The sequence below is a fragment of the uncultured Xanthomonas sp. genome, from assembly GCF_964278005.1.
GTDB classification, from domain to species: domain Bacteria; phylum Pseudomonadota; class Gammaproteobacteria; order Xanthomonadales; family Xanthomonadaceae; genus Xanthomonas_A; species Xanthomonas_A sontii.
Window position 1 is genome coordinate 1 of the sequence record NZ_CAXYKF010000026.1, and the last position, 55,690, is coordinate 55,690.

Below are 55,690 nucleotides of genomic sequence, written 5' to 3' on the forward strand. Positions count from 1 at the left end.
TGAGGATCTCGACCGCCTCGACGATGGCGTCCAGGTGCTCGAACATCATGGTGTTGATGCCCTTGCTCAGTTCGCCGTACACGCCGGGGAAGTCCTGCGGCATGCGGTGGCTGATGTCCTTGTCGGCATGCAGCTCAATCATCAAGGCGGTTTCGCGGGAGAAGCGCTGCAACTGGGTCTGCATGCGGCCCATCGCGACCAAAAGGCGGCCGGGCTCGTCGCGCGCGTCGGTGGCCACGTCGTTGTCCAGGCGGCCGTCGGCGATGGCTTCGGCGGCGCGGGTGGCGCGGGCCAGCGGCACGGTCAGGCTGCGGGTGATCAGCCAGGCCAGCAGGCTGCTGACCAACACCACGGCCAGGCCGCCGGCGATCAGCAGGAAGCGGCCGCGCGCCATCACCGCGGTCGCGTCGGCATAGGCCTGTTCGCCGTTGTGGCGCTGCCATCCGGCGTAGGCGCCGATCGCCTCGCGCCAACGTTGAGTCGCCGGCGCGGCCTGCTGCAGCAGCACCTTCATCGCCTCGTCGGACTTGTAGGTCAGGCCCAGTTCCAGCACTTGCTGGTTGACCTCGCTCGCCTGCGCGTAGGTCCGGTTCATCTGCTCGCGCAAGGCGCGATCGCGCGCGCTGGTGGCGGGGATGGCGAACAGCTTGGTGCGGTATTCGCGATAACGGCGCAGTTCCGTCACCATGATCTTGGCGAAGGCGATGTTCTCTTCCTGCGTGGTCGGCAGCACGATGTTGCGCAACTGGATGCCGATGTCCGAGCTGGCATCGAGCATTTCGTTGCTATAGACGATGCTGGACACGGTGCGGCGGGCGACGGTGTCCAACTGGCTGCGCGCCTGCGACAGGGTGACCAGGCCGCCGACCACCAGCCCGCAGGACAGCAGGATGAGCAGGCCGAACGCGATGGAGAGGCGTCTGGAGACGTTAAAGCGGTGCAGAAGAGCGGTCATGCTCTGGTCCTAGCAAGGGGGATGGGAGTACCAGGGGTGGTCGCGTAATAGCCGATACGAAATGCAATGGATATTTCACGTAATCGTGACGAAGTTGCATATTCGTCTACATCGTCTCCCCTTAGCGGCCGAGGGATCGGGATCTTGAATCGGATCGATCGAGATGGCCTTTCCATCCCGGTTGCCGCCTTGCCGGCGCGCACGCACAACGTGCCAGCAAGCGTTGCGCTTGCTGCAGGTAAGGGAGCTTGATGTGGCGATCGCCGTGAGCGGCGCTGCAGAGATGGCGAAGGCGGTCAGCGCCGGTTCGCGACGAAAACGCGTGGCCTCAACCGCGGTCGTCGCGGGTCCACAGCCCACCGTGTTCGGACTTCACCGGAAACTTCGGCACCGGGCCGTAGGCCGGCGCGCACAGGGCGCGACCGTCGCGCACGTCGAAGCGGGCGCCGTGCAGCACGCACTCGATGCTGCCGGCAGCAGGGTCGAAGGTGCCGGGGGACAGCTCGTAGTCCTCGTGGCTGCAGCGGTCTTCCAGCGCATAGAACTGGCCGTCGAAGTTGAACACCACGATCGGCGTGTCGGTCACCTCGTCCCACACCGTCTTCATTTCGCCCGGCAGCAGTTCGCCGTCGGCGCAGACGAAGGTCCAGGTCTCGCTCATGCGGCACCGCCCAGCGGCTTTTCCAGCACCTCGAAGCGCAGGTCTTCGCGCTTTGGCAGGCCGAAGCGCGCGTCGCCGTACGGAAACGGCTTCTTGATGCCGGTGCGACGATAGCCGCGGCGCTCGTAGAAGGCGATGAGTTCCTCGCGCAGGTCGATCACCGTCATCCGCATCAGCGGCAACCGCCACTCCTGCCAGGCGATGCGCTCGGCCTCGGCCAGCACGGTCTTGCCCAGGCCGCCGCCCTGCGCCTGCGGCTGCACCGAGAACATGCCGAAATAGCCGGCACCGTCCTCGTCGGCGACATGCGCGCAGGCGATCAATTCGCCATCGCGCTCGGCCAGCAACACCAGGCTGCGCGGGCGCAGGATGTCGGCGCGCAGCACCTCGCGGTCGATGCGGTCGCCGTCGAGCAGGTCGGCTTCGGTGGTCCAGCCGACGCGGCTGCTGTCGCCGCGATAGGCCGAGGTGACCAGCGCGGCGATGGCGTCGAGATCGTCGACGGTGGCGGTGCGGAAGGTGAGGGTGTGCATGGGCCGATTCTAGGGCGTGCCGCCGGGAATGGGGAATGGTGAATCGGGAATCGAAATGCGCGCTCTCAAGGAGGTGAGGACACCTCTTGCCCGCCAGGCACAGTCCGTCGTGGAGCGCTTTGCCGATTCCCGATTCCCTGCTCCCGATTCTCAGCTTCAATCACCCCAACAGCTTGCGTACCTTCAACAGTGCCGCCACGAAACGCTCGATCTCGGCATGCGTGTTGTAGAACGCCAGCGAGGCGCGGCAGGTGGCGGCGACGCCGTAGAACTGCAGCAGGGGGTGCGCGCAGTGCTGGCCGGAGCGCACCGCCACGCCTTCCAGGTCGAGCAGGGTGGCCAGGTCGTGGGCGTGCGCGCCCTCGATCAGGAACGAGACCACCGCGGCCTTGCCCGGCGCGGTGCCGAACAGGCGCAGGCCGTCGATCCGCTGCAGTTCCTCGGTGAGGTGCGCGAGCAGTTCGCTCTCGCGCGCTTCCACGTGCTGCAGTCCGATCCCCTGCAGATAGTCCACCGCCGCGCCGAGGCCGACGAAACCGGCGATGTTGGGGGTGCCGGCCTCGAACTTGTGCGGCGGGTCGTTGAACACGGTGCCGTCGAAGCTGACTTCCTTGATCATCTCGCCGCCGCCCAGGAACGGCGGCATCGCCTGCAGGTGCTCGCGCCGCGCCCACAACGCGCCGGTGCCGGTCGGGCCGCACATCTTGTGGCCGGTGATGGCGTAGAAGTCGCAGCCGATCGCGGCCACGTCCAGCGGCCGGTGCGGCGCGGCCTGCGAGCCGTCGATGACGCTGACGATGCCGCGCTTGCGCGCCTCGCGGCAGATCTCGCGCACCGGGTTGACCGTGCCCAGCACGTTGGAGACGTGCGCCAGGGCCAGCAGCTTGACGTCGGCGGTCATCGCCGCGCGCAGTGCGTCCAGGTCCAGCGCGCCGTCGGCGGTGATCTCGGCGACCTTGACCGTGGCGCCGGTGCGCTGCGCGACCAGTTGCCAGGGCACGATGTTGGCGTGGTGTTCCATGCGCGACACCAGGATGGTGTCGCCGGCGCGCAGCCGCGGCAGTGCCCACGAGTACGCCACCAGGTTCAGCGCGAAGGTGGCGCCGCTGCACAGCACCAGTTCGTCGGCGCGCACATTGAGGAAGCGGGCGAGCCGGGCCCGCGCGCCTTCGTAGGCCTCGGTCGCCTCGCTGCCGAGCGCGTGCACCGCACGGCTGACGTTGGCGTTGTGGCGGCGATAGAACGCGTCGGTCGCCGCGATCACCTGCAGCGGCTTCTGCCCGGTGTTGGCGTTGTCGAAGTACACCAGCGGCTTGCCGTGCACTTCCCGCATCAGCAGCGGGAAGTCGCGGCGGACCGCATCCCAGTCCGGCGCCTGCGGCGCGGCGCTGTGCGCGGCGGGCCCGTTCATGCCACGCCCGCGTCGCTCAGCGCCCGCTCCAGCCGCGCCAGCAGGCCTTCGCTCAGCGCCGGCTCCAATGCGCGCAGCGGTTCGCGGCAGAACGCGGCGGTCAGCAGTTGCTGCGCGCGTTCCTGCGGCAGGCCGCGCGAGCGCAGGTAGAACAACGCATTGGCATCGAGCTGGCCGACGGTGGCGCCGTGCGCGGCCTTGACCTCGTCGGCATCGATCACCAGCACCGGCTGGGTATCGATCTCGGCGTCGGCGGAGAGCAGCAGGTTCTTGTTCGACAGCGCCGCGTCGGTGCCGTCGGCGCCGTGGCGGATGCGGATGCCGCCATGGAAGGCGACGCGGCTGCGCCCGGTGGCGACACCGCGCCACAGCAGCTCGCAGGCGGTGTCGCGGGCGATGTGCTCGATGCCCAGGCGGGTGTCGAGCTGGCGCCGGCCGTTGCCGAGCAGCACGCCGTTGGCGACCAGTCGGGCGTTGTCGCCCTCCAGGCGCACGTTGAGTTCGTGCCGGGCCAGCGCGCCGCCCAGTTCGAGGTCCACGCGCCGGTACTGCGCGTCGCGCGCCAGCACCGCATCGGTACGCAGCAGCGCGGTGACGCCGGCCGCCTCGTCCTGCACGCGGGCGTGGCTCAGCTGCGCGCCGGCGGCCAGATGCACGTGCGCCAGGCTGTTGCTCAGGTGCGCGGCATCGCCGGCATGCAGATGATGCTCGACCAGCGCCAGCGTCGCGTCCTGGCGCAGTTCGATCAGGTGGCGGTGGTGCCAGGCCAGGTCGGCCTCGGCGGCGGTGGAGACGAACACCAGGTGCAGCGGCTGCTCCACGCGCACGCCGGCGTCCACCCGCAGCACGCAGCCTTCGTCGGCGAGGGCTGCGTTGAGCTGGGCGAACACCTCGTCGCTGCGTTCGAAGCGGCGGCCGAGGAAGCGCATGGCAGCGTCGCCGCTGCGCAGAATGGTCGACAGCCGCTGCAGCTCCACCCCGGCCGGCAGGCCGGACAGGTCCGACAGCGCATCGCTGGCGCGGCCGTTGACGAACACCAGGCGCGGCGCCGGGATGCCGTCGAGCAAGGCCGCGTCCACCGCCGGCGCGGTCTGCGGTGCAGGCGCGAAGCTGCGCCGTTCCAGTGCGCGCAGCGAGGTGTACTTCCAGGCTTCGCTGCGCGTGCCGGGCAGGCCGTCGCGCAGCGCCTGCTCCAGCGGCGCGCGGCGTGCGGCATCGCCGTGGAACGCGGCGGCCAGCGAGTCGAGCAGGGCGCTCATTGCACGGCCGCCTCGGGCGCCACGCGCTCCTTCAGCCAGGCATAGCCGTGCGCTTCCAGCTCCAGCGCCAGCTCGGGGCCGCCGGTCTGCACGATGCGGCCGTCGGCCAGCACATGCACCACGTCCGGCTTGATGTAGTCGAGCAGGCGCTGGTAGTGGGTGATCACCACGAACGCGCGCTCCGGCGAGCGCAGCGCGTTGACGCCTTCGGCCACGGTCTTGAGCGCGTCGATGTCCAGGCCGCTGTCGGTCTCGTCAAGGATCGCCAGCTTCGGCTCCAGCACCGCCAGCTGGAAGATCTCGTTGCGCTTCTTCTCGCCGCCGGAGAAACCCTCGTTGACGCCACGATGCAGCAGTTCGTCCTTCAGGTGCAGCACCGCCAGCTTCTGCCGGACCAGCTTGAGGAACTGCATCGAATCCAGCTCGGCCTCGCCACGCGCCTTGCGCTGCGCGTTGAGCGCGGCGCGCAGGAAGTAGGTGTTGTTCACGCCTGGGATTTCCACCGGGTACTGGAAGGCCAGGAACAGGCCGGCAGCGGCGCGCTCCTCCGGTTCCAGTTCGAGCAGGTCGGCGTCGTCGAAGCGCACGCTGCCGTTAGTGACTTCGTAGCCGTCGCGGCCGGCCAGCACGTTGCCCAGGGTGGACTTGCCGGCGCCGTTGGGCCCCATGATGGCGTGCACTTCGCCGGGCTTCACCTGCAGCGACAGGCCCTTGAGGATGTCCTTGCCGGCGACGGAGGCGTGGAGGTTTTCTATGGTGAGCATGGGATGGTCCGTCAGAATTCTTTGATGTAGCCCCTCTCCCACCGGGAGAGGGGTTGGGGTGAGGGTGCGGTGCGAAAGCATCTCGCGGGGTTTGGGTACACGAGGCTGCGCCCGTACCCTCATCCGGCGCTTTGCGCCACCTTCTCCCGAAGGGAGAAGGAAGGGCGTCAGCCCACCGAGCCTTCCAGCGACACTTCCAGCAGCTTCTTGGCTTCCACCGCAAACTCCATCGGCAGTTCGCGGAACACCTGCTTGCAGAAGCCGTCGACGATCATCGACACCGCGTTCTCCTGGTCGATGCCGCGGGCGCGACAGTAGAACAGCTGGTCGTCGCTGATCTTGGAGGTGGTGGCCTCGTGCTCGACGGTCGCGGTCGGATGCTTGACCTCGATGTACGGGAAGGTATGCGCGCCGCACTGCTTGCCGATCAACAGCGAGTCACACTGGGTGTAGTTGCGCGCGCCCTCGGCGCTACGCTCCACCTTGACCAGCCCGCGGTAGGTGTTCTGCCCGCGGCCGGCGCTGATGCCCTTGCTGACGATCTTGCTCTTGGTGCGCTTGCCGACGTGGATCATCTTGGTGCCGGTGTCGGCCTGCTGACGGTGATGGGTCAGCGCCACCGAGTGGAACTCGCCCACCGAGTCGTCGCCCAGCAGCACGCAGGACGGGTACTTCCAGGTGATCGCCGAGCCGGTCTCGATCTGGGTCCAGGTGATCTTGCTGCGCGCGCCGCGGCACTCGCCGCGCTTGGTCACGAAGTTGTAGATGCCGCCGCGGCCTTCCTCGTCGCCCGGGTACCAGTTCTGCACGGTGGAGTACTTGATCTCCGCGTCTTCCAGCGCCACCAGCTCGACCACCGCCGCGTGCAGTTGGTTCTCGTCGCGCATCGGCGCGGTGCAGCCTTCCAGATAGGACACGTAGGCCTTGTCCTCGCACACGATCAGGGTGCGCTCGAACTGGCCGGTGTGGCCGGCGTTGATGCGGAAATAGGTGCTCAGCTCCATCGGGCAGCGCACGCCCTTGGGGATGAATACGAAGCTGCCGTCGGAGAACACCGCCGAGTTGAGCGCGGCGAAGAAGTTGTCGCCGACCGGCACCACGCTGCCCAGATACTGCCTGACCAGCTCCGGGTGTTCCTTGATCGCTTCGGACATCGAGCAGAAGATCACGCCCTTCTCGGCCAGTTCCTTGCGGAAGGTGGTGCCGACCGAAACGGAGTCGAACACCGCGTCCACGGCCACGCCGGCCAGCTTGGCGCGCTCGTGCAGCGGCACGCCGAGCTTGTCGTAGGTGTCCAGCAGCTCCTTCGGCACCTCGTCCAGCGAGGCGTACTTCGGGCCCTTGGGCGCGGAGTAGTAGCTCAGCGCCTGGAAGTCGATCGGCGCGATGTCCAGCTTGGCCCAGTGCGGCATCGGCATCTTCAGCCAGTGCCGGTAGGCGGCCAGGCGCCACTCGGTCATCCATTCCGGCTCGTCCTTCTTCACGGACAGGGCGCGCACGACGTCCTCGTTCAGGCCGGGCAGGAACGAATCGGATTCGATGTCGGTGACGAAGCCGGCGTCGTAGCGACGTCCCAGCCGTTCCAGGATTTCAGCGTTTTCGGTGGCCATGGGGCTGCCTACAGGTCAGGTGGTCGCGAACCGCACGGCAATGGAACGCCGTTTCGGATCGCCGGAGGGGGGGAGGGGATGGAGCATCTGCGCCAGGGTCACGCCGCGCAGCGCGTCGGCGACCACGTCGTTGATCAACCGCCAGTTGGAACGCACGCCACAGGTCTGGGCGATGCTGCACTGGCTGCCGTGGTGGCTGCATTCGGTGATCGCCAGCGGGCCTTCCATCGCCTCGACGATCTGGATCAGGGTGATGGCGTCGGCCGGGCGTGCCAGCCGGTAGCCGCCGCGCACGCCGCGCAGGCCCTCGACCAGGCCGGCCTGGGCCAGCGGCTTGAGCAGCTTGCTGACCGTGGGCGGCTCCAGCCCGGCCTGTTCGGCCAGTTCGGTCGCGCTCAGCACTTCGTTCGGACGCGCGGCGAGCACGGTCAGCACGACGGTGGCGTAATCGGTGAGCTTGGTGACGCGGAGCATGGCGACGCGGTGGTTTTTCAATGCGGACCGAAATTGTACTCTTTTGCGCCGCAGCGTCCAACCGGGCCATTCATCTTTTCTTTCGATCGCGGCGATTCGGGGATCGCGGCGGCCGCGGTCCCCGGACCGCGAGGCGCGGGCTTGGGATCGCGGGCGATGTGCGCCAGAATCTAGGCTTTCCTGTCCGGATCGCCGCATGCCCCGCAAGATCGCCGCCCGCAAGTCCCGCATCCATGGCAACGGCGTGTTCGCCGTGCTGCCGCTCAAGAAAGGCGAGCGGGTCATCGAGTACAAGGGCCGCCGCCGCAGCCACGCCGAAGTCGACCGCGACGAGGCCGGCGACGTCGAGACCGGGCACACCTTCCTGTTCACTCTCAGCGACGACTACGTGATCGACGCCAACTACGAGGGCAACGATGCGCGCTGGATCAACCACAGCTGTGCGCCGAACTGCGAAGCGGTGATCGTCGAGGCCGAGGGCGATGACCGCCGCAAGGACAAGGTGGTCATCGAGGCGTTGCGCGACATCAAGCCCGGCGAAGAACTCACCTACAACTACGGCATCACCCTGGCCGAGCGGCACACGCCACGGCTGAAGAAGATCTGGGAATGCCGCTGCGGCGCCAAGAACTGCACCGGCACCATGCTGCAGCCCAAGCGCTGAGGTCGCGTCCAGCCGTGCACGCCGCGCCGACGCGCGGTTCACGGCACTGCCACCGGCGCGTTTCTACGGTGGGGCTCCCCCTACTCGAGGAGTGTCCCATGAGCGCAATGCCTTCCCTTGCCGGCAAGCAGGTGGCTGTCCTGGCCACCGACGGTTTCGAACAGTCGGAACTGCAGGAACCCAAGCGCCTGCTCGAATCCTGGGGCGCCCAGGTCGACGTGATCGCGCCGGGCGACGCCAGCAGCATTCGCGGCTGGAACAAGAAGGATTGGGGCGACAGCGTGCCGGTGGACAAGCGCCTGCAGCAGGCCCAGGCCGGCGACTACGACGCGCTGGTGTTGCCGGGCGGCGTCATCAACCCGGACAGCCTGCGCACCGAGCCGACCGCGATCGCCTTCATCCAGTCCTTCGCCAGCGCCGGCAAGCCGGTGGCGGCGATCTGCCACGGGCCGTGGCTGCTGGCCGAAAGCGGGCTCGTGCGCGACCGCCAGGTGACCTCGTGGCCGTCGCTGAAGACCGACCTGTCCAATGCCGGCGGGCGCTGGGCGGATCAGGAGGTGGTGGTGGACGGCAACCTGATCACCAGCCGCAAGCCGGACGACATCCCGGCGTTCGCGCAGGCGGTGGCCAAGGCGCTGGGCTGAGGCCTGGCGATTCGCCTGCGCCGCCGCGATGGTGGCGGATGCGGGAGCCCACCAGAAACAGAAACGGCGGCCGAGGCCGCCGTTTCTACGTGCGCTGCTGGTGGCGGTTGCCGCCGCACCCTGGACGTCGCGCGGGTTACTGCGCGGGAAGCATGCCCGCCGGCACCAGCTTGCCGATGTCCTGGTTGAAACGCACCACCAGCGAACCGTTCTCCACGCCGGCCGACTGGATCTGCACGTCGCCCAGCATCGCGGTCAGGCGCGGATCGAGCTTGTAGATCGGCTCCTTGCGCGCGTAGTCCTCCAGCCAGGCATTGAGCAGCTCACGCGTATTGGCGTCGAGCTTGCCGCCATTGGCAGCCGGGCGGAAATCATCGATGGTCGGGGACTGCAGGTGGAAGCTCTGGCTCTGCTGGTCGTAGCGCAGCGCGCTGGTCAGCAGGACCTGGCCCAGTGGCGTCGGCGCGCCGCCGCCGGTGGCCATGCTCAGGTCGAACTGCATCTTCAGGCGATCGCCCGGCGGCAGGCTCAGCTTCGGGTCGCGGACGGTCATCTTGAGCAGCCCGCCCAGCGCCTTGTGCGTCTGCGGGAAGCTGCTGTCCAGGTAATGCTGCACGTCGGCGGCGCCGACGCTGACCTGGTGGCCCTGGATGGTCGGCTCGGCCTGGGCCTGGGTGGCGACGGCGAGCGCCAGCAGCGCCGCCGCGCGCAGGGTGAACGTGCGGAAGATCATCGGGAAGCCCTGGGCGAACGAGAGGAATTCACCATAACGGTGGCCGGTGAATGCGCGATTAGCGGAACCGGCGGCGCGGGAGTCGTCGCTCAGGCGGCCGGCAGCGCCAGCCGTGTCAGCAGCGCGTCCAGCGCCGGCTGCAGCGGCGCCAGCAGTTCACGCGCCTCTCCCTCGCTGCGCTCGCCCAGGCCGCGCAGCAACTGCGTACCGACGATCAGTGCGGCGCGCTCGTCGCCGCGCAGTCCGGGCTGGCGCTGTGCCGCCTCGAGCAGGCGCATCCAGTCCTGCCGACAGCGCGCCTCCAGTTCGATGGTGCAGCGGCCCTGGCAGGGCAGGCCGTCGTCCTGGATCGGGGTGACGGTGACGCGATAGCGTTGGGAGGCGGTCATGGCAGTGGCGCACGCGGGGTGTGCCTCCAAGATAGGCGCGCGCGAGCGGCACCACGAGCCTGTCGCTCGCGACGCTCTGTTCCAGTGCGTCCGTTCAGCGAGCCGCGCGCAGCAGCGGCAGCGGATCATAGGCGCCGCCCTCGGCGTAGACGCCATAGTGCAGGTGCGGCGGCGTGCCGCGCGCGTTGCCGCTGTCGCCCACCGCGCCGAGCGGGTCGCCGGGCTGCACCAGGTCGCCGACCTGCAGCCCCGGTGCCCACGTTTGCAGGTGCGCGTAGTAGTGCCGCTGCCGGGCCGGGCCCAGCACCCAGACCTGGCGGCCGCCGAGGCCGCGGTCGGCGATGGCCACGACGATGCCGCGTGTCGCCGACACCACCGGCGTGCCGCGTCTGGCGAAGATGTCCACGCCGGCGTGCTGGCGGTCGCGCCCGCGCGGCGCGCCGAAGGTGGCGGCCACGCGCCGCGGATCCACGCCTTCGACCGGCATGTGCAGGGCCGTCGGCGCCGGCGCGCGCGCCAACTCCCAGCCGACGCGCAGGCGCTGCGCCCACGGATGCCGCCAGGCCCAGGCGGCGGCGAGCGCCAGCGCAGCCAGCAACGCCGCACGCAGCACGTCGCGGCGCAGGCGCTGCGCTGGCGAAAGCGTGGGCGTCGCGGCCATGCGCTCAGTCCGCGTGCAGGGCAGCCGCCTGTTGCTGCAGGCGCTGCTTCAGGGCGTCGTCGATGCCGAGCTGCCGCGCCAGTTCGTCCAGGTAGCTGCGCTCCATGAAGCCCTGTTCGTCGGCGGCGAGCAAGCTGGCCAGGTACATTTCCGCGGCCATCTCGGGACTGGTCGACGCGCGCGCCACCTCGGCCGGATCCAGCGGCTTTTCCAGTTCCGCATGCAGCCACTGCTGCACGTCGGCATCGTTGCCGTGGAGGCGGGCGAACTCGCCTTCGATCAGGCGGCGCTCGTGCTCGTCCAGATGGCCATCGGCCTTGGCCGCGCCGACCAGCGCGCGCAGCACCGCCTGGCTGTGCTGCTCGACGTCCAGCGGCGGCAGCCGGTCCAGCGTCTGCGGTTCGGGTGCGGCGGCGCCCAGTTGCTGGCGGCGGTAGTCGCCGTAGGCGCGATAGGCCATCAGCCCCAGCGCGGCCAGGCCGCCGTAGGTCGCCAGCTTGCGGGTGGTGCGGTGCTTGCCAAGCAGCAGGCCGAGTGCGCCGCCGCTGAGGGCTCCCTTGCCGAAGTCGGCGTTGAGCAGACCGCCCAGGCCGCCGGCGCCGGCGTGCGCCGGTGCGGCAGGAGCACCGGTGCCGGTCTTGGCCATGGCCTGGCCGGCGGCGCCCTGCGCCGATTGCAGCAGTTGGTCGAGAAAGCCCTGTAGTTTCATGCAGGTGATCCTGTCGAAGGGAATCACCGGTATAGCGGCCGTCGCCTTAGCGGGCCGTCAACCCAGGTGCGCAGCAGACACAAAAAAAACGAGACGGCCGGGGCCGTCTCGTCGGTGTGCTTGCCTGGATCAGGCGACGCTGCTCAGAGCGCGGCGTCCTTGAGCTTCTTCAGCGGGCGCACCTTGAGCTTGGTGGTGGCCGGCTTGGCGGCGAACCACTGCTCTTCCTTGGTGAACGGGTTGATGCCCTTGCGCTTCGGCTTGGCCGGCACGCTGACGGCGGTGATCTTCAGCAGGCCCGGCAGGGTGAACGAGCCGGCGCCCTTCTTGCTGACCGAACCGGCCACGGCGTGCTCCAGCGAGGCCATCACGGCGCGCACGTCCTTGGCGATCACGCCGCTGGTTTCGGCGATGTGGGCGACGAGCGCGGACTTGCTCAGCACGTCCTTGATCGGCTTGGGAGCGGCCGGCTTGGCGGCAGCCTTGGTCGCTACCTTCTTCACTGCCTTCTTCGGGGCAGCCTTTTTTGCGGTCTTTGCCATGATGTCCTGATTCCGTATTTGGTGGTTTGGGTCGCGCCGACCCCGTCGGCATGGCGAAATGTAGGGCATGTGCTACGCCGCGCCAATAGGCCGGAAGCAAAAAACGCGAATATTCGCCGCGACCGGCGCCTTTTTGCCGAGGACGGCGCCGATGCCGGCACATCCGCGGCGATGCGCCAGGGCATTTTCGCTGCCGCGCGCCGCCGCCGCCGCCTTCGTGCGGAAGCACAAGCCCGTAACGCCGCCTCCCCTATGGTCCGCGCTCCACTCACCGTCAGGAGCCTCGCATGGGCATTTCGCGTCACGCCACCGCGCATTGGGAAGGCGATCTCAAGACCGGCCAGGGCCGGTTGAACACGCCGCAGAGCGGCCTGCTGGAGAACACCCGCTATGCGTTCAACAGCCGCTTCGGCGACGAGAAGGGCACCAATCCGGAAGAACTGATCGCCGCCGCGCACGCCGGCTGTTTCACCATGGCGCTGTCGGCCAAGCTGACCGAAGCCGGCTTCCCGCCGACCGCGCTGGACACCCGCGCCGATGTCGACCTGTCGATGGAAGGGGGTCCCCAGCTCTCGCAGATCCGGTTGAAGGTCAAGGCCGTGGTGCCCAACATCGACGCCGCGCGCTTCCGCGAAGTGGCCGACGACGCCAAGCAGAATTGCCCGGTGTCCAAGGCGCTGAGCGCGGTGCCGATCAGCCTGGAAGCGGAACTGGGCTGAGGAATCCCCGGCGCGGCCCGGCGGCATGCCGGGCCGCGCGCGTGCGGCGCACCTGCGGCGCCGCCGATGGCAGGCCAGGACGCGTTGCGCCTCTGCACCGTCCCGCGTTGCTCGATCGATCGCTAGCTGTCGCGCCACTAAATGTGCGCGCCACAGCCGTCCCTATTCAGTCTGGTTTCACCGCATCGGATCGAGCATGCAGTCGCGCGATCCACGCGCTTGGAACCATCGCCATGAACAAGCTCTCGACCCGTCTGTTGACCGCTGCGCTCGCTGTCGGCGTCATCGGCTCCGCCGCCGCGCAGGATTACGGTTACACCCGCTACGACGACTACCGCGACCGTGGCTACGCGTCCGGCACCTACGAATATGCGCGCGTGGTGCGCGCCGATCCGATCATGGTGCAGGTCAACGGCCCGCGCGAGACCACCGAGCGCTGTTACGACCGTCCGGCCTCGGGCAGCTACGCCAGCGACTACGGCTACCGCGGCACCGATGGCGGCCGCACCGCCTCGTCGGTGGTCGGCGGCATCGCCGGCGCCGTGCTGGGCAGCCGCGTCGGCGGCGGCAATGGCCGCTTCGTCGGCACCGCCGTCGGCACCATGCTCGGCAGCCTGGCCGGCCGCTCGATCTACGACACCAACACCCGCGGCTACGGCGGCGGCTACGGTGGCGGCGTGGTCCGCGAATGCGACCCGGTGTCGTATCGGACCGAACGCTACGACCGCGTCGACGGCTACGACGTGACCTACGAATACGGCGGCCGCTACTACCACACCCGCACCGCCTCGCCTCCGGGCGATCGCATCCGCGTCCGCGTCGATGTCCTGCCCGACTGACGTATTGCCCGACTAAAACAAAGGGCGCCTCCTTGCGAGGCGCCCTTTAGTTTTTGCGCGTGCGTTCGCGCCCGCGGTGCGGGGCGGCGGCCGGCGATCAGGGCCAGTCGATGCGGCCTTCGATCACCGTCTGCACCTGTCCGCCGGACCACACCTCGCCGGCCTCGTCGACGCACAGCGTCAGCAGCGCATCGTGGCCGACTTCGCGGCCCTGGCTGGCGACGTAGCGGCCGCCGTGGCCGGGCAGGGCCTTGCTGTGATCCAGCCATGCCGCCAGCACCGCATTGGCCGCGCCGGAGGCCGCATCCTCGAAGCGCCGGCCGTTGCCGACGAAGGCGCGCACGGCCACTGCATAGGCCTGGCCGCTGGCGCGCGCGTAGGCGAACACGCCCATGCTGGCGGTGCTTTCGGCCAGGGCGGCGATCGCATCCCAGTCCGGCGCCAGCGCGCGCAGCGCGGCTTCGTCGGCCACTTCGACCAGCCACCAGCAGCGGCCGCCATCCATGCGCACCGGCGGCAGCGCGCCCAGCGTCCAGCCGCGCAGCGCCGCCTGCAGGCGTGGATCCGCGGCATCGGCGATCTCGGCCACCTGCGCGCGCGGGGTGCGGATGGCGATGCTGCGCACTCCGGCATCCACGTCGACCCGCAGCGGCAGCAGGCCGGCGATGCCGTCCTGGGTCAGGACGCCGTCGCGCGGGCTGGCGATGCCCGCTTCCAGCGCGACGTGCGCGGTGCCGACGCTGGGATGGCCGGCGAACGGCACTTCCTTCTGCGGGCTGAACATGCGCAGGCCGTAGCTGGCATCCGGCCGCGTCGGCGCGAACACGAAGGTGGTTTCCGGCAGGCGCGTCCAGCGCGCGATGGCCTGCATCGTGGCGGCGTCCAATCCATCGGCATCGAGCACGACGGCCAACGGATTGCCGTTGCCGGCGCGGGCGGAGAAGACATCGACCTGGAAGAAGCGGCGAGCGGCCATGAGGGGGAACTCCGGACTGCGGTGGGGGAGGCCGGAGCTTACCAAGCGATCTTGCCAGCGATAACCGCTTGCACCAGACCGCCGCTCCACACGTCTTCGCCATCGACCAGGAGTTCGACGCGGCTATCGCGCCCGAGTTCGCGTCCCTGGCTGGCGACGTCGCGCCCGCCGCCCAGGCGGCGCCGACGCTGGGGTGGCCTGCGAATCGCAGTTCGCCCTTGGGTGAAGATGCGAATACGGTAGTCCGCGCCCGCGTCCGGCGGCGGGAAGCACACCGTCTCCGGGAGGTTCGGCCACGCGGCCAGCCGCTGCATGCGCGGTGCGTCCTGGTCGGCGGCATCGAGCGCCACGCCTTGGCGCCGGGCTGGCGGAAAAGACGTCCAGGTGCAGGTAGCAGCGCTCGCTCATCGGCGCTCGGTTGGCAGTAGAATCGGGGGTTCCGCCCGCGCATGCAGGCGTTTTCCCCACATTCCAGACACCCCCACTCCATGTCAGCTTCCTCTCCTGTCGATCGCTGGATCGTCCTCAAGTTCGGCGGCACTTCGGTGTCGCGTCGTCATCGCTGGGACACGATTGGGACGCTGGCGAAAAAACGCGCGGAGGAGACCGGTGCGCGGGTGCTGGTGGTGGTGTCGGCCTTGTCCGGGGTCACCAACGAACTGACCGCGATCGCCGACGGCAGCGCCGACAGCGCGCAACGCGTGGCCGCGCTGGAGCAGCGCCACCGCGAGTTCCTGGCCGAACTGGAACTGGACGCCGAGGCGGTGCTGGGCGAACGCCTGGCGGCGCTGCGCGGCCTGCTCGCCGATCCGCGCGCCGCCGAGCGCACGCTGGACTGGCAGGCCGAGGTGCTGGGGCAGGGCGAGTTGCTGTCCTCGACCCTGGGCGCGGCCTACCTGCGTGCCAACGGCCTGGACGTGGGCTGGATGGACGCGCGGCAATGGCTGGACGCGCTGCCGCCGCAGCCGAACCAGAGCGCCTGGTCGCGGCGCCTGTCGGTGTCGTGCCAGTGGCAGTCCGATCCGCAGTGGCGCGCGCGCTTCGTCGCCCAGCCCTCGCGCATGCTGATCACCCAGGGCTTCATCGCCCGGCACGAGGACGGCGGCACCGCCATCCTCGGCCGCGGCGGCTCGGATACCTCGGCGGCGTATTTCGGCGCGCTGCTCGGCGCCAGCCGGGTCGAGATCTGGACCGACGTGCCGGGCATGTTCAGCGCCAATCCGCGCGAAGTGCCGGATGCGCGCCTGCTGACCCGCCTGGACTACTACGAGGCGCAGGAAATCGCCACCACCGGCGCCAAGGTGCTGCACCCGCGCTCGATCAAGCCGTGCCGCGACGGCGGCGTGCCGATGGCGATCCTGGACACCGAGCGCCCGGAGCTGCCCGGCACCAGCATCGACGGCAACGCCCGCACCGTGCCCGGGGTCAAGGCGATCAGCCGCCGCAACGGCATCGTGCTGGTGTCGATGGAAGGCATCGGCATGTGGCAGCAGGTCGGCTTCCTGGCCGACGTGTTCGCGCTGTTCAAGAAGCACGGGCTGTCGGTGGACCTGATCGGCTCGGCCGAGACCAACGTCACCGTGTCGCTGGACCCGAGCGAGAATTTGGTCAATACCGACGTGCTGGCCGCGCTGTCGGCCGACCTGGCGGAGATCTGCCGGGTCAAGATCATCGTGCCGTGCGCGGCGATCACCCTGGTCGGGCGCGGCATGCGCTCGCTGCTGCACAAGCTCTCGGACGTGTGGGCCACGTTCGGCAAGGAGCGCGTGCACATGATCTCGCAGTCGTCCAACGACCTGAACCTGACCTTCGTCATCGACGAGACCGATGCCGACGGATTGCTGCCGATCCTGCACGCCGAACTGATCGACAGCGGCGCGATGCCGGTGGAAGAGACCGAGGTGTTCGGCCCGCGCTGGCGCGAGATCGCCGGCACGGTGCGGCCGCGGCCGGTGCCGTGGTGGCAGGGCGAGCGCGCGCATCTGCTGCGCCTGGCCGAGGCCGGCACGCCGCGCTACATCTACCACCTGCCGACCCTGCGCGAACGCGCGCGTGCGCTCAAGGCGATCGCCGCGGTGGACCAGCGCTACTACGCGATCAAGGCCAACGCGCATCCGGCGATCCTGCAGACCCTGGTCGAGGAGGGTTTTGGCCTGGAGTGCGTTTCGCACGGCGAGCTGCGCCGGGTGTTCGAGATCGTGCCGGAGCTGTCGCCGCGCCGCGTGCTGTTCACCCCCAGCTTCGCGCCCCGCGCCGAGTACGAAGCCGCGTTCGCGCTGGGCGTGACCGTGACCGTGGACAACGTCGAGGCGCTGCAGCGCTGGCCGGAGCTGTTCCGCGGCCGCAGCCTGTGGCTGCGCATCGACCTGGGCCATGGCGACGGCCACCACGAGAAGGTCAACACCGGCGGCAAGGCCTCCAAGTTCGGCCTGTCGGCGACCCGCGTCGACGAGTTCGTCGAGGCCGCGCGTGCGCTGGACATCCGCATCGTCGGCCTGCACGCGCACCTGGGCAGCGGCGTGGAGACGGCGCAGCACTGGCGGCGCATGTGCGACGAGCTGGCCGGCTTCGCCCGGCGCATCGGCAGCGTCGAGATCATCGACATCGGCGGCGGCCTGCCGATCCCGTACAGCGCCGACGACGAACCGTTCGACCTGGAGACCTTCGCCCAAGGCCTGGCCGAGGCCAAGGCCGTGCATCCGGCGTTCCGCCTGGCGATCGAACCGGGCCGCTACCTGGTCGCCGAGTGCGGCGTGCTGCTGGCCCGCGCCACCCAGGTGATCGAGAAGGACGGCATCCGTCGGGTCGGTCTGGATGCCGGCATGAACACGCTGATCCGCCCGGCGCTGTACGACGCCTGGCACGACGTGGCGAACCTGAGCCGCCTGGAACAGCCGGCCGAGACCGTGTTCGACGTGGTCGGGCCGATCTGCGAATCCAGCGACGTGTTCGGCAAGCGCCGGCGCCTGCCGGCGGGCACCGCGCCGGACGACGTGATGCTGATCGCCGATACCGGCGCCTACGGCTACAGCATGGCCAGCACCTACAACCAGCGCGAGTTGCCCCGCGAGGAGGCGATCGATGCGCACGCAGACTGAATTCGTCGCGGGCAGCGCCGCGGCCGGCGCGCTTGCGATGGTGGCTGCCACCGCGGTGGATCAGTCGGGTACGTCGCTGCCGTGGACCGACAGCCTGAAGTGGGCGTTGCCGGCGTTGGCCGCCGCTGCCATCGGCGCATGGCTGGCGGTGCGCTGGCAGCGCCGCGGGCCCGCGGCGAGCACCGGCGCGCTGGCCCTGCGCACCTCGCTCCTGGCCGCGTTGGCCTACCTGCCGGCGCTGGCGCTGTATGTGCTGGTGGCCGTGCTGGCCTCCGCCGCGTCGGTGCCGGCCGGACAGCACTGGCAACTGCTGCTGATGGCCTTCGTGTTCGGCTGCCTGCCGCTGCTGTGGGCCGCCTTGCCGTTTTCGATGCTCGAATTTCTTCTGTGCCGCCGCTATCTGCGGCACACCCGTGTGCTTGCAGGATGTCCATGACCGCTTTCGACAAACAGCAGATCGCCACCTTCCGCTTCGTGCGCTGCGGCTTCGACGCCGACAGCGGCGTGGCGCGCCTGGTCTATGCGTTCGACGACGGCCCGGAGCTGGTGGAAACCATCACCGTGCCCGGCGCGCCGTTCGCGCTCGACCCGGCGCGCGCGCAGGCGGCGCAGCGCGCCCTGCGCCTGCTGCACCTGATCGCCGGCGTCAGCTACTACAAGGCGGCGGTGCCGCCGCGCATCGTCATCGACGACTACGCCATCGATGCGGAGACTGCCGCGCTGCTGGACAGCGTGTACCTGCATGGCCTGGGGGAGTTCGCCTATCGCAATGGCCTCGACCTGCGTGGGCGCATCCGCTTCCCGGCCGCGGACGCCGAGGCGGCCGACGCCACGGCGCTGGGGCTGCGCGACCAGGCGCTGGTGGCGATCGGCGGCGGCAAGGATTCGCTGGTCAGCATCGAGGCGTTGCGCGCGGCCGGCGTGGCGCAGACGGTGACCTGGATCGGCGGCTCGCAGTTGATCCGCGCCTGCGCCGAGCGCACCGGGCTGCCGACCTTGAACATCGGCCGCACGCTGGCGCCGGAGCTGTTCGAGCTGAACCGTCAGGGCGCGTGGAACGGGCATATCCCGGTGACGGCGGTGAACTCGGCGATCCTGGTGTTCGCCGCGGTGCTGCGCGACGCCGGCCAGGTGGTGTTCTCCAACGAGCACTCGGCCAGCTACGGCAGCCAGATCGCCGGCACCGGCGAGGTCAACCACCAATGGTCCAAGGGCTGGGCCTTCGAGCAGGCGTTCGGTACGCAGGTGCAGCGCTACGTGGCCGCGGACCTGCGCTATTACTCGCTGCTGCGGCCGCTGTCGGAACTGGCGGTGGCGCGACAGTTCGCCAAGACCGACCATTACGACGCGCATTTCTCCAGCTGCAACCGCAATTTCCACATCCTCGGCGAGCGCCCGGCGCATCGCTGGTGCGGGGTCTGCCCGAAGTGCCATTTCGTGTTCCTGGCGCTGGCGCCGTTCATGCCGAAGACGCGGCTGGTGCGCATCTTCGGCCGCAACCTGCTCGACGACGCCGGCCAGGCCGGCGGCTTCGACGCGTTGCTGGAGTTCCAGGACCACAAGCCGTTCGAGTGCGTCGGCGAAGGCCGCGAGTCGCGCGCGGCGATGGCGGCGCTGGCGGCGCGCGCGGAATGGAAGGAGGACGCGCTGGTGGCGCGTTTCATCCGCGAGATCCAGCCGCAGCTCGACCCCGCCGACCTGCGCGTGGAGCCGCTGCTGGAACTGGACGCGCAGCACCGCATCCCGGCCGACCTGTGGGAACGCGTGCGTGCGAATTTCGCAGCTTGAGTCGCAGCGCGTCGCGCTGTGGGGTTGGGGTCGCGAGGGCCGTGCGGCGTATGCGGCCGTGCGTGGCTGGGAAGCGGGAATCGGGAACGGGGAAGCGCGACGTGCGCTGCCGCTGACGGTGTTCTGTTCGGCTGAGGAGGCCGCGGAGATCGCCGCGCTGCACGATCCTGCGTTGCATGTCGAGACCGAGGCCACCGCCGAGCGCCTAGCCGCGTTCGATGTGGTGATCAAGTCGCCCGGGATCAGTCCTTACCGGCCCGAGGCACAGGCCGCCGCGGCGCGCGGCACGCGCTTCATCGGCGGCACCGCGCTGTGGTTCGCCGAACACGCTGGCACGGACGGCGTGGTGCCCGGCAGCGTCTGCGTCACCGGCACCAAGGGCAAGAGCACCACCACCGCGCTGCTGGCGCACCTGCTGCGCGCCGGCGGCCATCGCACTGGCCTGGTCGGCAACATCGGCGTGCCGCTGCTGGAAGTGCTGGCGCCGATGCCGCCGCCGCAGTATTGGGCGATCGAACTGTCCAGTTACCAGACCGGCGACGTGGCCCGCAGCGGTGCACGGCCGCAGCTGGCGCTGGTGCTGAACCTGTTTCCCGAGCATCTGGACTGGCACGGCAGCCAGGCGCGCTACATCGCCGACAAGCTCGAGCTGGTCACCCATGCGCGGCCGCGCATCGCCCTGCTCAACGCCGCCGATCCGCAACTGGCCGCCCTGCAACTGCCCGACAGCGAGGTACGCTGGTTCAACCGCGAGGACGGCTGGCACATGCGCGGCGAGGTGGTCTACCGCGGCGACAGCGCGGTGTACGACAGCGCGCAGGCGCCGCTGCCGGGCCGGCACAACCGCGGCAACCTGTGCGCGGTGCTGGCCGCGGTGGAGGCGCTGGGCCTGGATGCGGCGGCGTTGGCGCCGGCGGCCGATCGCTTCCGGCCGCTGCCGAACCGGCTGCAGACCCTGGGCACGCGCGACGGCGTGACCTATGTGAACGACTCGATCAGCACCACGCCGCATGCCAGCCTCGCGGCGCTGGAGTGCTTCCGCGGGCGGCGCATCGCGCTGCTGGTGGGCGGCCACGACCGCGGCCTGGACTGGCAGGACTTCGCCGACCACATGCGCGACGGTGGCGCACCGCTGGAGATCGTTACCCTGGGCGCCAACGGCCCGCGCATCCACGCGCTGCTGGCGCCGCTGGCCGCCGACGCCGGCTTCGGCCTGCATGCCGCGGCCGACCTAGCGGAAGCGGTGGCGCTGGCGCGCGCGGCGCTGGGCGAGCAGGGCGGCGTGGTGCTGCTGTCGCCCGGCGCGCCCAGCTTCGGCGCCTACCGCGACTACGTGGCGCGCGGCCGCCATTTCGCCGCGCTGGCCGGGTTCGACCCCGATGCGATCAGCGCCATTCCGGGGCTGGGCATCGCCTGAGCCTCGGCGCGGCGCCGGCGCACTCGGTGCGCTGATGTCGCTGTCCGTTATGGGTGCTGCGGAAAGAGCATGCCCGGAAGCATTCGCCGGGCCGTCATGCGACGACGCTGTGCGCCTTGTCCCATCGCCATCGCCGGCCGCCGTCGCCCTCACCTCGACGTGCATGGCACGTTCTAGACTGCCGCCTGGTTTCCACGGGAGAAGGGCGATGCGCATACGATCGATGCTGCGGTGGACCGGTCTGCTCGGGCTGGCCTTGGTGCTGCCGCTGCCGGCCTGGGCGGCGATGCAGGCCAAGCCGGTGGAGTGGCAGGTCGGCAAGGACAGCTTCAGCGGCGTGCTGGTCTACGACGATGCCGACCACGACACGCGCCCCGGCCTGGTGATGGTGCCGAACTGGCGCGGCGTCAACGACTCCGCGGTGGAGAAGGCCAAGCGCCTGGCCGGCGGCGACTACGTGGTGCTGGTGGCCGACGTCTACGGCAAGGGCAAGCGACCGGCCAACGATGCCGAGGCCGGGCAGTTCGCCGGTGCGCTGAAGAAGGATCCGGCCACGCTGCGCGCGCGGGCGTTGGCGGCGGTGGCGGCGCTGAAGGCGCAGGCCGGCAAGGCGCCGCTGGATCCGGCCCGGATCGGCGCGGTCGGCTTCTGCTTCGGCGGCACCACGGTGCTGGAACTGGTCCGCGCCGGTGCGCCGCTCGCCGGCGTGGTCAGCCTGCACGGTGGCCTGGCCACGGCGGCACCGGCAGCCGCAGGCAGCGCCAAGGCACCGGTGCTGGTGCTCAATGGTGCCGACGACAAGAGCGTGAGCCGCGACGATATCGCCGCCTTCGAGCAGGAAATGAACGGCGCTGGTGCCGACTGGCAGTTCGTCAACTTCAGCGGTGCCGTGCATTGCTTCGCCGAAGCCGACGCCAACAGCCCGCCGGGCTGCCAGTACAACCCGCGTGCGGCCAAGCGTGCCTACCGGATGCTCGAGGATTTCTTCGAGGAGCGGTTCGGGCGGGATTAGGGAGGTGCCTCGCGCTGCGCGCTTGGCGGGATTGGGGATTGGTAAAAGCGGACCGTCGGTGCCGCCCAACTGATCGGTTGGTGTGGCGAGCCCGTAGCGCTTCAGGCGTCAACCAAGCCGCCGTTGCGAATCCCCAATCCCGAATCACCAATCCCTTCCGGCGCGTGGTAGCGAGCCGATGGCAGTCAAACGGGCCTAATGAGCCCTCATGGTGTCTTGGAGGAGTGCTTGAGCAAGTGCGCCTGCGCCGCGGCGATGGCGCCGCTCATGGCCGCGCGCGCTTGCGGGCTGTTGCGCCAGCAGGTGGAGCCGAGCAGCGCCGCGGCCTGTTCGGTGAGTTGCCGTGCATCGCAGGCGGCTAGCGCCTGCAGCGAATGCACGCCCAATTGTTCCAGGCGCGCGACGACGGTGGGACCGACGCCTTTCACCGCCAGCAGTACGGCGCGGTCCTCGGCGTCAAAGGCGATCATGCCCGGGCAGCGCTCAGTGTCTGCGCTCGACCGCATAGCGAGCCAGCCCGCGCAGGGCGGCCACGGCCTCGTTCTCGGGCAGGCCGTCCAGGGCGCGTTCGGCGGCGGCGGCGTAGTCGGCGGCGCGGCGGCGGCTGTAGTCGATGCCGCCGCTGGCTTCGATCGCGGCCAGCACCTCGGGCATCGCGCTGGCGTCGCCCTGTTCGACGATCTGGCGCAGGCGCGCGCGGGTGGCGTCGTCGGCATGCGCCATGGCGTGGATCAGCGGCAGCGTGGCCTTGCCCTCGGCCAGGTCGTCGCCCAGGTTCTTGCCCAGGTCGGCCGCGTCGGCGGTGTAGTCGAGCACGTCGTCGGCGATCTGGAACGCATAACCCAGCTGCATGCCGTAGTCGTACAGGCGCTCCTGCACCGCCTCGCTGGCACCGGAGGCCAGCGCGCCAAGCCGGGTGCCGGCGGCGAACAGCACCGCGGTCTTGCGCTCGATCACGCGCAGGTAGGCGGCTTCGTCGGTGTCCGGGTTGTGCACGTGCAGCAGCTGCAGCACCTCGCCCTCGGCGATGCGGTTGGTGGTGTCGGCCAGCAGGCGCATCACCGCCATGCTGTCCAGCTCCACCATCAGCTGGAAACTGCGCGAATACAGGAAGTCGCCGACCAGCACGCTGGGCGCGTTGCCCCACAGCGCATTGGCGGTGCTGCGGCCGCGGCGCAGGTCCGACTCGTCGACCACGTCGTCGTGCAGCAGGGTCGAGGTGTGGATGAATTCGATGATCGCCGCCAACTGGTGCTGCATCGGCCCGCCGGCGCCGCAGGCGCGGCCGGCCAGCACCACCAGCATCGGCCGCAGGCGCTTGCCGCCGGCGGAAACGATGTGGTCGGCGATCTGGTTGATCAGCACGACGTCCGAGGACAGGCGGCGGCGGATCAGGGCGTCCACCTCGGCCATGTCCGGCGCGGCGAGCATCTGGATCTGGGGCAGGCCCAGGGCGGAGCTGGGGGATTCGGCGATGCTCATGCGGACAGGACTGGAAACGTGCGCAAAGTATAGGCTGCGCGGCCACATCCGTCCCGTTGTGGGCCGGGGCAGGGGGCGGAGAGCTTGCCGTGCCTGGGTTTGCAGCGCCCGGCGGGAGGCGTGCCGGCAGGATTCCGACAGCCCAATGCGGCGTTTCCCGGGGCGCCCGCGGGCGCCTGGCGCAGGCCGGTCCGGTCCGGCGATGTTAGGATTGCTCCCCGAAATCTTCTTTACCGCTCTGCGTGCCCCCTGGCCGCGGAGACCCCAGACGGAAGCAGCTCATGGCCCGCGGCATCAACAAAGTCATCCTCGTCGGCAACCTCGGCAACGATCCCGACATCAAGTACACCCAGGCCGGCATGGCCATCACCCGCATCAGCCTGGCCACCACCAGCGTGCGCAAGGACCGCGACGGCAACCAGCAGGAACGCACCGAGTGGCATCGCGTGGTGTTTTTCGGAAAGCTCGGTGAGATCGCCGGCGAGTACCTGCGCAAGGGCAGCTCGGTCTACGTCGAAGGCTCGATCCGCTACGACAAGTACGCCGGCCAGGACGGCGTGGAGAAGTACTCCACCGACATCGTCGCCGACGAGATGCAGATGCTCGGCGGCCGCGGCGAGGGCGGTGGCGGCGGCATGGGCGGCGGCGACCGTCCGCAGCGCTCGGCGCCGCCGCGCCAGGAACGCTCCGGCATGGGCGGTGGTGGCGGTGGTGGCGGCGGGCAGGATTACGCGCCGCGCCGGCAGCAGCCGGCCCCGCAGCAGTCCGCACCGATGGACGACTTCGCGGACGACGATATTCCGTTCTGATCTTTCGTCGTTCCTGCGATGCAAACAGACCCCGGTAAGCCATTTTGCTTGCCGGGGTTTTTTCTGTTTTGGCGAGGTGTTGTCCTTTTTAGCGCGAGTTTGTCCGGTCCTCCAAGGCAGGCGATATGAAGCCAGACGGTATCGGTCGACTGGAGTGGTCACACGTACCGTGCTTTTCACCGCTGGCGATTGGGGCCGGAGCGTGCGTGCAAGCGGCGAGTGCCCTGCTGTTCCTGCCTTCAAAACTGGGTCGGTCGCCAAGCGTCGCGTCGTGCCCAGTCGCCTCGGCAACGCCTTGGCGCGGCTTTCGTGCCCAGTCCATGCTATCGCTCAACGCCGGCCGACCCGGCTGCAACGGGGAAGGTGTCGTGGGGGTTGCTTTAGCGGCGACAGGCTTTCCGATGAAAGCCATCGCGGCTAAAGCCGCTTCTGCGAAAAGCATATTGGCGTCGCTCGCCGCTACACCACGATCCTCACCACATGAATGCGCATGGCAACGCGGCGGAGGTGTCCTGAAGCTCCAGGTCCGACCTCCCATCCCCGCCGCCTTGCAGGCGATTTAGCGCCTTAGTCCCAGGGAGGAACCACGGGTCCGTCGCTATCTCGCCATGCGTCGCCTGCTCGAGCAGGTTCACCAAATACCCGTTTGTTTGTCGCCCTACGTCTCGCTGCACAACTCCGTACGTCACCCGAGATTCCATCGCCGTCATGACGACTGACACCACAGGCGTTGTGCCCTGCAGCATGTGGTTTCGTGCAGTGCGTCTTGCAAAAGCGCGATTCACTGCTCTATGGTTCAATCGATTGAATCGCGGCGAATCGTCAGCGTTTGAACCGGTTGGGAGGCCGGAAGGTGGATGTCTATCCATTCGATCGGACCGGCGCCGGCCTTTGGGTTCACGCGGCGCGAGGCGCTGCGCATGGCGGTCGCCGGGAGCCTTGGCCTTGGGGCAGTGGGCATGTTGCCGGCACTCGCTGCCGCCACGCCGCTCAAGGGCAACCTGAAGCAGTCTGTCGCCCGCTGGACGTTTTCGCAGCTGTCGACCGCACAGCTTTGCCAGGTAGTGAAGGGCCTGGGGTTCGCCGCCATCGATCTGGTGGGCCCGGCGGATTGGCCCACGCTGAAGGCGCATGGCGTGTACAGCGCGATGTGCAATGGCGCGGAACTCGGCCTGGACAAGGGCTTCGCCGGCAGCCAGTTCCACGATGAGCTGGTCGCGCGCTACACGCGGCACATCGACCTGGTGGCCGATGCCGGCTATCGCAACCTCATCTGTTTTTCCGGCAACCGGAATGGCATGGATCCCCAGGAGGGCATGGCCCACGCCGAAGTCGGACTCAAGCGCATCCTCGGGCATGCCGAGAAGCGCGGGGTCGTGCTGGTGATGGAGCTGCTGAACTCCAAGGTCGATCATCACGACTATCTGTGCGACCACTCCGCCTGGGGCGTGGAGCTGTGCCAGCGGATCGGCTCGGACCATTTCGGCCTGCTGTACGACATCTACCACATGCAGATCATGGAGGGCGACATCATCGCCACCATCGGCAAGCATCACGCGTGCTTCAAGCATTACCACACCGCCGGCGTCCCGGGCCGGCACGAGATCGGGGACGATCAGGAGCTCCACTATCCCGCCATCTGTCGCGCGATCCGCGATACCGGTTTCGATGGCTATCTGGCGCAGGAGTTCGTTCCTACCGCGCCGGATCCCGTCGGCTCGCTGCGCGAGGCGATCCGCCTCTGCGATGTCTGAAACGCTATCCACCGAGGTGAAGTAGAACCCATGGCAGACAATCATTACGACGCCATCGTCGTTGGCTCGGGCATCAGTGGCGGTTGGGCGGCGAAGGAGCTGACCGAGAAGGGACTCAAGGTCCTGATGCTGGAACGCGGACGCAACATCGAGCACGTCAAGGACTACGTCAACGCGATGAAGGAGGCGTGGGATTTCCCGCATCGCAACCGCCCGACCCAGGCAATGAAGGCCGATTATCCGGTGCTGATGCGCGACTACGCCCTGGTCGAGAACCTGCAGGGAATGTGGGCCAACGAAAAGGAATCGCCCTACACCGAGATCAAGCGATTCGACTGGTTCCGCGGCTATCACGTGGGCGGCCGCTCGCTGATGTGGGGACGGCAGAGCTATCGCCTGTCGGACCTGGATTTCGAGGCGAACCTGAAGGACGGCATCGCCACCGATTGGCCGATCCGTTACGCCGACCTCGCACCCTGGTACGACCACGTGGAGAAGTTCGCCGGCATCGCCGGCACGCGCGAGGGACTGGACGTGTTGCCGGACGGCGAGTTCCTGCCGCCGATCCCATTGAACATCGTCGAGAAGGACGTCGCCGCGCGGATCAAGAAGGCCTTTGGCGGCACCCGGCACCTGATCCACTCGCGTACCGCCAACATCACCCAGCCCAAGGTCGAGCAGGGCCGCGTCAACTGCCAGTATCGCAACAAGTGCATCCTGGGCTGTCCCTTCGGCGCCTATTTCTCGACCCAGGCGGCCACGCTGCCGGCGGCCATGAAGACGGGTAACCTGACCCTGCGGCCGTTCTCGATCGTCAAGGAGGTGCTCTACGACAAGGACCGCAAGCGTGCGCGCGGCGTGGAGATCATCGATGCCGAGAGCGGACAGACTTACCAGTACACGGCCAATGTCATCTTCCTCAATGCGTCCTCGTTCAATTCGACCTGGCTGCTGATGAACTCGGCCACCGATGTCTGGGACGGCGGCCTGGGGTCGTCGTCGGGCGAGCTCGGGCACAACGTGATGGACCATCATTTCGGCGCCGGTGCCTCCGGCCGGGTCGAGGGCTACGAGGACAAGTACTACTTCGGCCGCCGTCCCTGCGGCTTCTACATCCCCCGGTTCCGAAATGTCGCCATGGACAAGCGCGGTTACCTGCGCGGCTTCGGCTACCAGGGCGGTGCGAGCCGCACAGGCTGGTCGCGCGAGATCGCCGAGCTGAACATCGGCGCCGACCTGAAGGAGGCGCTGACCGTGCCGGGCGACTGGAGCATCGGCATGACCGGATTCGGCGAGATGCTGCCGCACCACGACAACACGATTCGCCTAGACCCGCAGCGCAAGGACAAATGGGGGCTGCCGGTGCTGGCGATGGACGTCGCCATGCGCGAGAACGAAAAGGCCATGCGCAAGGACATGGCCGCCGATGCCGCCGAGATGCTGGAGGCGGCCGGCGTCAAGGACGTGAAGATGCACGATGGCGACTACGCGCCGGGCAAGGGCATCCATGAGATGGGCACCGCACGCATGGGCCGGGATCGCAAGAACTCCGTGCTGAATCAGTACAACCAGGTGTGGGACGCGCCTAACGTCTACGTGACCGATGGCGCCTGCATGACCTCCAGCGGCTGCGTGAATCCTTCGCTGACCTACATGGCGCTGACCGCACGTGCCGCCGATCATGCCGTGCGCGAACTGAAAGCGGGGAACCTGTGATGGAACGTCGCGAACTGCTGAAGATGATCTTTGCCGCCACGGGCGCGGCGATGGTCGGCCTGCCCGCGCTCGCCCCGGCACAGGCGTCGGCCGCGGGGACGAAGGTGCTGTTCTCCGCCGCCGAGATCGGCACGCTGGACGAGATCGCCGAGACCATCCTGCCGCGGACCAAGACGCCGGGGGCGAAGGACGCCGGTGCCGGTGCATTCATGGCGAAATTCGTCACCGACTGCTACACCCCGCGGCAGCAGGCGACGTTCCGCGCCGGCCTGGCCGAGATCGACAAACGTGCCGGCGGCCGATTCATGTCGCTCACCCCGCAGGCGCGTGCCGAACTGCTGCGCGCCCTGGATGCGGAGGCCAGGGCAAAGGCCGTCGACGTGACCGACACCGGCACCGCCGACGCGGCGGACGCGATGCCGCATCCCTTCACCATGATCAAGCAGCTGACCATCTTCGGCTTCTTCACCTCCGAGGTCGGCGCGACCGAAGTGCTGCGCTACGTCGCCGTGCCGGGCCGCTATGAAGACATCACCTACGTTCCCGGCACGCCCGCCTGGGCCACCGGCTGATGGAGCGCCACGCTTCGCCCTTCCTCCTTCTCCTGGAAACACGATGACCAGATCCCTGCTGATGGCGGCCTGCCTGCTGGCCGTGGCGCCTGCGGTCGCGCAGGCCGACGGCGACCCCGCACGCGATCCTGCCAAGACCGAAGTGTGGAAGCCCGTGCCCGCGACCGTGGCCACGCCCCCGGGCGGCGCGCCCTCCGACGCGATCGTGCTGTTCGATGGCAAGGATCTGTCGGCCTGGGAGTCGGAGCAGGGCGGACGCGTGCCCTGGAGCGTCGCCGACGGCGCGCTGACCGTGGTGCCGGGCAGCAAGGGCATCCGCACCAAGCAGCGCTTCTGCGACATCCAGTTGCATGTCGAGTGGCGCACGCCCACCGCGACCGGTGGCTTCGACGGCCAGCAGCGGGGGAACAGCGGCATCTTCCTGCAGGAGCTGTATGAGTTGCAGGTGCTCGACAGCTACAACAACCCGACCTATGCCAATGGCCAGGCCGGTGCGATCTACAAGCAGGCCATTCCGCTGGTGAATGCCTCGCGTGCGCCGGGCCAGTGGCAGGTGTACGACATCATCTGGAAGGCGCCGCGTTTCTCGCAGGGCGGCGGGCTCACGTCACCCGCCCGCATCACCGTCCTGCACAACGGCGTGCTGGTGCAGAACGACACCGTGCTGGCGGGCAAGACCGAATACATCGGCGCGCCGTCGTACGCGCCGCATGGATGCGCGCCGATCTTCCTGCAGGAGCACGATTCCAAGGTCAGCTACCGCAACATCTGGGTGCGCGAGCTGTAGCGCCGGCGCCGTCGGCGCCGATCGCCTGGGGTGTGTCGGCGATCCCGGGTATGCCGTGCTCAACGCGGCATACCCGGGAATGGAGGGCGCGCCCTACTGCGCCAGAAAGCTGGCGAGGTCGTCGACCTCCTGTTGCGACAGCTGCGAAAACGGCGGCATCAGCCCGCCGCCGTTGCGGATCTTCTCCTTGATCTGCGCGGGCTGCAGGCGCTTGCCCACGTCGGTCAGCGCGGGGAAGGTGGGCGGGACGCCCGCGCGATTCGCGCCATGGCAGGCCGTGCAATGGTTCGCGTAGAGCTGCGCGCCGGCCGCCGGGTCGTCCTTGGACCAGGCCTTGGGCGCAAGCGTCGCCCCCAGCAGCACCACGGCCATCGTCGTGATCGTTTTCAAGCGGAACTCCTTTGCGTGCTAGCGCTGTGTGCTCGCGGGCAGATGTTCGCGCAAATACTCCGCACTGGTCCGGACGACGCTGGCCGGGTCGCGCGGCTGGTCGTGCTCGATGATGTACCACTGCACGCCGCTCGCCGCCGCGGCAGGCAGGATCGCGTTCCAGTTCAGCACGCCCTTGCCGACCGCGGCGAAGCCGCCTTCGTCTTGGGCCTGGCCTTTCGGTGCGTTGTCCTTGGCGTGGACCGCGAACATGCGGCCCTTGAACTTGCCCAGCATCGCCGCCGGGTCGTAGCCCGCGCGCGCGACCCACGCCAGGTCCAGCTCGGTCTTGAGATCGGGGCCGGCCGCGGCGAACAGCAGTTCCAGGCCGGTCTTGCCATCGAAATCGACCAGCTCGAAATCGTGGTTGTGATAGGCCAGGCGCATGCCCTTGGCGCGTGCCCGCGTCGCGAGTTGGCCAAGTTCCTTACCCAGTGCGGTCCAGCCTGCGGCATCGGTGGGCCGCTCCTTCTGGTCCAGGTAAGGCACCACCAGCGTCGTGTTGCCGATCGAGCGGTTGAAGGCCACCGCACCGTCCAGGTCCTTGCGCAGGTCGGCCAGCTGCACGTGCGAGGAGATCGCCTTGATCGAATACTTGTCCAGCAATTGCTTGAGTTCCACCGCGCTCATGTTCTGCGTGCCGACCGTTTCCACCGCGCCCACGCCGGCGTCATGGACGATCTTCAACTGTTGGTCGAGCGTGCCGGCGTTGCGCAGCGAGTACATCTGCACTGCGATGGGGGCCTCCTGGCCGGCGGCGTCGCGTGCGAAGGCGGGCAGGGCCGCGAAGAGCAGCAGTGCGAGGGTTGCGGTTCTGCGTGTCGCTGTGTTCATCAGGAAGTCCTCCAGGGAGTCAGTCGATGGATGTCCAGCCGCGTGTCCTGGCCGATGTGATGACGCGATCGACGATCAGCGCCGAGCGCAGCCCGTCGTCGAAGGTGGGCAGGCCGTCCGGCCGCTCGCCGTCGATGGCGCGGTAGGTGTCGGCGACGAACGCCTCGAAGCAATCGCCGTAGCCCTGCGCGTGCCCGGCCGGCAGCGTCGCCAGCCGGCGCTGTTCGGCGCTGCCGGCACCCGGTCCGCGCACGAAGACTTCCTCGCGCTGGTCCGGCCGGCCGATCCACAGGCGTTCGGCGTCCTCCTGGTCGAACGCCACGCTGGCCTGGGCGCCGTCGATCTCGAACCAGAGGCGGTTGCGGCGCCCCGCCGAGACCTGGCTGACCGTCAACGAGGCCAGCGTGCCCGCGCCGGTTCGGAGCATCGCCATGGCCACGTCTTCGCTCGCGACCGCCTGCATCGCGCCACCCGCCGCCGGCGTGGTGAAGCTCTGTCCGGTGTTGGTGCCGCGTTCGGCGATCACCGTCGCGAGCGCGGCGCTGACTTCGGCGAAGCGCTCGCCGCTCACCCATTCCACCAGGTCGCACCAGTGCGAGCCGATGTCGGCGAACACGCGCGACGCGCCGCCCAGCGCCGGGTCCACGCGCCAGTTGTTGCTGGCCGGATCCAGCAGCCAGTCCTGCAGATAGCTGCCGTGGATCAGGCGCAGCGGCCCCAGTTCGCCCTGGGCGATGCGGGCGCGCGCCTCGCGGACCACCGGGTGGTAGCGGTAGACGAAGGGCACCGTGGCGACCAGCCCGGTCGCGCGGGCCAGGGCCGCCAGCGCCCGCGCATCCTCCAGCGTGGTGGCCAGCGGCTTCTCGCAGATCACGTGCTTGCCGGCGTCCAGCGCCGCCTGCGCCATGGCGCGGTGCAGATGGTTGGGCGTGCAGACGTGCACGACCTGCACCTGCGGATCGGCGACCACCTCCTCGATGTCGCGATACGCATGCGGGACATCCCACGATTGCGCCACCTCGCGTGCGCGCTGCGGGGACGAGGCGGCGACGCCGCGGACCGAGGCGCCCGCCAGTAGTGCCGCGCGACGGTGCACGGCGCCGATCATGCCGGTGCCGACGATGGCGATTCCAAGCTTGGGCATCGGGGGGATCCTCAAGGCGCGGAGGGGGCGGCCGCGACGGCGGGCCGGTCGCGGAACAGCAGCAGGAAGGCGACCAGCACCACCAGTGCCACGCCGGCCGGGAACAGCCAGATCTGCCGCCAGTCCGGGCCCGCCGCGGTGGTGTAGTGCTCAACCACGGCGCCGGACAGGAAGGTGCCGATCAGCATGCCCACGCCGTACGTGGCCAGGGTGATGAAGCCCTGCGCGCTGCTGCGAGCGGCCGGGCCGGCGTGCGCATCGGTGTAGATCTGGCCGGTGACGAAGAAGAAGTCGTAGCAGATGCCATGCAGCACGATGCCGATCACCAGCAGGGAAAAGCCGCCGCCGGCATCGCCGAAGGCGAACATCGCGTAGCGCACCACCCACGCCGCCATGCCCACCGCCAGCATCGTCTTGACTCCCAGCCGCACGAATAGGAACGGCATGGCCAGCATCAGCAGGACTTCGGACACCTGGCCCAGCGACTGCAGGCCGGCCGCGCCGCGCACGCCCAGATCGTTGAGGTAGGGGTTGGTGAAGTTGTAGTAGAACGCCAGCGGGATGCAGATGGCGATGGACGCCAGGAAGAACACCAGATAGGAGCGCGACTTCAGCAGCCGCAGCGCGTCCAGCCCCAGGATCTGCCCCAGACCGGCATCGCGCTGGCGCGCTAGCGGCGGCGTGTGCGGCAGGGTGAAGGCATACAGGCCCAGGGCCAGCGAGGCCAGCGCCGCCATCCGGAAGGTCAGCTCGAGCCGATGCGCCTGTTCCCAGCCCAGCCAGCCGATCAGCACGCCGGCCACGATCCAGCCGACGCTGCCGGCCACGCGCACCGGCGGGAACTGCTTTTCCGGCGCTTGCATGTGCCGCATCGCCACGCTGTTGGCCAGCGCCAGCGTCGGCATGAACAGCAGCATGTAGCCCATGACGCAGGCGAAGAACACGCCGAAGCTCGTCGCCGTGGATGCCAGCCACATGAGTACCGCACCTGCGAGATGCAGCACTCCCAGGATGCGCTGCGCCGCGAAGTAGCGATCGGCGATCAGGCCGACCAGGAAGGGCGCGACGATGGCGCCGATGGACTGGCTGAGGAACGCCGTCGCCACCTGGCTCGCGCTGGCGTGTAGCGGCCCCTGCACCAGGTAGGTTCCCAGGGTCACGAACCAGGCGCCCCAGATGAAGAACTGCAGAAACATCATCGCGCCCAAGCGCGACATGGTGTGCGTCATGGCGTCCCCTCCCAGGGCGGTAATGACTCAGGTTCCCAGCATGAGGCGCAGCGACGCCGGATCGGCGCCGCTGCCGGCAAAATCGTCGAAGGCGCGTTCGGTCACGCGGATGATGTGGTCGCGAATGAACGCAGCCCCCTCACGCGCCCCATCTTCCGGATGCTTCAGGCAGCACTCCCACTCCAGCACCGCCCAGCCCGGGAAATCGTATTGCGCGAACTTGGAGAAGATGGCCTTGAAGTCGATCTGGCCATCCCCGAGCGAACGGAACCGCCCCGGACGATCGATCCAGTCCTGGTAGCCGCCATAGACGCCGCTGCGCGCGCTGGCGCGATACTCCGCGTCCTTGACGTGGAAGATGCCGATGCGCGCGTGGTAGCGGTCGATGAAACCCAGGTAGTCCATCTGCTGCAGCAGCAGGTGGCTGGGGTCGTACAGGATCTTGGCGCGTGGGTGCTGGTCGACCACGTCGAGGAAGCGCTCGAAGGTGGCGCCGTCGTGCAGGTCCTCGCCCGGGTGGATCTCGAAGCACAGGTCCACGCCGCAGGCGTCGAAGGCATCCAGGATCGGACGCCAGCGCCGGCCGAGCTCGGCGAAGGCTTCTTCCACCAGTCCGGGCGGGCGTTGCGGCCAGGGATAGAAGTAGGGCCAGGCCAGCGCGCCGGAAAACGTGGCATGCGCCGTCAGTCCCAGGCGCTGGCTGGCCTTGGCGGCCAACTGCAGCTGCTCCACCGCCCAGGCCTGGCGGGCGGCGGGGTTGCCGCGCTTGTCCGGCGGTGCGAAGCCGTCGAACAGGCCGTCGTAGGCGGGGTGGACGGCGACCAGCTGTCCCTGCAGGTGGGTGGACAGCTCGGTGATCTGCAGGCCATGCCCGGCCAGCATGCCGGCGAGGTCGTCGCAGTACGCCTGGCTGTGCGCGGCCTGGGCCAGATCGAACAGGTGGGGCGCGCTGGTCGGTATTTGTAGGCCAGAATAGCCCAGGCCCGCGGCCCATTCGGCCAGCGTGTCCAAGCGATTGAAGGGAGGTGTGTCGGCGATGAACTGTGCCAGGAACAGCGCTGGACCCTTGAGCGTCTTCAACGTGATTCGCCCTCATGCAATCGATTGAATCATCCTAGCATGGGCCTCCCGCAAGACCCGTTGTGCACTGCACAGCAGACACAAGAGCTCAGTTCATGGCGACAACCATCTACGACATCGCAAAGCACGTCGGCGTCACCGCGGGCACGGTGTCGCGGGCGCTTTCCCGTCCGGAAAAAGTCCTGCCCGCCACGCGCGCGCGCATCGAGCAGGCCGCCGCCGCGCTGGGCTATGTCCCCAACGCGGTGGCCAGGACGCTCAAGACCCAGCGCAGCGGCAAGCTCCTGGTCACCGTCCCGGACATCGCCAATCCCTTCTTCGCCCAGATCCTGCAGGGCGCGGAAGACGCCGCGCAGGCGGTCGGCTACGCCGTGCTGCTGGGCGATACCCAGCACCAACCCGACCGCGAGGAGCGCTACGCGCAGATGCTCCCACGCAACGAGGCGGACGGCCTGATCGTGCTGGGGCACCGCTTGCCGCCGACGGCGCGTGAGATCGTCAAGCAGCAGGGCGACGCCGCGCCGGTGGTCAACGGCTGCGAGTTCGACCCGGCGCTGGGGATTCCCAGCGTCCACATCGACAACGCGGCCGCCGCGCGCGCCGTGATGGACCACCTGTATGGACTGGGGCACGCGCGGATCGCCGTGGTGGGCGGTCCGCCCGACAATCCCCTGCATCAGCAGCGACTGGAAGGAGTTCGCGCCTGCGCCAAGGCGCGCGGCCGCCTGCGCAACCTGACCGTCGTGCCGGGCGACTTCTCCGTGGAATCCGGCCATGCGGCGGCGATGGCGCTGTTGGGTCGTACACCCGCGCCGACCGCGATCTTCTGCTTCAGCGATCAAATGGCACTGGGTGCCCTGGCGGCCTGCCGGGACCTGGGAATCCGCGTGCCGGACGACCTGTCCATCGTCGGCTTCGATGATCTGGCCTCGTCCAGCTACCTCACGCCGCCATTGACGACCATCAGGCAGCCGATGCGGGAGATCGGTGTCCGCGCGGTCAACCTGCTGCTTGCCATCATCGAACGGGTGGACGTGCCGCTGCAGCAGACGCTGGACTTCAGCTTGATGGTGCGCGGGTCGACCGGCGCGCCGAGACAGTAGGTGACGCCAGGGCGGCGGCGATGTGCCTGATCGGTGCGCGCCGCCGTTTCCGCGGCAGATGACGGGCGTGCGGCCTCCGGGCAGCGCGCTTTTTCAGTTTCCAGCCCCGACGTCGCCGGAGGTTGGCGCCCAGCTTCCGGTGCGCCATCGGACAAACGCCTGGATTAGACTTCACATGTACGTCACGCCAACAGGAACAGGGGAACAGGGAATGAAGAGGGGACTGCACGCAGTCGCGTTGTTGTGTCTGCTGGGAGCGGGGAATGCATGGGCGCAGGTGGATCTGGCGCCGTATCTGAAGAAGGAAGAGTTCGGAGAGGTCAAGCTGTCGCCGACCGGTGAGTATTTCGCGGCCACCGTGCCGTTGGCGGATCGCACCGCGTTGGCGGTGATGCGGCGCGCCGACAACAAGATCGTCGGCAGTTTCTCGATGGAGAAGAACACCCATGTCGCCGACTTCGAATGGGTCAACGATACGCGTGTGCTGTTCAGCATGGACGTCAAGATCGGCGCGATGGACGAGCCTCGCCCGACCGGCGAGTTGTTTGCGATCAATGCCGATGGCAGTGCAGCTGAATTGCTAGTGGGGCAGCGAGTGACCGGCAATGGACCGGGTACGTTGATCCAGACCAAGAAGGTGGAAAAGGTCGCCGCGGATTGGGTTGGTCCGCTGCCGGGGGATGATCGCAACGTCGTGATCCGGGTGTATCCGTTCAGCGTCACCCAGGATCCGTACAGCCGTACCGAAGTGCTTGATGTGTATAGCGGCCGCCGGCGGCCACTGGTGGGTTCGCCAAAGGTACGTGGCGCCAAGTTTTTTACCGACGAGCAGGGCAAAGTGCGCTTTGCTATGGGCGCCGATGCGGATAGAGCCAGCAAGCTTTTCTACCGCGGCGCCGAGGGCGGCGACTGGCGGTTGCTCAACGACGAGACGGTAAGTCATCGCGTCGAAGAGCCTCTCGGTTTCTCAGAAGATGGAAAAGTCGCTTATCTGCGCGTTGAGCAGGCGAGTGGTAGCGATGTCATTGAGGCGTGGAGTGCCGACACCGGCGAGCGCAAGGTGGTGGCGCGCGATCCATTGGCTGATCCACACGACACGCTCTATCGCCATGGCACCCACGTTCCGATCGGCGTCGTGGTGCTCGGCGATAAACCGCACACGCTTTTCTTTGATTCGACTTCACCAGAGGCGAAGACCCAGCGTTCATTGGAAGCTGCGTTTCCTGGGCAGTCCGTTTATGTTACGTCGAGTACCCGCGACGGTCGTCTCAACCTTGTGCAGGTGACGTCCGGGCGCAATCCCGGCGAGTTCTACCTGTTCGATACCGAGGCCAAGAAAGCGGACTTTGCCTTTGCGCGGCGTGCCGCGCTGCAGCCGCCCAAGCTGGCCGAAGTGAGGCCTGTATCGTTGCAGGCGCGCGACGGCCTCGCACTGCACGGTTTCGTGACCTTGCCCGCTGCCGCCGCGTCCGGCAAGGTGCCGATGGTGGTGATGCCGCATGGCGGACCAATTGGTGTCTTCGATAGCGGCTTGTTCAACGAAAGTGCGCAGATCCTGGCGAGCGCTGGCTATGCCGTGCTACAGATCAACTACCGTGGTTCCGCCAACTACGGCCGCGCCTTCACTCTGGCGGGTGGTGAGCAGTGGGGCGGCGCGATGCAGGACGATGTCACCGATGCCACACGTTGGGCGATCTCCCAGGGGATTGCCGATCCGCAGCGCATCTGCATGTTCGGTGCCAGCTATGGCGCCTATGCGTCGCTGATGGGCGTGGCCAAGGAGCCGTCGCTGTATCGCTGCGCCGCCGGCTATGTCGGTGTTTACGATCTACCTATGTTGTACGTCAAAGGTGATACTCAACAGCGCGATTCGGGCAAGACCTATCTGCGCGAATGGGTCGGTTCCCCCAGCGAGCTGGCTGCGGTGTCGCCGGTCAATCTGGCCGACAAGATCAAGGTGCCCGTGTTCCTGGCGGCGGGTGGCGAGGACGAGCGCGCGCCCATCCAGCACTCCAAAAAGATGGAAGCCGCCCTGAAGAAGGCGGGGGTGCCAGTGGAGACGCTGTACGTCCCGACCGAGGGCCATGGCTTCTACACCGAAGCGCATCGTCGCGATTTCTACACCCGGCTGCTGGCGTTCCTGAGCAAGTCGCTGGGCGGCGCGCAGGCGGCGCCGGCGGCAGCGAAGCCGTAAGGGGTCCGACTGGCGATGCATGCCTGCACGGCACGCATCGCAGGCGCACGACGTCAGTGCGGTCCGGGGCAGGTCCGGACCGCACTCGCCTTGATTGGTCGGCAGCTGGGCCTGACGCTCGTTGCGGCGAAATCGCGGTCGCAATGATGCGACCTCAGCGGCAATCCCCTCAATGCACCCCATGCATCATCCGCCGCAGCAGGGGCGCGGCGAGGAAGGCCAGCACCGCACAGCCCACGCCGATCCACAGCAGCAGCCAGAACAGGTGCGCGTACTTGGCCGCGGCGTCGGCGATGTTGAGGGTCTGGCCATCCGGCACCTCGATCGCGGCCAGCTTGCCGAACAGCGCCGCCAGCGCCTCGGAGAACGCCGTGGCCAGGAACCAGGTGCCCATCATCAGGCTGACCACGCGCGGCACCGCGAGTTGGGTCACCGCCGACAGGCCGACCGGCGACAGGCACATTTCGCCGGCCTCCAGCACGAAGTAGGCCAGCACCAACCACCACACGCTCGCCATCTGGCCGGTCGCGCCGACCTGTTGCGCGGCCAGTGCCAGTGGCACGAAGGACAGGCCGGCCAGCAACAGCCCCATCGCCGACTTGGCCGGCTTGGACGGCTCGCGTCCGCGCCGCGCCAACCACGCCCACAGCGCGGCGAACAGCGGCGCCAGCAACACCAGGAACAGCGCGCCCAGATAGGTCAGGGAGCCGGCGGTCTGCGGCAGCACCAGGCAGTCGCGGATCAGGAACAGCAGCATCAACGCGCTGACCGCGACGAATAGCCGCCGCGGCGCCGACGAGCCGGGGCGGCGGTCGGACAGCGAGGCCGCCAGCACGAAGCCCAGCGGCGCCAGCAGCAACGAGGCGATCGACCAGGGCAGGGGCGTGCCGCCGCGGATCACCAGCGACGGCACGATGTCCTTGGTCATCAGCCGGTCGGTGAAGGTGACCCACGAGCCGTAGGTCTGCTCGTACAGGGTGAAGTAAACCAGCGCCATCGCGATCAGCACCATCAGCGCGATCATCTGCTGGCGCTGCACCGGGGTGCACTGGGTGCCGGTGAACCAGGCGAACCACAGCAGCACCGCGCCGAGCACCAGCAGCATCAGCAGCAGGGCCAGGGAAATTTCCCCGCCCAGGCTGAAGGCGCCGTTGGCCGCGGCCCACATCAAGGCGGCCACCGGCAGCACGCCCAGCACGGCGCACAGGTAGATCGCCCATTCGCGCGGCACGCCCAGCATGCGCTCGCGCAGCAGCGCCGGCTGCGCCGGTTCGGCGTGGCCGTGCAGGTATTTCTGGCCCCACAGGAACATGCCCAGGCCGAGCAGCATGCCGATGCCGGCCGCGCCGAAGCCGTAGCGCCAGCCGTAGGCCTCGCCGAGGAAGCCGCAGACCAGCGAGGCGAACAGCGCGCCGAGATTGATGCCGGCGTAGAACAGCGAGAAGCCGGCATCGCGGCGCGGATCGTCGGCCGGGTACAGCTTGCCGACGATGGTGGAGATGTTGGGCTTGAGGAAGCCCACGCCCATGATGATCAGTGCCAGCGACAGGTAGGTCACGCCCAGGGATGCGGTGTCGCGGACCACCTCGCCGTTGACCCGGGTGGCGGCGTGACCCTCGAAAGCCATGCCGATGTGGCCGAGCACCAGCAGCAGGCCGCCGAACACCACCGCCTTGCGCATGCCGAGCCAGCGGTCGGCGAGCAGTCCGCCAAGCACCGGCACGCAGTACACCAGGCCGCCGTAGGCGCCGAGCAGGTCGAGTCCCGCGTCGTCGCCGAACAGGTGGTACTTGGTCAGGTACAGCAGCAGCAGCGCCTTCATGCCGTAGAAGGAGAAGCGCTCCCACATCTCGGTGAAGAAACAGACGTAGACGCCCTTGGGATGGCCGAGGAAATCGTCGCGCGCGTCGCGCAGCGGCAGGGAGGACACGGACACGGCGACTCTCGGCGCAGGAAGGCAGCGGCGGAGTATAGGCGCGCGGGGGGCCGCGCGAATGGCGGCGCGCGGCATGGGTGGTTCGGCGGCGGCCGTACCCTCACCCCAACCCCTCTCCCGGTGGGAGAGGGGCTAACAGCTGCCTCAGCCTCTGCAAATCCCCAATCCCGAATCCCCAATCCCCGCCCCCAGGCATGTGCCACAAGCTGGGCACCGCGATGCTGGACTTGCCCGGCCCCAGACGCTAGCGTGCAAAGCGTTTTTGTCGTTTCAGGGGTAACCATGAACAACGCTGCCGCGCCGCGCCAGCTCACGTTCCGTGCCGTGGTGCTGGCGATCGTGCTGGCCGTGGTGCTGTCCGCCGCCAATGCCTACCTCGGTCTGTTCGCCGGCCTGACCATCGCCACCGCGATTCCGGCGGCGGTGGTGTCGATGGGGGTGCTGCGCCTGCTCGGCGGCGGTTCCATCCTCGAGAACAACATCGTGCAGACCGGCGCCTCGGCCGGTTCCTCGATCGCGGCCGGGGTGATCTTCACCATCCCGGCGCTGGTGATCATGGGCTACTGGCCGGACTTCAAGTACTGGTGGGTGCTCGGCATCGCCGGCATGGGCGGCCTGCTCGGGGTGCTGTTCTCGGTGCCGCTGCGGCGCTCGATGATCGTCGAGGATCCGCTGCCGTTCCCGGAGGGCAAGGCCGCCGCGGAAGTGCTCAAGGCCGGTGAGAATCCCGGGCCGGGGCTGAAGATCCTGGGCCTGTCGGCAGCGATCGGCGGGCTGGTCAAGCTCGGCGCGGCCAGCGGCCTGAAGGTGATTCCGGATACCTGGGCGCAGGCCGCATACATCGGCAGCAGCAAGATGGTCGGCTACGTCGGCACCAATCTGTCGCCGGCGTTGCTGGGCGTGGGCTACATCGTCGGGCTCAACGTCGGCATCGTGGTGCTGTCCGGCTCGATCCTGTCCTGGCATCTGGCCATCCCGCTGTACCAGCAGTTCTTCATGGGCTCCGACCCGGCGCTGGCGCAGAGCCTGGTCAATGCGCCGGCGGCCGAAGCGGCGTTCGGCATCTGGGCGGCCAAGGTGCGCTATCTGGGCGTGGGCGCGATGCTGATCGGCGGCGTGTGGACGCTGTTCTCGCTGCGCAAGTCGCTGCTGTCGGGCGTCAAGAGCGGCTTCGCCGCGGCGCGCAAGAGCACCGGCGGCGCCGCGGTGGCCGAGACCGATCGCGACCTGCCGATGAAGTGGATGCTGGTCGCGCTGCTGCTGTGCACGCTGCCGCTGCTGGGCCTGTACCAGGCCATCGTCGGCCAGTGGCACGTCAGCGTGCCGATGACCCTCATCATGATCGTCGCCGGTTTCCTGTTCGTCTCGGTGTCCGGCTACCTGGCCGGCCTGATCGGCTCGTCGAACAACCCGGTCTCCGGCATCACCATCTCCACCATCCTGTTCGCCTCGGCGGTGCTGGTGCTGTTGCTCGGGCGCGATTCGCCGATCGGCGCGGTCGCCGCGATCATGATCGGCGCAGTGGTGTGCTGCGCCGCGGCGGTGGGCGGCGACAACCTGCAGGATCTGAAGGCCGGCTACCTGGTCGGCGCCACGCCGTGGAAACAGCAGCTGATGCTCGCGATCGGCGCGTTCTCTTGCGCGTTGATCATGGCGCCGGTGCTGAATCTGCTGGCCCAGGCCTATGGCATCGGCGCAGCCACGCCGCAGCATCCCAATGCGCTGGCGGCGCCGCAAGCCACGCTGATGGCGTCGGTGGCCAAGGGCCTGTTCGGCGGCGAGTTGCCGTGGACCATGATCGGCATCGGTGCCGGCGTCGGTGCGGCGATCATCGCGCTGGACGAGTGGCTGAAGAAGACCGGCAAGCGCTTCCGCGTGCCGGTGCTGGCCGCGGCGATCGGCATTTACCTGCCGCTGGAGCTGATGGTGCCGATCTTCCTCGGCGGCCTGCTGACCCACCTGGTCGAGCGCTTCCACAAGATCCGCGCTGATGACGAAGAGGGCCGCGATCGCGTGCACCGCCCGGGCACGCTGTTCGCCGCGGGCCTGATCACCGGTGAGGCGTTGATGGGCATTGCGATCGCGGTGCCGATCGTGGCCTCGGGCCGCGCCGACGTGCTGGCGCTGCCGGAAGCATTCCACCTCAACCAGTGGTACGGCCTGGCGCTGCTGGCCTTCGTCGGCTGGCTGCTGTACCGCACCGGCCGCAAGGGCGAAGCCGCGGCCGCGCCGCGCACGTAACCGGCGCAATCGCCTCCTGCAACGCAACATCCGAAGCCCGGCCCCGCGCCGGGCTTCGCTTTTTCCGGCCGGGCCCGCGCGCCGCACTTGCCGATCACATCAGCTTCTCGCTGGCTGCTCCGCGCCGCGTGTGTCGCAAAGACCGAATCTTGCCCCGGCCGCGTGCGCCTCCCGCGGTCCGCCTCACCACCAAGGCCAGCTTCGGCACCGGCCTGCTGCACTTCGCCGTATCAGTGCCTCGCGGCCACTCCCGATCCACCACGCTCATCTGGCCGCGGTATGGCCACGGTCCGCTTGCTATCCGAAACCGGGTCAGTGCGGGTCTTCGTAATCACAGCCGAGCCAGCGCACCGCGCTTCCCAATTCCCAATCCCGATTCCCCATTCCCAGCTCTTCCATGACTTCAGTCCTTTGCGCCACGCCCACCGCGGCCCCTACCATCGACGTTTTGCCGTGTTCCGGAGACGCCCGATGACCCTGCGCTACGCCTTGCTGCCCCTGGCCCTGCTGACCGCGCTGCCCGCGCTGGCCGCCACCCGCGGTTTCGAAGTTCGCGACATGGTCGCGCTGGACCGGGTGTCCTCGCCGCTGCTGACGCCCGATGGCGGCACGGTGATCTTCGCCAAGCGGCAGATGGACAAGGCGCTGGAGAAGTCCAGCACCAGCCTGTGGCTGCGCGACCTGCGCACCCGCGATGCGGCGCCGCCGAAGCGGCTGACCCCGGAAGGCTGGAACGTCAACTCGCCGGAACTGTCGGCCGACGGCAAGACCGTGTACTTCCTCAGCGCCAAGTCCGGCCGCCAGCAGCTGTACGCGCTGCCGCTGGCCGGCGGCGCGCCGCGCCAGCTCACCGATTTCGCGCTGGACGTGGACAGCTACCGCATCGCCCCGCAGGGCGACCGCGTGGCCTTCAGCGCCGGCGTGTTCCAGGACTGCGGCTCGGACCTGGCCTGCACGCAGAAGCGCCTGGACGCCAAGAAGCAGTCCAAGGCCACCGGCGTGGTGTTCGACCAGTTGTTCGTGCGCCACTGGGATACGTGGAACGACGGCCGCCGCAACAGCCTGTTCGTCGCGCCGCTGCCGGCCGGCGCCAAGGCCAAGCCGGTCGCCGGCGCCTCGGCGGTCAGCGTGACCCTGGCCGGCGACATCCCCTCCAAGCCGTTCGGCGGCAGCGAGGACTACACCTGGGCGCCGGACGGGCAGTCGCTGGTCGCCAGCGTGCGCGTGGCCGGCCGCGAAGAACCGTGGTCGACCAACTTCGACCTGTACCGGCTGGACGCCGCCGGCAAGGCCGCGCCGGTCAACCTGACCGCGTCCAACCCGGCCTGGGACGCCGGCCCGGTGTTCTCCGCCGACGGCAAGACCCTGTTCTACCGTGCGATGAAGCGCCCCGGCTTCGAGGCCGACCGCTTCGGCCTGATGGCCATGGACGTGGCCAGCGGCAAGACCCGTGAGATCGCCCCGCAGTGGGATCGCTCGGCTGGCGAGCTCGTGCTCTCGGCCGACGGCAAGACCATCTATACCACCGCCGACGACATGGGCCAGCACCCGCTGTTCGCGGTCGACGTGGCCGATGGCAAGGTCCGCACCGTGGCCGCCGACGGCAGCGTCGGCTCACCGGTCCTGGCCGGCACCACCCTGGCCTTCACCCGCAACAGCCTCAAGAGCGGCGACCAGATCGTGGTCGCCGACGCCGATGGCCAGCAGCCGCGCGCCATCACCCCCAGCGCCGGCGAACTGCTGCCGGACGTGAAGTTCGGCGACTACGAGCAGTTCTCGTTCAAGGGCTGGAACAACGACACCGTGCACGGCTATGTGGTCAAGCCGTACAACTACCAGGAAGGCAAGACCTATCCGGTGGCGTTCCTGATCCACGGCGGCCCGCAGGGCAGCTTCGGCAACGGCTGGAGCTATCGCTGGAACCCGCAGACCTATGCGGGGCAGGGCTACGCGGTGGTGATGATCGACTTCCACGGTTCCACCGGCTACGGCCAGGCCTTCACCGATGCGATCAGCCAGCACTGGGGCGACCGCCCGCTGGAAGACCTGCAGAAGGGCTGGGACGCGGCGCAGAAGCAGTACGGCTTCCTCAATGGCGACAAGGCCTGTGCGCTCGGCGCCAGCTACGGCGGCTACATGGTCTACTGGATGGCCGGCAACTGGAACAAGCCGTGGAAGTGCCTGGTCGACCACGACGGCGTGTTCGACAACCGCATGATGGGCTACGCCACCGAGGAGCTGTGGTTCAGCGAGTGGGAGAACGGCGGCACGCCGTGGCAGAACCCGGCCGGCTACGAAAAGTTCAACCCGATCCTGCACGTGGACAAGTGGAAGGTGCCGATGCTGGTGATCCATGGCCAGCAGGATTTCCGCATCCCGATGGAGCAGGGCCTGGCCGCGTTCGGCGCGCTGCAGCGCAAGGGCATCGAGTCCAAGTTCCTGTACTTCCCGGACGAGAACCATTGGGTGCTGAAGCCGCAGAACAGCATCCTCTGGCACGACACGGTCAACGGCTGGCTGAAGCAGCATATCGGGCAGTGAGGGGACCTGGGGCCTGGGTTTCCCGGGCCCCTTCTGGGAATACGGCCCAGGTCCCGGGATTCGGGATTCGGGATTCGGGATTCGGGATTTTCCCGCGATCCCGGTAATCCGATGGCCCTTGTGGGAGGGGCTTCAGCCCCGACGCCTTACCGCTAAAGCGTCGGGGCTGAAGCCTCTCCCACAAAAACAACAGGGCGCTTGCAGCGCATCGCTCCTGCGAATTCACCCGCGGCCTGTTGCTCTCTTTCGATCTTTGTTGACACCTCCAAACCTCCAATCGCGGCGCACGAATCCCGAATCCCCACTCCCGAATCACCGCCCTAAAGCCCGATGCCCTCGACGCCCCTGATCACCAACGACATCGTCATCTTCGGCCTGATCGCCGCCACCCTGGGCGCGGTGTTCTGGACCGCGGCGCGGCCGTCGGGAGTCTGGAAGCGCTTCTACGGCTTCGTGCCGGCGCTGCTGTTGTGCTACCTGATTCCCGGCATCTACAACACCGTCGGGCTGATCGACGGCCAGCACAATTCGCTCTACAACCCGGTCGCGCGCGACGTGCTGCTGCCAGCGGCGCTGGTGCTGCTCACCCTCACCATCGATCTCAAGGGCATCCTGCGGCTGGGGCCGAAGCTGGTGGCGATGTACCTGGGCGCGTCCTTCAGCATCATGCTCGGCGCGGTGGTCGCGTTCCAGGTGATGAAGTGGCTGCATCCGGTGACCGTGGCCGGCGACACCTGGGCCGGCATGGCCGCGTTGGCCGGCAGTTGGATCGGCGGCGGCGCCAACATGCTGGCGATGCGCGAGGTGTTCCAGGTCGACGCCACCACCTTCGGCCAGTTCGCGGTGGTCGACGTCGGCGTCGGCTACGTGTGGATGGCGCTGCTGATCTTCTTTGCGCAACGTGCGCCGGCGATCGATGCGCGCACGGGCGCCGACACCCGCGGCATCGACGACCTCAAGCAGCGCATCGCCCACTTCCAGGCTCAGCACGAACGCGTGGCCAGCCTCACCGACCTGATGCTGATCGTCGGCGTGGCCTTCGGCGCGGTCGGCCTGGCGCATGCGATCGCCACCCCGACCGCGGCGTGGTTCGACGCGAACGTGAGCTGGGCCAAGCAGTTCAGCCTCGGCTCGCCGTTCGTGTGGGTGGTGGTGCTGGCCACCACCTTCGGCCTGCTGCTCAGCTTCACCCGCGCGCGCACCCTCGAGGGCGCCGGCGCCTCGCGCATCGGCACGCTGCTGCTGTATTTCCTGATCGCCTGCATCGGCATGCAGATGGATCTGCTGGCGCTGTTCGACCGGCCCTGGATCTTCGCGCTCGGCCTGATCTGGCTCATCGTGCACGTCCTGCTGCTGCTGGCGCTGGGCAAGCTGCTGCGGGTGCCGTTCTTCTACTTCGCGATCGGCTCGCAGAGCAACGTCGGCGGCCCGGCCTCGGCGCCGGTGGTGGCGGCCGCGTTCCATCCGGCGTTGGCCCCGGTCGGCGTGCTGCTGGGCACGATGGGCTACGCCACCGGCACGTACCTGGCCTATCTGGTCGGCATCACCCTGCGCGCGATGGCCGGTGCGGGCTGAGTCACGCGGGCGCGCCACCGCAGAAGGTAAGCGTTCGTGCCGACCGCTTCAGGCGAGCGTTGCGGTGGGGTTACGCGTGCTGCGGCTCTCACCCACAAGGTTTCCTGTCGGATGACCTTGGCTCGCAGCATGCCTGTCGCTTCGCCGTCCTGGTCTGATTCGGCAGGCGTCCTCGCGGACGCCTGCCATGACCGAGCCCGTGGCGGCGACTACTGCATCGCCACGCTGCGCTGCCGTTCTTCCTGCTGCTGCGGCGGCGCCTGCAGGTTCTGCTGCTGCAACTGGCCGACGTTGGCCTGCGACGGCTCGTGGGCCGCGGCCGCGGTCTGGACCTGGCTGCGCAGGTGCGCCGGGTTCTCCGGTTGCCCCTGGACCGCGAACAGTCGGTCGCCATCGCGGCTGGGCAGCACCTGGTCGATGCGCTGCAGGCCGTCCTGGCCGGCGCGCGCGGCGACGCTGGCGGCGGTGTTGAGGAAGGCCGCGTCGTCGTGCAGGCCGAGCCGGTCGCGCTGGCCGTCCAACTGCACCACCGCGTCGTTGAACAGGCGGCTGCCGGTCGACAGCGAACCCGATTGCCCCTGGCTCTGGACCTGACCCTGGCTCTGGTTCTGCGCCAGGTCCTCGGCCTTCATCACCGAGTCGATGCCGTGCAGGTCCAGGCGATGCTTGAGCATCATCCCGGGGATCAGGCGCTGGCCGAACGACAGCGGGTCCGGTTCCGGCAGCTGGATCTGGTGGCCGGCGGCGTCGGGCATCAGGCCGCGGGTCAGCAGGTTGTCTTCCTGCAGGTAGGTCAGCAGTTCGTTCTTGACGTGATAGCCGCGGATCAGCCCGTCGGCGGCATAGGCCTTGGCCGCGTCGGCATCCAGCCCTTCGCGCTCGAGCGTCTTGTTGTTGACCCCGGCGGCGTTGAAGGTCACCGCCGGCACGTCGTTGACCATCGACGAGGCCGCGGCCAGGCCGCCGCCCAGCGAGTGCCCGGAGATCAGCAGGTTGTCGCCGAAGGCCTGCTTGGCCTGGCTGCCGAGCTGGATCGCCGAGGCGTACTGTGAGTCGGAAAAGCCCAGGCCCTGGCCGAGGTTGTGTTTCCAGTCCTTCAGTTCGTCGGTGCCGCAGAAGCCCAGCACCACGTTGCCCTGCGGGTTGCGGTAGAACGCGGCATCGAAGCCGCTCTTGGCGTCGTGCTGCAGGCTGGGATCGATGCCGGCGCGCTGCAGCGCGGCGTCGTCCATGCGCGACCAGCTGTCGGGCAGCGCGGCGAAGGTCTCGGCGCCGCCGGCGCGGCGTTCGGCCGCGGTGTGGTAGAGGTCCTGAAGCAGCGGCGGCAGTTGCCGGTCCACGGCCTGCGGCTGCTGGCCGCGGACGGCGTCGGAGAAGGAGGTGGACGGATCGGACGGGGAAAGCTCGTTCTGGTTCATGCGCGGCTCCGTGCGAATGTGGCGACCGACCGCGTCAGCGGCTCGCTTCCAACGGGATGGCGTGGGCGCTCAGCCAGGCGCGCACGTCGTTGCGGACCTGCTGCGCGTTGGCGTTGAGCAGGCGCTCGGGCGTGTTGAAGAAGTACGCCTGGAAGGTCTTGCCCTGGGCGTTGCGCAGGCTCGGATCGACCCCGGCCTGCAGCAGCTTGGGCACCCAGGGATTGCCGGCGCTGCTCTGCGCGGCCAGGTGCAGCAACGAGTTGCCTGTGGCGTCGACCCGTTTCGGGTCGGCGCCGGCCTTGAGCAGCATCTCGATCTGCGCGTCGCGCTTGCTCTGCACGGCGCGGAACAGCGGCGTCCAGTTCGCACGCGCGCTCACCGGGTCGACCGGGGCGCCGTGCTGCAGCAGGATCTCCAGGTATTGCGGATCCTTGGCCATGGCGGCCATGTGCACCACGGTTTCCTGATCCATGCCCGGCAGCGACGGGTCGGCACCGGCGTCGAGCAGCGCCGCCAGCGCGCGCGGCTGTTCGTTCCAGATGGCCCATTCGAGCAGGGTGACGTTCTGGTCGCCGTGCGCGGACAGGTCCGTGCTGGGCGCCAGGGCGGCGATGCGGGCGACGTCGCCGCGCGCGATGGCGGCGGCGATGTCGGCGAGTGCGGGGTCGCGGAACGCGACAGAATGATCCTGCAGCGAGGCTGACATGGCGGAATGCTCCTTGGCGCCGGACTGTGCGGCGCAACTGACCGAGAAGAACAGCGAGGTCGCGAGTGCGATCAGGGCGGGGACGGGCGTACGCATGCAAGGCTCCTTTCCTGTTCGCGGTCCTGGGATGACGGCGCACGTCCTGGCGCCGCTGCCGATGCTAGCAGCGGACCGCAGTGGTGTTGTGCCAGTTTTGTGACGCGGTCTGCGAATCTCTGGTGGCGTCCCGCCAGGCGGTCCGTCGTTTAACCGGAAACAAACGCTTGGCGGCCGGGATATTGCCGAGATGCGATTGCTGCCGCGAGCGGGCAGGGCGGACAGGCAGCGCCGCAGGGGCATGCAGCGCGTGCGCATGGGATTGGCCGCGCTGCCGCGACTGCAGGCGCCGCACAGGCGAGGGACATGTGCGCAGCGGCATAATGGACGTTTTCCCAAAGGAGCGCGCGATGACGGCGACCCCCTTCGACCTGTTGATCAGCGATTGCGACGGCGTGCTCGTCGACAGCGAAGTGCTGGCCGACCGGGTGATGCTCGACGCGCTGGGCGCCTATGTGCCGCGGGCCGAACTGGAACGCTTTCTCGCGGGCAGCTTCGGCCTCACCGCACAGGAAATCGTGCAGCGCGTGCAACGGCAGTACGCGCTGGCGCTGCCGCCGGGCCTGTACCAGGAGATCCGCACACGCTCGGAGGTGCTGATTGCCGCCGAGGTGCAGCCGATCGACGGCGTGCGCGAGGCCTTGCTGGCGTTGCCGCTGCCGCTGGCGGTCGCCTCCAACAGCATGCGCGAGAGCGTGGTCGCCTCGGTGGCGCGCGCCGGCCTGCATGAGCGTGTCGGTGAACGCATCTTCAGCGCCGACATGGTGGCGCGGCCCAAGCCCGCGCCGGACGTGTATCTGCTGGCGGCGCGCACGCTGGAGGTGGCGCCGGAACGCTGCCTGGTGATCGAGGACAGCGCCACCGGCGCCAGCGCCGCGCTGGCCGCGGGCATGACCGTGATCGGTTTCACCGGCGCCGCACACATCCCCGCCGGCCATGCCGCGACCCTGCGCCAGCTCGGCGTGGCCGCGGTGATGGAACACATGCGCGAGTTGCCGCGGACCTATGCGGAACTGGTGCGCGCCGCGGCGGCATGAAGAGCCGGGATTGGGGAATCGGGATTCGGGAATGGGAGCGGCGCCGCGAGTGCATGGCATCCGCGTGCTTCTCCGTAAGAGCGGCTTTAGCCGCGATGCCTTGTCGGTAACGCGTCGCGGCTGAAGCCGTTCCTACAACAGCCAAGCGGCGATGCCCATTGCAAGCATCGCCGCAGTTTCGTCACGATCACCGCCGCGTTCGCCGAATACCTTCAGGCGCCCGCCACCAATCCCCAATCCCGATTCCCCAATCCCGGCCTTTCAACAACAGCGAAACCCGCTCTTGCCGCCATACCGCGCCTCCTGGCGCTCGCGGAAGAAGGTCTTGTAGTCCATCGGCTCGCGGTCCGGGTGCTTTTCCAGCATGTGCCGCACGTAGTTGTCGTAGTCGGGAATGCCGCAGCACAGCCGCGCGGTCTGCACCAGGCGCCGCCATAGCCGGCGGTGCGCCTGGTACTGCCCGACCGGGACCAGGGCGCCGGCCATTACAGGTCCGCCATCTGGTGCGGCTGCAAGGCCACGTACGCGGTCTCGCGGTCGCTGCGCTGAGGGTTGCGGCGCGCGGCAAGAATGGTCTTCACCGCATAGATCAGCACCGCGAACACCACGCACAGGAACAGCGCGGTCAGCCCGGTGTTGACGTAGGCGTTGGTGACGATCTGCTGCATCTGCGCCACCGACTTGGCCGGTGCGGTGACGGTGCCGCTGGCGATGGCGTCCTGGAACTTGTGCGCCTGCGCCAGGAAGCCCTGCGACGGGTTGCGGTCGAAGATCTTGATGAGCCCGGCATAGGTGGTGCAGATCAGTAGCCACACCGCCGGCACCGCGGTCACCCACGCGTAGCGGTCGCGCTTCATCTTGAACAGCACCACCGTGCCCAGCATCAGCGCGATGCCGGCCAGCATCTGGTTGGAGATGCCGAACAGCGGCCACAGCGTCTGGATGCCGCCGAACGGATCGACCACGCCGGTGTACAGCAGGTAGCCCCACAGCGCCACGCAGCCGGCGGTGCCGATGATGTTGGCGGTCCACGACTCGGTCTTCTTCAGCGCCGGCACGAAGTTGCCGAGCAGGTCCTGCAGCATGAAGCGGCCGGCGCGGGTGCCGGCGTCCACCGCGGTGAGGATGAACAGCGCCTCGAACAGGATCGCGAAGTGGTACCAGAAGGCCATCATCGCGTCGCTGCTGTTGGGGATGGCCTGGTGCAGGATCTGCGCGATGCCCACCGCCAGCGTCGGCGCGCCGCCGGCGCGATGCAGAATGGTGGGTTCGCCGATCGCCGCCGCGGTGGCGGTGAGTTGCTCCGGGGTGATGGCGAAGCCCCAGGTGGTGCTGATGTGGTGTGCGGCGGCGGCGACGTCGGCGCCGATCACCGCGGCCGGGCTGTTCATCGCGAAGTACACGCCCGGGTCGATGATCGAGGCCGCCACCAGCGCCATCACCGCCACGAACGATTCCATCAGCATGCCGCCGTAGCCGATGTAGCGCATGTGCGACTCGTTGGCGAGCAGCTTGGGCGTGGTGCCCGAGGAGATCAGCGCATGGAAGCCGGACACAGCGCCGCAGGCGATGGTGATGAACAGGAACGGGAACAGGCCGCCCTTCCACACCGGGCCGTCGCCGCTGGCGGCGAACTGGGTCAGCGCCGGCATCTTCAGCTCCGGCATCACCACCAGGATACCGATCGCCAGCGCAATGATGGTGCCGATCTTGAGGAAGGTGGACAGGTAGTCGCGCGGGGCCAGCAGCAGCCACACCGGCAGCACCGAGGCGACGAAGCCGTAGCCGATCAGCATCCAGGTGATCTGCGTGCCGGTGAAGGTGAAGGCCGGGCCCCAGGTCGGATCGGCGGCGACCTTGCCGCCGAACCAGATCGCCGCCAGCAGCAGGATCAGCCCGACCACCGAAATCTCGCCGATCTTGCCGGGGCGGATGTAGCGCATGTACACGCCCATCAGGATCGCGATGGGCATGGTCGCGATCACCGTGAACATGCCCCAGGGGCTTTCCGCCAGCGCCTTGACCACCACCATCGCCAGCACCGCCAGGATGATGATCATGATCAGGAACGCGCCGAACAGGGCGATGGTGCCGGGCACCTGGCCCATTTCCTCGCGCACCAGGTCGCCGAGCGAGCGGCCGTTGCGGCGGCTGGACAGGAACAGCACCATGAAGTCCTGCACCGCACCGGCGACCACCACGCCGACCACCAGCCACAGCAGGCCGGGCAGGTAACCCATCTGCGCGGCCAGCACCGGCCCGACCAGCGGCCCGGCGCCGGCGATGGCGGCGAAATGGTGGCCGAACAGCACGTGCTTGTTGGTCGGCACGTAGTCCAGGCCGTCGTTGTTGAGCACCGCCGGCGTGGCCCGGGTGGGGTCGAGCTGCATCACCTTGTCGGCGATGAACCGGCTGTAGAAGCGGTAGGCGATCAGGTAGATCGACACCGCGGCCACCACGATCCACAGCGCATTGATGTGTTCGCCGCGGCGCAGGGCGATGGTGCCGAGGCAGAAAGCCGCCAGGATGGCGAGTGCGGCCCAGGCCAGCTTGGAAAACCCTTTCATGCAGAACGCTCCCCTGGAGATTGCCGCAAGGGTCGCCCCGATGGCCTGGGGGGTCAATGGCGGGGAGGGCCGAGGGGCTAGTACTTTGGTCGTAGACAGTCCTTGTGACGAACGGTGTGGCGGGGACGGACGGCGCAGCGCGCGAGCCCCTCTCCCCCCGGGAGAGGGGTTGGGGTGAGGGTACGGGGGCGAAGCCCTGGCGAACCCAGCCTGTGCACGAGGCTGCGCCCGTACCCTCATCCGCCCCTGCGGGGCACCTTCTCCCGGTGGGAGAAAGGAAAGGCGCGAGCCCCTCTCCCCTCGGGAGAGGGGTTGGGGTGAGGGTCCGGGGCGCAGCCCTCGCGAAGCCAGCCTGCGCACGAGGCTGCGCCCGTACCCTCATCCGCCCCTACGGGGCACCTTCTCCCGGTGGGAGAAGGGAAAGGCATGAGCCCCTCTCCCTCGGGAGAGGGGTTGGGGTGAGGGTCCGGGGCGCAGCCCTCGCGAAGCCAGCCTGCGCACGAGGCTGCGCCCGCACCCTCATCCGCCCCTACGGGGCACCTTCTCCCGGTGGGAGAAGCGAACCAGTCGCCGCAGACGATGGAACGATGGGTTGCGCCGGTCGCGGTTGGCCGCGGTGGCGGCGGCACCCACAGTAGGGAGCTCATCAGGAGATCGTCCGCCATGACCGCTTCCACCACCGTCGCCCCCGCGCGCATCCTGCGTGCCATTCGCGGCCACGCCACCGCCGACGGCGATGGGGTCAAGCTGACCCGCGTCATCGGCGGCGGTGCGCTGCCCGAACTGGATCCGTTCCTGCTGCTCGACGAGTTCGGCACCGACCGGGCCGAGGACTACATCGGGGGTTTCCCCAGCCATCCGCACCGTGGCTTCGAGACCGTCACCTACATGCTCGACGGGCGCATGCGGCACAAGGACAACCACGGCAACGAGGGCCTGCTGACCCCGGGCAGCGTGCAGTGGATGACCGCCGGCCGCGGCCTGGTGCATTCGGAGATGCCGGAGCAGGAACACGGGCGCATGCGCGGCTTCCAGTTGTGGGTGAACCTGCCGGCGCGCGACAAGATGACCGCGCCGCGCTACCAGGAATTCGCGCCCGAGCGCATCCCGGTGGCGCAGCCGGCGCCGGGGGTGACGGTCAAGGTGATCGCCGGCCAGGTCGGCGAGGTGCACGGCCCGATCGCGCAGCCGGCCACCGACCCGCTGTATCTGGACATCGCGCTGGACGCCGGCACGCGCTGGGCGTTCGAGCTGCCGTCCGGACACAACGCCTTCGCCTACATGTTCGAGGGCGAGGCGGCACTGGGCGAGGGCGAGGCGGCGCGCGTGCTGCCGGCGCAGACGCTGGCGGTGCTCGGCGGCGGCGACCTGCTGCAGGTGCAGGCCGGCACGCAGGGCGCGCGGCTGATCCTGGTCGCCGGCCGACCGTTGCGCGAGCCGGTGGCGCGGCATGGGCCGTTCGTGATGAACACGCGCCAGGAACTGATGCAGGCCTTCGTGGATTTCCAGGAAGGGCGCTTCTGAGGGCGCGTTTCGCGCCGCATGTGGTGCGAGGGTTTGTTTCCTCGTAGGAGTGGCTTCAGCCGCGACAGGCATTCCCAATAACGCCGTCGCGGCTGAAGCCGCTGCTACGAGAGACCGCAGTGCATGGCGCAGTGCGCCGCCTCAGCGCTCCAGCGCCAGGCTCGACTGGCGCATGTCCAGCCCCTGCACCAGCGACTGCAGGGTCTGCAGTTCCTGGGTGTCGGCGGCGTCGATCCACACCTGGGCGAACTGGCCCTTTTTCAGCTCCGCGACCGCGATCCGGCGCGAGGCCAGGCCCGGCAGGTCGGCACCGCCGAGGTCCGGCCGGTACCAGTACACCTGCTCGCCGGCGATGGCGCCCTTTTCCTCGCGCAGCGTGCGCTGCAGCGGAATGTTCGGGTCGCGCGCGGTGAGCATCATGCCCAGCACCTGACGTCCGTCGGCGTCGCTGGCGCGGCAGACGATGAAGCCCTTGTCGCTGCGTTCGCTCCATTGCAGTTTGCTCTGCGGCGGCAGCGGTGGGCAGTTCTGTGCCTGCTGCGCGGTGGCGGCAGCGGCGGGCAACGCCGCCGCAGCGGTCAGCAGCGCCTTGCGCAAGAGTGTCTTCATTCGCGATGTTCCCCATACGCCGCGATGCGACGCGTTCGATCCATACGCACGCCTGCGGCGTCGTCTGCGGGAGCGCCCATCCTGTGCGGGATCCCGGCAGTGCATCCCCCGACGCAGTGCGTGTCCCGTGTGCGGTCACGCGTGCGCGGCCGCGTCTGCACCATAGCCCAGCATGGCCGCGCTGACAATTGGGATGCGGATTCCGGAACATCCGTACGCGTGGTACGGCATGCCGGCACCCGCGCGGCTGCGCCGATCAGGCGGTTGCGGGCGCGGATCGCGGGGGGACGAGGGCGGTGGCGCTTCGCGTGTGTGGGGGCGGTGGCCCGATGCAGGCCTGCCGCCGGCTCAGCGGCCGGGTTCGGGCAACGGGATGAATTCCTGGTCGTCGCCGGGGATCGTCCCGAAGCGGCCCTCGCGCCAATCCTGCTTGGCCTGCTCGATGCGTTCCACCGAACTGGAGACGAAGTTCCACCAGAGGTGGCGCGGGCCATCCAGCGGTTCCCCGCCCATCAGCATGGCCTTCAGCGGGGTCTTTGCGCGCAACCGCCCGCGCGCGCCGGGCTCGGGCAGGACCAGGTGCCGCGCCGGAATGTCCACGCCGTCCAGTTGCGCCTCGCCTTCGAGGATGTACAGCGAGCGCTCGACGTGCCGCGCGTCCAGGTCGATTTCGGCGTCCGCCTCCAGGTCCAGGGCCACGTTGAGGGTGTCGGCGAACACCGTGACCGGCGATTCCTCGCCGTAGGCGCGGCCGGCGATCACCCGCAGCCACGCGCCGTCGCGGCGCTGCTGCGGCAGGCTGGCCGCGGCATGGTGGTAGAACGCCGGTGCGGTTTCTTCCGCCGATTTCGGCAGCGCCACCCAGGTCTGCATGCCGTGCAGCGGATGTGCATGCTCACGCAGCGTGGTCGGTGTGCGTTCGGAGTGGGAGATGCCGCGGCCGGCGGTCATCCAGTTGACGTCGCCGGCGCGGATCACCTGGTCGGAGCCGAGCGAATCGCGGTGGCCGATCTCGCCGGACCACAGGAAGGTGACCGTGGCCAGGCCGATGTGCGGATGCGGGCGCACGTCCACGCCGTGGCCCGGCTCGAACACCGCCGGGCCCATGTGGTCGATGAAGACGAAGGGGCCGACGCTGCGCGCCTGCACGCTGGGGACGGCGCGGCGCACTTCGAAGCCGCCGATATCGTGGACGCGGGGGGCGATCAGGGTGGGCATGCCGGCGCTCGTGGTGGCAGGAACGGAGCGCAAGCTTCGCATGCGGACGCGTGGCACGGACGCCGGCGGCGCAAGACGCAATGTTCCGCGTGCCGCGGCGCCTGGTGTGCGCCTCTCTTGCGCAGGTGATGCGCGTTCGCAGGTGCGCATCGCGACACGACGCAGGCGACAGGCGACTGCGTGGATCCACGCCCCCGGGCGGGGGCGACCGATCGACGACGCCGGTGGGGACAACGCCATGTGGTTTCAATCCAACGCGTCCGTTTCGGACGCGACACGACAGTGCGGATGCGGCGAGTGCGCTTTCGCAGTCGCGCCAGCGGATGCCGAGGCTACAGCAAGCCCGGCTGGGCGATCGCCACCTCGCCGCGGCGCGAGGCCAGCCGATCGGCCAGCCGGGTCGGTTCCGGCAGGCGGTAGCCGCGCAGATAGCGCTGGGTCCACTGCAGCGCGCTGTCCACCGCCACACGATGGCCGGGCGAGACGATCAGCGGATTGCAGCGCAGCTTGCTGCGCAGCGCCCAGCCCACCACCTCGCCGCGATGCACGATGGGGCTGTGGTCGCCGGCCTGCGCGCCGGGCTCCTCGAAGCGGCCGGCCAGCAGGGTCTTGGCCACGCCGATGCTGGGCAGCCCGGTGACCACGCCGAAGTGCGCGGCGATGCCGAGCCGGCGCGGATGGGCGATGCCCTGGCCGTCGACGAACACCAGGTCCGGCCGCTGCCGCAGCAGACCCAGCGCAGCCAGCAAGGCCGGCAGTTCGCGGAAGCTGAGCAGGCCGGGCACGTAGGCCATCGAGGTGGGCACGCGCGCGATCTCGGCCTGGTGCGGCTGCAGGGTCTGCGCGTCGAGCAGTACCGCGGCGGCGCGGGTGACCTGGCCGTCGTCCTCGAAACCGACGTCGAAGCCGGCCAGCCAGCGCGGCGGGTCGGGCACCTCGTCCTGCAGGCTGACCTGGCGCGCCAGCGTCGCCTGCAGCGCGCGCGCCTGCACGATGCTGCCGTGCCAGTCGCCGAATACGGAGTGCGAAGAAGTGTCCATGCGCGGATGATCGCGCCGTCTTCGTGGCTGGGGTGTGGAGAGGCTGGGAATCGGGAATGGGGAATGGGGAATCGCAACGGCTTTGTTCTCCAGCAAGCCGGACAGCCAAGCGCCGCCTGCTGGTCAGAGCCGCGCGGGAACTGCTTCAACGATTCCCCATTCCCGATTCCCCATTCCCAGCCAAGAGCTAC

Annotated in this window: 51 protein-coding genes; 21 read left to right on the forward strand and 30 right to left on the reverse strand. The window is 68.7% G+C overall.

Annotation, left to right across the window (positions count from 1 at the left end; translation table 11 throughout):
- From ACHWVH_RS18780 to ACHWVH_RS18815, 8 genes are all read right to left on the reverse strand, one after another.
- On the reverse strand, positions 1-955 hold a 955-nt coding region (locus ACHWVH_RS18780), incomplete at its 3' end, for an MCP four helix bundle domain-containing protein (protein ID WP_394687757.1).
- Positions 956-1,283: 328 nt separating this feature from the next.
- Entirely contained in the window at positions 1,284-1,616 is a 333-nt protein-coding gene (locus tag ACHWVH_RS18785; protein WP_017915885.1) for a non-heme iron oxygenase ferredoxin subunit, read from the reverse strand.
- On the reverse strand, positions 1,613-2,149 hold the full coding sequence (locus ACHWVH_RS18790) for a GNAT family N-acetyltransferase (RefSeq protein WP_394687758.1): 537 nt from the start codon (positions 2,147-2,149) through the stop codon (positions 1,613-1,615). Before ACHWVH_RS18790 ends, ACHWVH_RS18785 begins: the two co-directional genes overlap by 4 nt.
- Positions 2,150-2,309: 160 nt before the next feature.
- Entirely contained in the window at positions 2,310-3,560 is a 1,251-nt protein-coding gene (locus ACHWVH_RS18795; RefSeq protein WP_394687759.1) for a cysteine desulfurase, read from the reverse strand.
- Entirely contained in the window at positions 3,557-4,819 is a 1,263-nt protein-coding gene (sufD, locus tag ACHWVH_RS18800) for a Fe-S cluster assembly protein SufD (RefSeq protein WP_267103154.1), read from the reverse strand. The genes ACHWVH_RS18795 and sufD overlap by 4 nt, the downstream gene beginning before the upstream one ends.
- Positions 4,816-5,583, reverse strand: coding sequence for a Fe-S cluster assembly ATPase SufC (sufC, locus tag ACHWVH_RS18805; RefSeq protein WP_017909660.1), 768 nt, complete (start codon positions 5,581-5,583; stop codon positions 4,816-4,818). The genes sufD and sufC overlap by 4 nt, the downstream gene beginning before the upstream one ends.
- A gap of 167 nt (positions 5,584-5,750) precedes the next feature.
- Positions 5,751-7,193, reverse strand: coding sequence for a Fe-S cluster assembly protein SufB (gene sufB, locus ACHWVH_RS18810; RefSeq protein ID WP_394687760.1), 1,443 nt, complete (start codon positions 7,191-7,193; stop codon positions 5,751-5,753).
- A 15-nt stretch (positions 7,194-7,208) separates the two neighbouring features.
- On the reverse strand, positions 7,209-7,667 hold the full coding sequence (locus ACHWVH_RS18815) for an SUF system Fe-S cluster assembly regulator (protein WP_017909662.1): 459 nt from the start codon (positions 7,665-7,667) through the stop codon (positions 7,209-7,211).
- Positions 7,668-7,863: 196 nt separating this feature from the next.
- On the opposite strand from ACHWVH_RS18815, the gene ACHWVH_RS18820 reads away from it, so the two are divergent.
- Positions 7,864-8,331 (forward strand): SET domain-containing protein, encoded by a 468-nt coding sequence (locus ACHWVH_RS18820; protein WP_010342011.1) that lies wholly within the window; start codon positions 7,864-7,866, stop codon positions 8,329-8,331.
- A 98-nt stretch (positions 8,332-8,429) separates the two neighbouring features.
- The gene (locus ACHWVH_RS18825) at positions 8,430-8,975 is read left to right on the forward strand and encodes a type 1 glutamine amidotransferase domain-containing protein (protein WP_017913834.1); all 546 of its coding nucleotides are present in this window, start codon (positions 8,430-8,432) and stop codon (positions 8,973-8,975) included.
- 136 nt (positions 8,976-9,111) lie between these two features.
- Here ACHWVH_RS18825 and ACHWVH_RS18830 read toward each other — a convergent pair whose 3' ends face one another.
- The 5 genes from ACHWVH_RS18830 to ACHWVH_RS18850 form a co-directional block, all read right to left on the reverse strand.
- The gene (locus ACHWVH_RS18830) at positions 9,112-9,708 is read right to left on the reverse strand and encodes a DUF1439 domain-containing protein (RefSeq protein ID WP_295924025.1); all 597 of its coding nucleotides are present in this window, start codon (positions 9,706-9,708) and stop codon (positions 9,112-9,114) included.
- An 89-nt stretch (positions 9,709-9,797) separates the two neighbouring features.
- On the reverse strand, positions 9,798-10,097 hold the full coding sequence (locus ACHWVH_RS18835) for a DUF3861 family protein (protein ID WP_295924021.1): 300 nt from the start codon (positions 10,095-10,097) through the stop codon (positions 9,798-9,800).
- Positions 10,098-10,191: 94 nt separating this feature from the next.
- Positions 10,192-10,758, reverse strand: a complete 567-nt coding sequence (locus ACHWVH_RS18840; RefSeq protein ID WP_152181856.1) for a M23 family metallopeptidase — start codon at positions 10,756-10,758, stop codon at positions 10,192-10,194.
- Between the two features lie 4 nt (positions 10,759-10,762).
- Positions 10,763-11,467 carry a tellurite resistance TerB family protein gene (locus tag ACHWVH_RS18845; protein ID WP_267084796.1) on the reverse strand — a complete coding sequence of 235 codons (705 nt, stop codon included), beginning with the start codon at positions 11,465-11,467 and terminating at the stop codon, positions 10,763-10,765.
- Between the two features lie 143 nt (positions 11,468-11,610).
- Positions 11,611-12,009 (reverse strand): HU family DNA-binding protein, encoded by a 399-nt coding sequence (locus ACHWVH_RS18850; RefSeq protein WP_026143706.1) that lies wholly within the window; start codon positions 12,007-12,009, stop codon positions 11,611-11,613.
- A 287-nt stretch (positions 12,010-12,296) separates the two neighbouring features.
- Here ACHWVH_RS18850 and ACHWVH_RS18855 point away from each other — a divergent pair, with 287 nt between their 5' ends.
- Both ACHWVH_RS18855 and ACHWVH_RS18860 read left to right on the forward strand, forming a co-directional pair.
- Positions 12,297-12,728, forward strand: a complete 432-nt coding sequence (locus ACHWVH_RS18855; RefSeq protein WP_017910837.1) for an OsmC family protein — start codon at positions 12,297-12,299, stop codon at positions 12,726-12,728.
- A 233-nt stretch (positions 12,729-12,961) separates the two neighbouring features.
- Positions 12,962-13,567, forward strand: a complete 606-nt coding sequence (locus tag ACHWVH_RS18860; RefSeq protein WP_017913930.1) for a glycine zipper 2TM domain-containing protein — start codon at positions 12,962-12,964, stop codon at positions 13,565-13,567.
- Between the two features lie 97 nt (positions 13,568-13,664).
- Here ACHWVH_RS18860 and ACHWVH_RS18865 read toward each other — a convergent pair whose 3' ends face one another.
- On the reverse strand, positions 13,665-14,543 hold the full coding sequence (locus ACHWVH_RS18865; RefSeq protein WP_267124451.1) for a PhzF family phenazine biosynthesis protein: 879 nt from the start codon (positions 14,541-14,543) through the stop codon (positions 13,665-13,667).
- A 38-nt stretch (positions 14,544-14,581) separates the two neighbouring features.
- Positions 14,582-14,893 carry a PhzF family phenazine biosynthesis protein gene (locus ACHWVH_RS18870; protein ID WP_295924016.1) on the reverse strand — a complete coding sequence of 104 codons (312 nt, stop codon included), beginning with the start codon at positions 14,891-14,893 and terminating at the stop codon, positions 14,582-14,584.
- A gap of 138 nt (positions 14,894-15,031) precedes the next feature.
- On the opposite strand from ACHWVH_RS18870, the gene ACHWVH_RS18875 reads away from it, so the two are divergent.
- The 5 genes from ACHWVH_RS18875 to ACHWVH_RS18895 all read left to right on the forward strand — a co-directional run bounded on the left by ACHWVH_RS18875 (position 15,032) and on the right by ACHWVH_RS18895 (position 21,858).
- The gene (locus ACHWVH_RS18875; protein ID WP_394687761.1) at positions 15,032-17,641 is read left to right on the forward strand and encodes a bifunctional aspartate kinase/diaminopimelate decarboxylase; all 2,610 of its coding nucleotides are present in this window, start codon (positions 15,032-15,034) and stop codon (positions 17,639-17,641) included.
- Positions 17,625-18,077 (forward strand): hypothetical protein, encoded by a 453-nt coding sequence (locus ACHWVH_RS18880; protein WP_394687762.1) that lies wholly within the window; start codon positions 17,625-17,627, stop codon positions 18,075-18,077. The genes ACHWVH_RS18875 and ACHWVH_RS18880 overlap by 17 nt, the downstream gene beginning before the upstream one ends.
- Positions 18,074-19,429, forward strand: coding sequence for a UDP-N-acetyl-alpha-D-muramoyl-L-alanyl-L-glutamate epimerase (murL, locus tag ACHWVH_RS18885; protein WP_394687763.1), 1,356 nt, complete (start codon positions 18,074-18,076; stop codon positions 19,427-19,429). Before ACHWVH_RS18880 ends, murL begins: the two co-directional genes overlap by 4 nt.
- On the forward strand, positions 19,410-20,846 hold the full coding sequence (murD, locus tag ACHWVH_RS18890; RefSeq protein WP_394687764.1) for a UDP-N-acetylmuramoyl-L-alanine--D-glutamate ligase: 1,437 nt from the start codon (positions 19,410-19,412) through the stop codon (positions 20,844-20,846). The genes murL and murD overlap by 20 nt, the downstream gene beginning before the upstream one ends.
- Positions 20,847-21,054: 208 nt before the next feature.
- Positions 21,055-21,858, forward strand: coding sequence for a dienelactone hydrolase family protein (locus ACHWVH_RS18895; RefSeq protein ID WP_295924008.1), 804 nt, complete (start codon positions 21,055-21,057; stop codon positions 21,856-21,858).
- A 206-nt stretch (positions 21,859-22,064) separates the two neighbouring features.
- Here ACHWVH_RS18895 and ACHWVH_RS18900 read toward each other — a convergent pair whose 3' ends face one another.
- Together ACHWVH_RS18900 and ACHWVH_RS18905 are read right to left on the reverse strand one after the other, a co-directional pair.
- Entirely contained in the window at positions 22,065-22,328 is a 264-nt protein-coding gene (locus tag ACHWVH_RS18900) for a helix-hairpin-helix domain-containing protein (protein WP_295924007.1), read from the reverse strand.
- A gap of 13 nt (positions 22,329-22,341) precedes the next feature.
- Positions 22,342-23,340 carry a polyprenyl synthetase family protein gene (locus ACHWVH_RS18905; RefSeq protein WP_267084792.1) on the reverse strand — a complete coding sequence of 333 codons (999 nt, stop codon included), beginning with the start codon at positions 23,338-23,340 and terminating at the stop codon, positions 22,342-22,344.
- Positions 23,341-23,621: 281 nt separating this feature from the next.
- On the opposite strand from ACHWVH_RS18905, the gene ACHWVH_RS18910 reads away from it, so the two are divergent.
- The 5 genes from ACHWVH_RS18910 (at position 23,622) to ACHWVH_RS18930 (ending at position 28,978) form a co-directional block, all read left to right on the forward strand.
- Entirely contained in the window at positions 23,622-24,149 is a 528-nt protein-coding gene (locus ACHWVH_RS18910; protein WP_295924005.1) for a single-stranded DNA-binding protein, read from the forward strand.
- An 857-nt stretch (positions 24,150-25,006) separates the two neighbouring features.
- Complete coding sequence (locus tag ACHWVH_RS18915; RefSeq protein WP_394687765.1) at positions 25,007-25,903, forward strand: hydroxypyruvate isomerase family protein; 897 nt, start codon at positions 25,007-25,009, stop codon at positions 25,901-25,903.
- 30 nt (positions 25,904-25,933) lie between these two features.
- Complete coding sequence (locus ACHWVH_RS18920; RefSeq protein ID WP_043095703.1) at positions 25,934-27,619, forward strand: GMC oxidoreductase; 1,686 nt, start codon at positions 25,934-25,936, stop codon at positions 27,617-27,619.
- Positions 27,619-28,191, forward strand: a complete 573-nt coding sequence (locus tag ACHWVH_RS18925; RefSeq protein WP_295923999.1) for a gluconate 2-dehydrogenase subunit 3 family protein — start codon at positions 27,619-27,621, stop codon at positions 28,189-28,191. Before ACHWVH_RS18920 ends, ACHWVH_RS18925 begins: the two co-directional genes overlap by 1 nt.
- A 43-nt stretch (positions 28,192-28,234) precedes the next feature.
- Entirely contained in the window at positions 28,235-28,978 is a 744-nt protein-coding gene (locus ACHWVH_RS18930; RefSeq protein ID WP_267099553.1) for a DUF1080 domain-containing protein, read from the forward strand.
- Positions 28,979-29,071: 93 nt separating this feature from the next.
- On the opposite strand, the gene ACHWVH_RS18935 is transcribed toward ACHWVH_RS18930, so the two are convergent.
- From ACHWVH_RS18935 to ACHWVH_RS18955, 5 genes are read right to left on the reverse strand one after another with little or no spacing between them, the layout of a single operon-like run.
- A complete protein-coding gene (locus ACHWVH_RS18935; protein WP_017913243.1) occupies positions 29,072-29,350 on the reverse strand; it encodes a cytochrome c in 279 nt (92 codons plus the stop codon).
- Positions 29,351-29,386: 36 nt separating this feature from the next.
- The gene (locus ACHWVH_RS18940) at positions 29,387-30,241 is read right to left on the reverse strand and encodes a sugar phosphate isomerase/epimerase (protein WP_267099554.1); all 855 of its coding nucleotides are present in this window, start codon (positions 30,239-30,241) and stop codon (positions 29,387-29,389) included.
- Positions 30,242-30,260: 19 nt separating this feature from the next.
- Positions 30,261-31,385 carry a Gfo/Idh/MocA family protein gene (locus ACHWVH_RS18945; protein WP_267099555.1) on the reverse strand — a complete coding sequence of 375 codons (1,125 nt, stop codon included), beginning with the start codon at positions 31,383-31,385 and terminating at the stop codon, positions 30,261-30,263.
- A gap of 11 nt (positions 31,386-31,396) precedes the next feature.
- Entirely contained in the window at positions 31,397-32,614 is a 1,218-nt protein-coding gene (locus ACHWVH_RS18950) for a nucleoside permease (RefSeq protein ID WP_267084788.1), read from the reverse strand.
- A 27-nt stretch (positions 32,615-32,641) separates the two neighbouring features.
- Positions 32,642-33,694 (reverse strand): sugar phosphate isomerase/epimerase family protein, encoded by a 1,053-nt coding sequence (locus tag ACHWVH_RS18955; protein WP_394687766.1) that lies wholly within the window; start codon positions 33,692-33,694, stop codon positions 32,642-32,644.
- 95 nt (positions 33,695-33,789) lie between these two features.
- On the opposite strand from ACHWVH_RS18955, the gene ACHWVH_RS18960 reads away from it, so the two are divergent.
- Both ACHWVH_RS18960 and ACHWVH_RS18965 read left to right on the forward strand, forming a co-directional pair.
- Positions 33,790-34,797 carry a LacI family DNA-binding transcriptional regulator gene (locus ACHWVH_RS18960; RefSeq protein WP_267084786.1) on the forward strand — a complete coding sequence of 336 codons (1,008 nt, stop codon included), beginning with the start codon at positions 33,790-33,792 and terminating at the stop codon, positions 34,795-34,797.
- 211 nt (positions 34,798-35,008) lie between these two features.
- Positions 35,009-36,991, forward strand: a complete 1,983-nt coding sequence (locus tag ACHWVH_RS18965) for an alpha/beta hydrolase family protein (RefSeq protein WP_394687796.1) — start codon at positions 35,009-35,011, stop codon at positions 36,989-36,991.
- Between the two features lie 169 nt (positions 36,992-37,160).
- Here the strand turns inward: ACHWVH_RS18965 and ACHWVH_RS18970 are convergent, their stop codons facing one another.
- The gene (locus ACHWVH_RS18970; protein WP_394687767.1) at positions 37,161-38,927 is read right to left on the reverse strand and encodes a peptide MFS transporter; all 1,767 of its coding nucleotides are present in this window, start codon (positions 38,925-38,927) and stop codon (positions 37,161-37,163) included.
- A gap of 282 nt (positions 38,928-39,209) precedes the next feature.
- Between ACHWVH_RS18970 and ACHWVH_RS18975 the strand changes: the two genes are divergently transcribed.
- The 3 genes from ACHWVH_RS18975 to ACHWVH_RS18985 all read left to right on the forward strand — a co-directional run bounded on the left by ACHWVH_RS18975 (position 39,210) and on the right by ACHWVH_RS18985 (position 45,284).
- Positions 39,210-41,168, forward strand: a complete 1,959-nt coding sequence (locus ACHWVH_RS18975) for an OPT family oligopeptide transporter (RefSeq protein ID WP_150411195.1) — start codon at positions 39,210-39,212, stop codon at positions 41,166-41,168.
- 471 nt (positions 41,169-41,639) lie between these two features.
- Entirely contained in the window at positions 41,640-43,709 is a 2,070-nt protein-coding gene (locus tag ACHWVH_RS18980) for a S9 family peptidase (RefSeq protein WP_152238045.1), read from the forward strand.
- Positions 43,710-44,039: 330 nt separating this feature from the next.
- Positions 44,040-45,284 carry a DUF819 domain-containing protein gene (locus ACHWVH_RS18985; RefSeq protein ID WP_017909372.1) on the forward strand — a complete coding sequence of 415 codons (1,245 nt, stop codon included), beginning with the start codon at positions 44,040-44,042 and terminating at the stop codon, positions 45,282-45,284.
- A 209-nt stretch (positions 45,285-45,493) separates the two neighbouring features.
- Here the strand turns inward: ACHWVH_RS18985 and ACHWVH_RS18990 are convergent, their stop codons facing one another.
- Both ACHWVH_RS18990 and ACHWVH_RS18995 read right to left on the reverse strand, forming a co-directional pair.
- A complete protein-coding gene (locus tag ACHWVH_RS18990) occupies positions 45,494-46,702 on the reverse strand; it encodes an XVIPCD domain-containing protein (protein WP_295923986.1) in 1,209 nt (402 codons plus the stop codon).
- A 34-nt stretch (positions 46,703-46,736) separates the two neighbouring features.
- Positions 46,737-47,504 carry an ankyrin repeat domain-containing protein gene (locus ACHWVH_RS18995; protein WP_394687768.1) on the reverse strand — a complete coding sequence of 256 codons (768 nt, stop codon included), beginning with the start codon at positions 47,502-47,504 and terminating at the stop codon, positions 46,737-46,739.
- A 350-nt stretch (positions 47,505-47,854) separates the two neighbouring features.
- Here ACHWVH_RS18995 and ACHWVH_RS19000 point away from each other — a divergent pair, with 350 nt between their 5' ends.
- Complete coding sequence (locus ACHWVH_RS19000; protein WP_295923978.1) at positions 47,855-48,541, forward strand: HAD-IA family hydrolase; 687 nt, start codon at positions 47,855-47,857, stop codon at positions 48,539-48,541.
- A 261-nt stretch (positions 48,542-48,802) separates the two neighbouring features.
- Here the strand turns inward: ACHWVH_RS19000 and ACHWVH_RS19005 are convergent, their stop codons facing one another.
- Together ACHWVH_RS19005 and ACHWVH_RS19010 are read right to left on the reverse strand one after the other, a co-directional pair.
- A complete protein-coding gene (locus tag ACHWVH_RS19005; RefSeq protein WP_017909376.1) occupies positions 48,803-49,027 on the reverse strand; it encodes a YbdD/YjiX family protein in 225 nt (74 codons plus the stop codon).
- A complete protein-coding gene (locus ACHWVH_RS19010; protein ID WP_394687769.1) occupies positions 49,027-51,108 on the reverse strand; it encodes a carbon starvation CstA family protein in 2,082 nt (693 codons plus the stop codon). The genes ACHWVH_RS19005 and ACHWVH_RS19010 overlap by 1 nt, the downstream gene beginning before the upstream one ends.
- Before the next feature lie 663 nt (positions 51,109-51,771).
- Between ACHWVH_RS19010 and ACHWVH_RS19015 the strand changes: the two genes are divergently transcribed.
- Positions 51,772-52,632, forward strand: a complete 861-nt coding sequence (locus ACHWVH_RS19015) for a pirin family protein (RefSeq protein ID WP_043095685.1) — start codon at positions 51,772-51,774, stop codon at positions 52,630-52,632.
- A 141-nt stretch (positions 52,633-52,773) separates the two neighbouring features.
- Here the strand turns inward: ACHWVH_RS19015 and ACHWVH_RS19020 are convergent, their stop codons facing one another.
- The 3 genes from ACHWVH_RS19020 to nfi form a co-directional block, all read right to left on the reverse strand.
- Positions 52,774-53,241 (reverse strand): hypothetical protein, encoded by a 468-nt coding sequence (locus ACHWVH_RS19020; RefSeq protein ID WP_017917461.1) that lies wholly within the window; start codon positions 53,239-53,241, stop codon positions 52,774-52,776.
- 348 nt (positions 53,242-53,589) lie between these two features.
- On the reverse strand, positions 53,590-54,459 hold the full coding sequence (locus tag ACHWVH_RS19025; protein WP_017909379.1) for a pirin family protein: 870 nt from the start codon (positions 54,457-54,459) through the stop codon (positions 53,590-53,592).
- Positions 54,460-54,791: 332 nt separating this feature from the next.
- Positions 54,792-55,499, reverse strand: coding sequence for a deoxyribonuclease V (gene nfi / locus ACHWVH_RS19030; RefSeq protein ID WP_394687770.1), 708 nt, complete (start codon positions 55,497-55,499; stop codon positions 54,792-54,794).
- Positions 55,500-55,690: the final 191 nt, after the last annotated feature.

Coding starts and splice junctions, on each gene's coding strand:
- ACHWVH_RS18815 (WP_017909662.1), bottom strand. CDS start 7,667: ATGCTCCGCGTCACCAAGCTCACCGATTACGCCACCGTCGTGCTGACC.
- ACHWVH_RS18845 (WP_267084796.1), bottom strand. CDS start 11,467: ATGAAACTACAGGGCTTTCTCGACCAACTGCTGCAATCGGCGCAGGGC.
- ACHWVH_RS18925 (WP_295923999.1), top strand. CDS start 27,619: ATGGAACGTCGCGAACTGCTGAAGATGATCTTTGCCGCCACGGGCGCG.
- sufB (WP_394687760.1), bottom strand. CDS start 7,193: ATGGCCACCGAAAACGCTGAAATCCTGGAACGGCTGGGACGTCGCTAC.
- ACHWVH_RS18960 (WP_267084786.1), top strand. CDS start 33,790: ATGGCGACAACCATCTACGACATCGCAAAGCACGTCGGCGTCACCGCG.
- ACHWVH_RS18975 (WP_150411195.1), top strand. CDS start 39,210: ATGAACAACGCTGCCGCGCCGCGCCAGCTCACGTTCCGTGCCGTGGTG.
- ACHWVH_RS18875 (WP_394687761.1), top strand. CDS start 15,032: ATGTCAGCTTCCTCTCCTGTCGATCGCTGGATCGTCCTCAAGTTCGGC.
- ACHWVH_RS19020 (WP_017917461.1), bottom strand. CDS start 53,241: ATGAAGACACTCTTGCGCAAGGCGCTGCTGACCGCTGCGGCGGCGTTG.
- ACHWVH_RS18825 (WP_017913834.1), top strand. CDS start 8,430: ATGAGCGCAATGCCTTCCCTTGCCGGCAAGCAGGTGGCTGTCCTGGCC.
- ACHWVH_RS18920 (WP_043095703.1), top strand. CDS start 25,934: ATGGCAGACAATCATTACGACGCCATCGTCGTTGGCTCGGGCATCAGT.
- ACHWVH_RS18940 (WP_267099554.1), bottom strand. CDS start 30,241: ATGAACACAGCGACACGCAGAACCGCAACCCTCGCACTGCTGCTCTTC.
- ACHWVH_RS18985 (WP_017909372.1), top strand. CDS start 44,040: ATGCCCTCGACGCCCCTGATCACCAACGACATCGTCATCTTCGGCCTG.
- ACHWVH_RS19010 (WP_394687769.1), bottom strand. CDS start 51,108: ATGAAAGGGTTTTCCAAGCTGGCCTGGGCCGCACTCGCCATCCTGGCG.
- ACHWVH_RS18840 (WP_152181856.1), bottom strand. CDS start 10,758: ATGGCCGCGACGCCCACGCTTTCGCCAGCGCAGCGCCTGCGCCGCGAC.
- ACHWVH_RS18880 (WP_394687762.1), top strand. CDS start 17,625: ATGCGCACGCAGACTGAATTCGTCGCGGGCAGCGCCGCGGCCGGCGCG.
- ACHWVH_RS18930 (WP_267099553.1), top strand. CDS start 28,235: ATGACCAGATCCCTGCTGATGGCGGCCTGCCTGCTGGCCGTGGCGCCT.
- ACHWVH_RS18790 (WP_394687758.1), bottom strand. CDS start 2,149: ATGCACACCCTCACCTTCCGCACCGCCACCGTCGACGATCTCGACGCC.
- ACHWVH_RS18785 (WP_017915885.1), bottom strand. CDS start 1,616: ATGAGCGAGACCTGGACCTTCGTCTGCGCCGACGGCGAACTGCTGCCG.
- ACHWVH_RS18990 (WP_295923986.1), bottom strand. CDS start 46,702: ATGAACCAGAACGAGCTTTCCCCGTCCGATCCGTCCACCTCCTTCTCC.
- ACHWVH_RS18905 (WP_267084792.1), bottom strand. CDS start 23,340: ATGAGCATCGCCGAATCCCCCAGCTCCGCCCTGGGCCTGCCCCAGATC.
- ACHWVH_RS19000 (WP_295923978.1), top strand. CDS start 47,855: ATGACGGCGACCCCCTTCGACCTGTTGATCAGCGATTGCGACGGCGTG.
- ACHWVH_RS18895 (WP_295924008.1), top strand. CDS start 21,055: ATGCGCATACGATCGATGCTGCGGTGGACCGGTCTGCTCGGGCTGGCC.
- ACHWVH_RS18965 (WP_394687796.1), top strand. CDS start 35,009: ATGAAGAGGGGACTGCACGCAGTCGCGTTGTTGTGTCTGCTGGGAGCG.
- ACHWVH_RS18830 (WP_295924025.1), bottom strand. CDS start 9,708: ATGATCTTCCGCACGTTCACCCTGCGCGCGGCGGCGCTGCTGGCGCTC.
- ACHWVH_RS18860 (WP_017913930.1), top strand. CDS start 12,962: ATGAACAAGCTCTCGACCCGTCTGTTGACCGCTGCGCTCGCTGTCGGC.
- ACHWVH_RS18935 (WP_017913243.1), bottom strand. CDS start 29,350: ATGGCCGTGGTGCTGCTGGGGGCGACGCTTGCGCCCAAGGCCTGGTCC.
- ACHWVH_RS18980 (WP_152238045.1), top strand. CDS start 41,640: ATGACCCTGCGCTACGCCTTGCTGCCCCTGGCCCTGCTGACCGCGCTG.
- nfi (WP_394687770.1), bottom strand. CDS start 55,499: ATGGACACTTCTTCGCACTCCGTATTCGGCGACTGGCACGGCAGCATC.
- ACHWVH_RS18945 (WP_267099555.1), bottom strand. CDS start 31,385: ATGCCCAAGCTTGGAATCGCCATCGTCGGCACCGGCATGATCGGCGCC.
- murL (WP_394687763.1), top strand. CDS start 18,074: ATGACCGCTTTCGACAAACAGCAGATCGCCACCTTCCGCTTCGTGCGC.
- ACHWVH_RS19025 (WP_017909379.1), bottom strand. CDS start 54,459: ATGCCCACCCTGATCGCCCCCCGCGTCCACGATATCGGCGGCTTCGAA.
- ACHWVH_RS18865 (WP_267124451.1), bottom strand. CDS start 14,543: ATGGCCGCTCGCCGCTTCTTCCAGGTCGATGTCTTCTCCGCCCGCGCC.
- ACHWVH_RS18950 (WP_267084788.1), bottom strand. CDS start 32,614: ATGACGCACACCATGTCGCGCTTGGGCGCGATGATGTTTCTGCAGTTC.
- ACHWVH_RS19005 (WP_017909376.1), bottom strand. CDS start 49,027: ATGGCCGGCGCCCTGGTCCCGGTCGGGCAGTACCAGGCGCACCGCCGG.
- sufD (WP_267103154.1), bottom strand. CDS start 4,819: ATGAGCGCCCTGCTCGACTCGCTGGCCGCCGCGTTCCACGGCGATGCC.
- ACHWVH_RS18820 (WP_010342011.1), top strand. CDS start 7,864: ATGCCCCGCAAGATCGCCGCCCGCAAGTCCCGCATCCATGGCAACGGC.
- ACHWVH_RS19015 (WP_043095685.1), top strand. CDS start 51,772: ATGACCGCTTCCACCACCGTCGCCCCCGCGCGCATCCTGCGTGCCATT.
- sufC (WP_017909660.1), bottom strand. CDS start 5,583: ATGCTCACCATAGAAAACCTCCACGCCTCCGTCGCCGGCAAGGACATC.
- ACHWVH_RS18900 (WP_295924007.1), bottom strand. CDS start 22,328: ATGATCGCCTTTGACGCCGAGGACCGCGCCGTACTGCTGGCGGTGAAA.
- ACHWVH_RS18795 (WP_394687759.1), bottom strand. CDS start 3,560: ATGAACGGGCCCGCCGCGCACAGCGCCGCGCCGCAGGCGCCGGACTGG.
- ACHWVH_RS18835 (WP_295924021.1), bottom strand. CDS start 10,097: ATGACCGCCTCCCAACGCTATCGCGTCACCGTCACCCCGATCCAGGAC.
- ACHWVH_RS18995 (WP_394687768.1), bottom strand. CDS start 47,504: ATGCGTACGCCCGTCCCCGCCCTGATCGCACTCGCGACCTCGCTGTTC.
- ACHWVH_RS18910 (WP_295924005.1), top strand. CDS start 23,622: ATGGCCCGCGGCATCAACAAAGTCATCCTCGTCGGCAACCTCGGCAAC.
- ACHWVH_RS18915 (WP_394687765.1), top strand. CDS start 25,007: ATGTCTATCCATTCGATCGGACCGGCGCCGGCCTTTGGGTTCACGCGG.
- ACHWVH_RS18855 (WP_017910837.1), top strand. CDS start 12,297: ATGGGCATTTCGCGTCACGCCACCGCGCATTGGGAAGGCGATCTCAAG.
- ACHWVH_RS18850 (WP_026143706.1), bottom strand. CDS start 12,009: ATGGCAAAGACCGCAAAAAAGGCTGCCCCGAAGAAGGCAGTGAAGAAG.